The following is a 57671-nucleotide window of genomic DNA, read 5'->3' as shown; positions in this document are numbered from 1 at the left end:
AATGACCTGGGATTTGTCGTTCACATGGCTGGCGTCCCACAAGCGGTTGGCAATCGCGGGCGCCGGGCTTTCGGCGGGTTCGGCCACGACTGGGGCCGGTGTGTCGCCAACACTGGTGGCCAACTCGTGGACCACACCGTTCTCGACACTCAACACACGGCCCAGAGGCCAGGGCAATCCTGCGTGCAAACCAGGACCGAATACCTCCACCGGTTTGCCGAATCGCTCGTAGATGCCCCGCCCTTGCAGCGGTATTTCGTGAATGCCGGTCAGTGACCAACCCACTATCGAGACTACGGCCAGCACCGGAAAAAATGCCCGACGCATGTAGGTGAAGGCCCAGATCTGCCGCAGGTCGATGCCGAAACGGTTGTGCAATTCGTGCTGCAACGCCAGCAAAGGTTGCGGCGGCCAGCGCAGCATGTCGGCGACGAAGCTGCGCGCCAGCAAGGCAGGTTCGAGTTGTTCGCGCTGTGGACTGAACAACGACAGCAGGGCGCGCAACAGCAACTCGGCGGCGACCAATCCTGGCAGCAAGCCGATCAGTACCGCCAGACGCACCGGCCAGATTGAAGTTTCGCTACCGAACAACAGGCACAAAGCGCTGAGTACCAGGCAGATGATCGCCACTCGAGTCAGCTGCGCCAACGACGCTGCTTCGGGCCATTGCGCGACGTTTTCCTGCGCCAATTGACGTTCCAGCACCAGCAAACCGAAGGCCAGCAGCAACGACAGCGCCGCACCGACACTGGCCGACAACCCCGGTGCGGCGGGCGGCAGTGCCAGATTCCAGACTTGTTCGATGCTCAACAACGCCAACAGCGACCAACCGGCGAGCCATAGCGTCGGGGCGCCAATCTGCACCAGCATTCGCAACCATCGCTGGCTTAGCCGATCCAGCAGCCTTTCGTACCAGCCCACTGGGGCAACGACTTCGTCAGCCACGACGACCTGCACGACCGGGTTCAACGCCCGCGCGCGCCACTGCGTCACCCACCAGGCCGATTGCAAACCGGCGACCAGCACCAGCAAACAGGCGCTCTGATTGACCAGCAACGCGGGCCAGAGCGACTGCGGCGCAAACAGCCCGACAAAAAACGCCAGCAACCAACCTGCCGCCGCAAGAGCGCCCAGACCGATTGCGAACTGACGCAATCGCCGCCCTTGAAAAACCGCCTGCTGGAAACGCGGTAGCCCGGCTACTTGCGTCCCATCGACATCGAGATCGACTTGCATACCACCCCAGTGTTTATCGTTGCTCATATCGCAATACGTTACGGTATAACGAAAGCCGTGAAATTTCCGTTCTTAAATGCTGTATCTAAAGGCGCTCAACCTGTCGCTTGCCTGAAGCCTTGACCGAAATGCTGCAGAACGCACATATTACGTTCGTAATTTTATTCAATGACTACGTTTACCCATTCCGATCCCCGTTCACTCCAGGAGTACAACCATGAGCATCTATGACGTCGTGATTCTGGGCGGAGGCCCCGGTGGTTATAACGCGGCGATCCGCGCCGGGCAGTTGGGCCTCAGAGCGGCTTGCATAGAAGGACGCGCAACCCTCGGCGGCACCTGCCTGAACGTCGGTTGCATGCCGTCAAAAGCGTTGCTGCACGCCTCCGAACTCTACGACGCCGCCATGGGCACGGAATTCGCCAACCTGGGGATTGAAGTCAAACCCACACTCAACCTCGCGCAAATGATGAAACAAAAGGATGAAAGCGTTGCCGGGTTGACCAAGGGCATCGAGTTTCTGTTTCGCAAAAACAAAGTCCACTGGATCAGGGGCTGGGGCCACATCGACGGGCCCGGCAAAGTGACGGTGACCGACAGCCAGGGCGGCAAGACCGAACTGAACGCCAAGAACATCATCATCGCCACCGGCTCAGAGCCCACTCCCCTGCCCGGTGTGGACATCGACAACAAACGCATCCTCGATTCGACGGGCGCGTTGTCGCTGACCGAAGTGCCCAAGCATCTGGTAGTGATCGGCGCCGGGGTGATCGGCCTGGAGCTGGGTTCGGTGTGGCGGCGTTTGGGCGCTCAGGTAACGGTGATCGAGTTTCTCGACCGGATTTGCCCCGGTGTGGACGGTGAAGCCGGCAAAACCCTGCAACGTTCGTTGAGTAAACAGGGCATCAACTTCAAATTGAGTTCCAAAGTCACCAGCGCCACAACCTCGGCGACCGGCGTTCAGCTCAGCGTCGAGCCCGCCGCTGGTGGCACGGCCGAAACGATTGAAGCGGATTACGTGCTGGTGTCTATCGGACGCCGGCCTTACACACAAGGCCTGGGGCTGGAAAACGTCGGTCTCGCCACGGACAAGCGCGGCATGCTCGCCAACAAGGGTCATCGCACTGAAGCGGCTGGCATCTGGGTGATTGGCGACGTCACGTCCGGGCCGATGCTCGCCCACAAGGCCGAAGATGAGGCCATGGTCTGCATCGAGCAGATTGTCGGCAAGGCGGCCGAGGTCAACTACGACCTGATCCCCAACGTGATCTACACCAAACCCGAACTGGCCAGCGTCGGCAAGACCGAAGAACAACTGAAGGCCGAAGGTCGTGCCTACAAGGTCGGCAAGTTTCCCTTCACCGCCAACAGCCGGGCAAAAATCAATCACGAGACCGAAGGCTTCGCCAAAGTGCTCGCCGATGAGCGCACCGACGAGATTCTCGGCGTGCACCTTGTGGGACCAAGCGTCAGTGAAATGATTGGCGAATATTGCGTGGCCATGGAGTTCAGCGCCTCTGCCGAAGACATTGCCCTGACCTGCCACCCACACCCGACCCGCTCCGAGGCCTTGCGCCAGGCGGCGATGAATGTGGAGGGGATGGCGACTCAGATGTGATGGAGTTGCCTGAACATTCCCACGCTCTGCGTGGGAATGATCTTAGTTCGCCGGTAAATGCTCCAACGGCAACGCGCCCGGCGTCTTCACCGTATGAATTGCAAAGTTGCTGCGAATGTCACTTACACCCGGCAATTTCAACAACCTCCCCGTGAGGAAACGGTCATAGGCGCGCAGGTCCGGCACCACTACTTGCAGCAGAAAATCCGATTCCCCTGACACCAGAAAGGCCGAAATCACCTCGGGCAACGCCGTCACGGCCAGGCGAAAGGATTCGGCCTGCTCATCGTTGTGCCGCTCGACCTTGACCCCGACAAACACCGTCAGCCCAAGCCCTACTTCGTCGCGATCCAGATTCGCCTGGTAACCGCGTATCACCCCGGCTTCTTCGAGCATCCGTACCCGGCGCAAACAAGGCGAGGCGGACAGACCGATCTCGTCAGCCAGTTGCACATTGCTCAGGCGACCGTCCCGTTGCAGCGCTGCGAGAATCTTGCGGTCGTAGGCGTCGAGTTTCATGGTTTGGCAGATCCTGATGGTTTACCTGCAATTGAGTGGCAGGTTATGCCAACCCAAAGCATTTTAGAAGCGAACTACGCAACCACCTGCCCTGCCCTTCAGCCCTAGACTGGCCGTACCGAATCGACAACGAATGGGGTGCAACGTGGCAGGACTCTGGGTGTTTTTCATGGCGCTGGCGGTGGTCTATCTGTTGCCGGGCCCGGACATGATCCTGTTGTTGCAGACCGGAGCCCGTCAGGGCAAAGGCGCGGCGCTGGCGACTGCGGTGGGTCTGGGTGTTGCCCGGGGCTGCCATGTAGCGTTGGCGGCGCTGGGGTTGGCGGCACTGTTCAAGGCTGCACCCTGGACGTTCGACGCGGTGCGCCTGGCGGGGGCCGCCTATCTGCTGTGGATCGGCATTCAATGCCTGCGAACCACAATGTTGCCGAGTTTGAACGCAGCAGGCACCCCCACCGAGAAACCTCGCTGGCGCGCAGCGATCCAGCGCGGTTTGCTGACCAACCTGCTCAACCCCAAGGCGTTGCTGTTTTGCTCGGTGCTGCTGCCGCAGTTCATCGATCCACACGCCGGGCCGGTGCTCGCACAATTTGCGACCCTGGGCGTGGTGTTGGTTGGCGTTGGGCTGTTGTTCGACAGCGCTTACGCACTGACCGGCGCAGCGCTTGGCCGTTGGCTGCAACGCAGTCCTTCGGCCCAACGCCTGCAGCAGTGGCTGTTTGGCAGCCTGTTGATCGGTTTCGCCGTGCGGCTGACCTTTGTGCAACAGGCTTGAGCCTTACCGCGTCTTGCGGCGGCGATTGATCAGCAACAGCGCCGCTGCCGTGACCGCTATCACACCGCTAATCTGCAACGGTATTTTGTAGGGCCGCAGCTGCGAACGCACAGCGTTGGTAACTTGGGTCACATAGCGCTTGTCGACGTTCTGAAAGTCCGGTTCCTGGCACTGATGACCAAAATCGCCGGCCCAGACCACATACGGGCCTTCTTCGACATACCGACGGTAGAACGCGCTTTGCTCTTGCAGGCTGGTGCCCCACGACGAAGCCTTGCACAGCACCGAAGCAAACGCCTGACTGCTGTGGGGCAGATGATCAGCGGCCTTGCTCGCCAGCGCCGTGGCGACAAAACGGTAGTGGAAACGCTCATCAGGTTGCGCCACCGTGGCTTGCTGGCGCCGTACTTCACCCTCGGCTATCAGTGGTCCGACCTTGAGTTCGGGCGCTTCCAGACTGTAATTGCCACTGAAAGTGGCGTAATCCGGGGACAGCTCGTAGCCCAACAACTCCATTCCTTCGTAACGGGCCAGTGTCGCTGCTTGGTAATAAGCGAATGCCCGTTTGGTCGGCCACCACTTTGATTCAGCGTCGTTGCGCAACTGCCCGTACCACTTGGCCTTCGCCTGCAAATCGTCGTTATCGAAATAGGCCGGCGCTTCGTCATACCGCTCTTCGCGCAGCAAGCGCCGCCCGAGCAAATTGCGCAGTTTCGCCGCCACCGGCAATGGTACGTAGTTATCGCGATCCTGCTGAGTCAGAGGGGGCGGCGCCGGCACTTGAGTGTCGACGTATTGCTTGAGCTCATCGACGGTCAACACGCGCTCGGCGACCGTGGCAGCGTCGTACCAATAGATATCTTTACTGCGATAAAGCTGATCGAACGCTTGCAGGTAATCCCCGCGTTGCAACGCCAGGATCGCGCTTTCACCCTCGACCCGGCACTTGGGTTGAAGCGTTTCGAAGTCCCAGTCTGGCGTGCGCCGCTCGCCCCACGACTCGTTCTGCGGGAAGGCCTGGGCAGCCTTGGCATACGCTGCGGCAGCCGCGTTTTTATCGCCATCACGCACGGCCAGTTTGGCCCGCAGCCACCACGCCAGTCCGCCATCACCGGCGTGTTCGAGGAACGCCTTGGCGCTGGCGTAATCACCCTGTTGATAATTCACCGCTGCCAGCCGATCAGCGTTATCGAGGCTGCCGCGGGTGCTGTTTTGCAGCAGTTTGATCAGTTTCAATTCGTTCGGCGGTTGATCACCGAATGACCAACCCAGTCGGCTGATCAACGACGCGGTCACCAGTTGCTGCACCGGTTTGCCCTTGAGCAACACGGCCAGTTGATCGTCAGGCATCGCCGCGAGGTCGGCCACCAACAGTTTCAGCGAGGTATAACCCACCGCCGAACCCTGAAGGTTTTGCGTGGCGTAGAGTTCGATGGCGCGGTTCCAGTCGCCGTCAGTGCGGGCGACGCGGGCCTCTTCGCCAAGACTGGCGACGCCCAGTTCCAGTGGATCGCTAAAACCGTCGATGCTTAGCTGACGGGTCTGCTCGAAAGCCTTTCGAGATTGAGCCAGCAGGTCAGGACCAGCGTCCGCTTCCGCGCTCATGGCAAACAGCGCCCGGCCTAACGAGTAAGCCGCCCAAGTGCTGCGCAACGCCCGTTGATCCGCCGGCAATGCCAGCACTTTCTGGAAGTACTCGGCTGCCAGTCCATGATCACCGGCATTGAATGCCACAGCGCCAGCCAGATAAAGCTTGAGTTCAGCCGGCAAGCTCGTGCCCTGACTCTCGACTTCATGCGCATCGGTCAGGCTGCGTAACTGTTTCACCAGCACCTGCTGCTCAGCCGTCAAACCGGATTGTTCAGCCTTGTCCCGCTGTTCTGCGTAGTCGGGCGCATCCATGTTATAGGCGGTTTCGGTGACGTTCTTCAGCCCGGCGACCGCATGCCCGAGGCGACGGATTTCAAATCTGAAGTTCCCTTCCGGCAGCTCCGCCAGCGACTGGCCGCGGTTGTCCAGCAGACGCATAGGGAAATCCGGCCCGCAGGCCAGCGCCGAACCCAGCGGCAGGCTGAGGCTCAGGCAAAGCAGATGGCGGGGCCAGTTACGGGTCAACATTCGAACCTCCTTGATCAATATGTGCGCAACGAGCCCAACCCATGGCGCGCTGCCCGCCGGCCGGTATTCGACCGTCGCGCAGGCGGGTGAAGGTAAGCAGATCCGGACGCTGTTGCAACGCATAACCAGCCAGCGCATCGGCACCATCACAACCCTGCACCGCGAGTGTCAGGCGTTCGGGCCAGGCGCTGTCGAGGTTGCCCTGATTGCTGAGGGTGATGTCATAAAGGCCTTCTTGCTCGGAGAGTTTCAGCGCCAGTCGACTGTCGAGTGCATCGCCACGCGCCACGGCGCTCAGGGTCGTCAGGCTCCAGGCCCGGCGGTCGCTGGCCAGTGGCAAACGAAACCAGATCAGGCCTGCCAGATGCGTCGGTGGATCGTTGCGCAATTCGCTCCCGAGCCGGCTCAGTTGCTGCGGATCGGCGAGTAATTCCCTGCGTTTGCCACCCCGTTCTATCGGCACTTCGCTTTCCACTACCGGCGCACCACGACCCGGCAACAACGCCACACCGTAGGCCGGCAGCGCCAGATAGAAAGGTTTCGAAGTGATTCGGCTCCAGGCCTTGGTCCATTGTCGGGCCTGATCCGCATCAAACAAACCAAGACGCGGATCGCTCACCGCGTGCACCTGCAACACGCTGCTATCGACTGTGGATAACAACGCCGGCAACTCGGGACTGTCGAGCCAGGCCGGTAACGCGGTGATGCTCAGCGCAATAGAGGCCGGCAGAACTGCGCGCAGGTTCGTAAGAAATTCGCGGTAGGCCGGTAGCCGAGCAGTACCGGCATCGTGGTCGATTTCCACGCCGGAGAGATTCAACCCCTGCCCTTGCCAATCGCCGAGTACCTGCAGGATCTGCGCGGTGACTTCGTCCCGATCCAGCGACTTGAGTTGGCCATCGAGACGAATCACCGCGATCAGCGGCCGACCATCACGTTTGAGCAACGCCGGGGCAATCCGCGCCCGGCGCCAACCCGCCTCAGGGAATGCCTGCAAGGCCAGCACCCGCAGAGTGGAAAAGTCAGCGCGACTGTCCCTCAGCGACGCTTCGTGGGCCGGTGTCCATTGCCGTTGCCAGACGTAGAGTTGCTGATCGAGCGCGGGCGCGTCCTGTCGTTCGCAACCGTTGAGCAATGCCATCGCGACAATCAACGCCGACAGACGAGCGAAAAAATACATAAAGCCCCTTGAGCCGAATCAGATCCTTTGTAGCAGCTGTCGAGCCTGCGAGGCTGCGTTCGGCTGCGTAGCAGTCGCCAATACTACGTGCACGGTGTATCTGAAGAACCGCTGTGTCTGATTTTACGACTGCTTCGCAGCCGAACGCAGCCTCGCAGGCTCGGCAGCTGCTACAAATCGAGGACCAAAGGCTGCGACCCTTGCGCCGGAATCGCACAACAAATCAGCACGTGTCCGTCATCCGGCACTTCAGCCGGCGGCTGTGGATAATTCACCTGGCCGCTAATCAGCCGGGTCTTGCAGGTCCCGCAGGAACCGCCGCGACAGCTGAATTCCGGGCGCAATCCACGGCTTTCCGCCAACTCCAGCAAACTGCCACCGTCGGGTTGCCAGCGAGCCTCTTTAGCCGAGCGCTGGAACACCACCGGCACCGAGGTCGTCGCCGCGGGCGGTTGCTCGATGATCACCGCGTCGGGGTCCGGCACCCGGCGCAAGGTCGAGGGACCGAAGGTTTCGGCGTGAATCCTTGCGTCACGGATGTCCAGCTCCCGCAGGCCGTCGTACAGCCCCTGGGTAAAACTGCCCGGACCGCAGAGGACAAAATCCAGCTGATCGTAGTCCTCCACTTCAAGGAGGGTCTTGAGCAGCGCAGTGTCGATCCGCCCCGTCAGGTCGAAATCCTCACCCTCCAAGGCCCCGGCTTCCGGCTGACTCACCAGACGCAACACCCTGACCGCATCTCCGGCGTCTTCGAGCAAACGATCCAGCTCAGGACGAAACACTTGATCAGCCAGCGTGCGCGAACTCTGGAAGAACCAGGTCGGCCGGATGCGGCGGGTGCGCAAGCCTTGGTAAACCACTTCGCGCAGCATCGACAGCAGCGGCGTAATGCCGACACCGGCAGCCAGCAGCACCAGCGGCCGACGTTCATTAGGTGCCACGGTGAAATGCCCCTGAGGCGCACGGGCCTCCAACAGATCACCGACGCGCACCTGTTCATGCAGGTGCGAAGACACCAAACCTTCACGCTTCACGCTGATGCGGAAAAAATCATCGGACGGCGCGCTCGACAGGCTATACGTGCGGATGTGCACCTCACCGGCAATGTTGAAGCGCAGCGGCAAATGCTGCCCGGCCTGAAACACGGGCAACCCCGCCCCATCGGCAGGCTCCAGATAGATCGAGCGGATGTTGTGGCTTTCCTCTTTGATCCGCGCCACTCGCAGCGGCCGCCAACGATCGCCCAAGGCCTGGGCTTGCAGACGGGCGTTGGCCTGCTCCCAGTTGCCGGTTAGCAAACTGGTGGGCGACACGCCGTCGAAACGCCACCGCAGGGCAAGCGCGGCGGGGCGACGCACCACGCTTTCCACCTCGACCGTCCACAAGCGCTCTGCCCCTTGAAACGCCTCGACCTGTGGGCCTTCAAGAATGACTTCGGTGCGACCGCTGAGGTGCAGCAGATCTCCCGAATTGAAATCGATAAACAGCAAACCAGCCCGGGGATTGAGCAGCAGGTTGCCCAAGGTGTTGAAAAACAGGTTGCCGGCGAAATCCGGAATGGTCAGGCGATTGCCTTCTACGTGTACGAAACCGGCCTGGCCGCCGCGGTGAGAAACATCCACCGAGCGTTGCCCATCAACGTCCACGTAACTGGCGACAAAGAACGTATCGGCTCCCGCGATCAGGGTTTTGGCCGCGTCATCCAGCCCGTTGAGGTGTTGCGCGATGCGAGTCGACGGATCCGCCAACGGCACCGAGCGAAACTGCCGCAATTGGATGTATTGCGGGCAATTGCCGAAGGACTGCTCCACCGTCACATCGAAGCCGCTTGCCGTCATCGCGCCGACTCGCCCATTGAGGCGGTTACGGCGACGGGTGTGCAGTTCGATCCCCAACAGGCCGATTGCCGCGCCCTGCGTCAATTGCGCGGGATCATCAGCGCCCGGCAGGCTGCTGAATTGCAGCGCACCCGGCGTGGGTGAATGAGCGAACCCCGGTGGCCCTTCAAGAATACTGGCCCAAGGATGACCGTCGGCGTCCACCGCGCCGTACAGCATGAACGGCAGTTGCTCATAGAACGTGCGGTGCTGATCCGGCATCTCGCTGCGAATCACCTTACGACCGAGCACCTCCATTCGCTCGGCAATGCCCACATGAGCCTGCAATTGTTTCTCGCCGGCGTGCCAGGGTGAACGATCCACAACGACTTCTCCCCTGCGCCATCGGCGCAGTGTGAACGACCCGACAGTGTCGGGCCGTAAGCATCAGGCAGTTTTTTGCAGACCGGCAACGGTGCGCGGCATGCCGACAAACCCTGGCAACGCTTCGACCCGCGCAAGCCAGGCGCGGATGTTGGCGTAGTCCTCCAGCGACACGTTGCCTTCCGGCGCATGGGCGATGTAGCTGTAGGCCGAAACGTCGGCAATGGTTGGCTCGGCGCCAGCCAGATAGGGCGTTGCTGCCAGTTCCTGATCGATCACTTTGAGCAAGGTGTGGGAATAAGCGATCACTTCTTCAGCGTTGTAAGCCGCACCAAACACCGTGATCAGCCTCGCTCTGGCGGGGCCAAAGGCAATCGGCCCAGCGGCAATCGACAACCAGCGCTGAACCTTGGCCGCCCCGACCGGATCGGCTGGCAGCCAACGACCATCGCCATATTTCTGCGCCAAATAAACCAGAATCGCGTTGGAGTCGGCCAGTACAACGCCTTGATCATCGATGACCGGAATTTGACCAAAAGCGTTGAGCGCGAGGAAATCCGGCTGCTTGTGCGCGCCCTTCGGCAAATCGACAAAGATCAGCTCGGTCGGCAGATGCAGCAGGGACAGCATCAGCTCTACACGATGAGCGTGGCCGGAACGAGGGAAGTTGTAGAGTTTGATCGCTTGCATGGTCGACTCCGCTGGGTGGTGGCGCTGTTGAACAGTGTTCAGCACCGATGGGGAGCTATCTTCCACCCGCCACCAAAACAACAGAATAACCAGCCAACGCAATCCATTATTTCACCAGGTGAAATAAACCATCACGCCTGCAAGGACGGATGCTCACGCAGCGCGCTCACTGCAAAATCCACAAAGCTGCGAATCCGCGCAGGGGCCTTGCGCCCGCCCTGATAGACCACATGAATAGGCAATGGCGGCAGTTCGAAGTCCGCCAGAACGATTTCCAGCTCACCGGAGGCGACTTTACTCGCGACCTGATAAGACAGAACCCGGGTCAACCCCAACCCCAGGCATGCCGCCGTAATGGCGGCCTGATTCGCCGTCACCACCAGGCGTGGCGAGGGTCGAACACTCAGCGGCTCTCCCCCTTCGAGGAACGGCCAGGTTCTCGACTGACCGATAGAGGACGTCGCAATAACCGGCGCCTGAACCAGATCCTGAGGATGTCGCGGTCGACCACGGGCCGTCAAAAAGTCCGGGGAGCCGCATACCACCCGCCGAACCTCACCTACGCGAATCGCGTGCTGATTACTGTCGGGCAACTCACCAATCCGCACGGCGACATCGATGCCCTCCTCGACCATGCTGACCACTCGATCGACCAGCAACCCATTGATGCTGACCTCAGGAAATTGCGTCAGATAATTCACCATCACGGGCGTGACAAACAGCTCACCGAACAACACCGGTGCGGTAATTGTCAGTTGCCCACGCGGTTGAGCGTGGCTGCCCGCCGCCGAATCCTCGGCTTCCTGCACCTCGGCGAGAATCCTCCGACAGTCCTCCAGGTAACGCTGGCCCGCCTCGCTCAAATGTACACTGCGGGTGGTGCGCGTCAGCAGCAACGTGCCGATGCGTTTCTCCAGCGCCGCCACCGCGCGAGTCACGCTGGCTGCCGACAGGCCCAGACGCCGCGCCGCCGCCGAGAACCCTTGGTCTTGGGCGACGGCAGCGAAGACCTGCATTTCCTGGAATCGGTCCATGGGCGTGTCCTCAATTCAGATAAAAAAAATCGCAACCGTAGGCTGCGATTTTTAATGTTTCCATCAGCTGTGGATAACTTATTCCACCGTCACCGACTTCGCCAGGTTACGCGGCTGGTCAACGTCAGTGCCTTTCAACACGGCAACGTAATACGAGAGCAATTGCAGTGGAATGGTGTAGAGGATCGGCGACAGGATGTCGTGAATGTGTGGCATTTGCACAACATGAGTGCCTTCGCCATTGGTCATGCCGGCCTGCTCGTCTGCGAAGACAATCAGCTCGCCACCCCGGGCGCGGACTTCCTGGAGGTTGGATTTCAACTTCTCCAGTAGCTCGTTGTTCGGCGCCACGGTGACCACTGGCATGTCGTTATCCACAAGCGCCAACGGACCGTGTTTCAGTTCGCCGGCCGGATAGGCTTCAGCGTGAATGTAGGAGATTTCCTTGAGCTTGAGCGCCCCTTCCATCGCCACCGGGAATTGCGCGCCACGGCCGAGGAACAGGGTGTGGTTTTTCTCAGCGAACAGCTCGGCGATTTTTTCGACGGTGCCGTCCATGGCCAGGGCTTCGCCGAGGCGGGTTGGCAGGCGACGCAGCTCTTCAACCAATGTGGCTTCGACGCCTTTGGCCAACGTGCCGTGCACCTGGCCCAGGGACAAAGTCAGCAACAGCAGACCGACCAGTTGAGTGGTAAAGGCTTTAGTCGAGGCCACGCCGATTTCGCGACCGGCCTGGGTCAGCAGCGTCAGATCGGATTCACGCACCAATGAGCTGATGCCGACGTTGCAAATCGCCAGGCTGGCGAGGTAACCCAACTCTTTGGCGTTACGCAGAGCGGCCAGGGTGTCAGCGGTTTCACCGGACTGGGAGATGGTCACAAATAGGGTGTCCGCCTGCACCACTACCTTGCGGTAGCGGAATTCGCTGGCGACTTCGACCTGGCACGGGATGCCGGCCAGTTCTTCGAGCCAGTAACGGGCAACCATGCCGGCGTGGTAACTGGTGCCACACGCGACGATCTGCACGTTACGCACTTTGGCGAACAGCTCGGCAGCCTGTGGACCGAACGCTTGCACCAGCACTTGATTCTGGCTGATGCGCCCTTCCAGGGTGCGCTGCACCACAGCCGGTTGCTCGTGAATTTCCTTGAGCATGAAGTGACGGAATTCGCCCTTGTCAGCGGCTTCGGCGCCATCGCGGTACTGCACCGCCTCACGTTCGACGACTTGGCCGCTAACGTCCCAAATCTGCACGCTGTCGCGGCGAATTTCGGCGATATCGCCTTCTTCCAGGTACATGAAGCGGTCAGTGACCTGGCGCAGGGCCAGTTGATCGGAAGCCAGGAAGTTTTCACCCATGCCCAGACCGATGACCAGCGGGCTGCCGCTGCGGGCCGCCACCAGACGATCCGGTTGTTGGGCGCTGATGACCGCCAAACCGTAAGCACCGTGCAGCTCTTTGACAGTCGCCTTCAGGGCCACGGTCAGATCAGGCAGATCCTTGAGTTTGTGGTTCAACAGGTGAGCAATGACTTCGGTGTCGGTGTCCGAGGTGAACACGTAACCCAAGGCCTTCAGTTGCTCGCGCAGGGCTTCGTGGTTTTCGATGATGCCGTTGTGTACCACCGCCAGATCACCGGAGAAGTGCGGGTGAGCGTTGCGCTCGCATGGCGCACCGTGAGTGGCCCAGCGGGTGTGGGCGATACCCAGGCGGCCGACCAGCGGTGCTTCGGCCAGCGCCAGTTCTAATTCACTGACCTTGCCCGGGCGACGCAAGCGCTCAAGCTTTTCGTCATTGGTGTAGACCGCTACACCGGCACTGTCATAGCCACGGTATTCAAGGCGCTTCAGGCCTTCGAGCAGGATGGCGGTGATATTACGTTCTGCGACTGCGCCGACAATTCCACACATGCTATTTCTCCTGATTGACAGCCGCGAGGATCAAGTTGATTCCGCGGGCCTGAATCTGATCCCGTGCCTCAAGTGGCAGGCGATCATCGGTAATAAGGGTATGGACGCTGCTCCAGGGCAGCTCCAGATTGGGAATCTTGCGGCCGATCTTGTCGGCCTCCACCATGACAACCACTTCCCGGGCGACTTCAGCCATGACCCGGCTCAGTCCCAGCAGTTCGTTGAAGGTGGTGGTACCGCGAACCAGGTCGATGCCATCGGCACCGATGAACAACTGGTCGAAATCGTAAGAGCGCAGGACCTGCTCCGCCACCTGCCCCTGAAATGACTCGGAATGCGGGTCCCAGGTGCCACCGGTCATCAACAGTACCGGCTCATGCTCAAGTTCGCTCAAGGCATTGGCGACATGCAGGGAGTTGGTCATCACGACCAGGCCCGGCTGCTGGCCGAGTTCCGGAATCATCGCCGCCGTGGTGCTGCCGCTGTCGATGATGATCCGCGCATGCTCACGAATCCGCGCAACGGCGGCGCGGGCAATGGCCTGCTTGTATTTGGACACTGGCTGAGCAAGGTCAGCCACCAGTTCTTGAGGCAGGGTAATCGCTCCGCCATAACGGCGCAGCAGCAAACCATTGGTCTCAAGCGCCGCGAGATCCTTGCGGATCGTAACTTCCGAGGTTTCGAAGCGCTTGGCCAGCTCATCCACACTGACTTCGCCCTGCTCATTGAGCAAGGCGAGGATGTTGTGACGGCGTTGAGGTGTATTGCGCTTCGACATGGCTTGGTAAGTTTCGATTCGAAAGATAACGGAAGCAATCAAAACCTATTGTCGAAATTTCGTCAAGCGTAAGGCGATAAAAAGGCCTGTGGATAACCCATAAAAAGATCGCAGCCTGTGGCAGCTTCTACATTGAGTTCGTGTTCACTCTGTAGGAACTGCCGCAGGCTGCGATCTTTTGATCTTCAAGAACTGTGGATAACTTAGCTCTTCTTGATTTTCTCTGGCCGCTTCCAGCCATCAATATTCTTCTGCCGCGCACGACCCACAGCCAACTGAGCGTTATCCACATTCTGCGTAATGGTCGAACCCGCCGCCGTGGTTGCCCCCGAAGAGATATCCACAGGCGCAACCAACGAATTGTTGGAACCGATGAACACATCTTCACCCAGCACGGTTTTCCACTTATTCGCGCCATCGTAGTTGCAAGTAATGGTGCCCGCGCCGATGTTGGTACGCGCGCCGACCTCGGCATCACCCAGATAAGTCAGATGACCGGCCTTGGCGCCCTCGCCAAGATGAGCGTTTTTCAACTCAACAAAGTTACCCACATGGGCGCGTGCTTCCAGCACAGTACCTGGACGCAAACGAGCGAACGGGCCGGCATCGCTGCCTTCACCGAGAATCGCGCCTTCGATGTGACTGTTGGCCTTGATCACCACACCTTTGCGCAGGGTGCTGTCCTTGATCACGCAGTTCGGGCCGATCACCACGTCGTCCTCGATAACGACCTTGCCTTCGAGGATCACGTTAATGTCGATCAGCACGTCGCGGCCGACGGTGATTTCACCGCGCACATCGAAACGAGCCGGGTCACGCAGTGTCACGCCTTGAGCCATCAAACGACGACCGGCGCGCAATTGATAGTGACGCTCAAGCTCGGAAAGCTGCTTGCGATCGTTAGCGCCCTGCACTTCCATGGCGTCATGCGGTTGCTCGGTGGCCACCACCAGACCATCGCTGACTGCCATCGCGATCACGTCGGTCAGGTAGTACTCGCCTTGGGCGTTGTTGTTCGATAGACGGCTCATCCAGCCAGCCAATTGCGCGAACGGCAGCGCCAGAATGCCGGTGTTGCCTTCAGTGATCGCGCGTTCGGCTTCGTTAGCGTCTTTCTGCTCGACGATGGCTGTCACTTCGCCGTCAGCGTTGCGGACGATGCGGCCATAGCCGGTCGGGTCGTCCAGTTCGACTGTCAACAAACCCAGTTGCTGCGGCGCTACTTGCTTGAGCAAACGCTGCAGGGTCTCGACTTCGATCAATGGCACGTCACCATAAAGAATCAGAACGGTGTCGGACTCAATGAAAGGCACCGCTTGAGCAACCGCATGGCCAGTCCCAAGCTGTTTGTCCTGCAGGACGAAATTCAGATCATCAGCCGCCAGACGCTCGCGCACTGCCTCGGCACCATGACCGATCACTACGTGGATGCGCTGTGGATCAAGTTGCCGGGCGCTGTGGATAACATGGCCGAGCATCGAGTTGCCGGCAATCGGATGCAGCACTTTCGGCAGAGCAGAACGCATGCGAGTGCCTTGACCAGCAGCGAGGATAACGATTTCTAAAGACATAACTGGCTACCAATCCTGGATGGTCAGCGGCTGCGACCAGGTTGTGAATATCTAAAAAGAAAAAAGGGTAGCCGAGGCTACCCTTTTTAATCAATCGCACAACAAGCGACGGCCTATTAGTGGCCGAACTTCTTGCGGATCTGCTGGACGGTGCGCAGCTGAGCTGTCGCCTCGGCCAGACGTGCGGCAGCAGAACCGTAATCGAATTCTGCACCACGGTCATGCAAGGCCTTCTCGGCAGCCTTAACGGCTTCCTGAGCGGAGGCTTCGTCCAGGTCGGCAGCACGTTGCACAGTGTCGGCAAGTACCTTGACCATGTTCGGCTGAACCTCGAGGAAACCGCCAGAGATGTAATACACCTCCTCTTCCCCGCCCTGCTTGATCAGGCGGATCGGGCCCGGCTTGAGATTAGTGATCAGCGGCGCGTGACCCAGGGCGATACCAAGATCACCCAGTGCACCGTGCGCAACCACCATCTCGACCAGGCCGGAGAAGATTTCCCCTTCCGCGCTGACGATATCGCAATGGACTGTCATAGCCATCTGATTGCCTCAACCTAAATTAGCGCCCGTTGCCGGGCGCCGGGATTACAGTTTCTTGGCTTTCTCGATCGCTTCTTCGATGCCGCCGACCATGTAGAACGCTTGTTCTGGCAGGTGGTCGTAGTCACCGTTGAGGATGCCTTTGAAGCCAGCAATGGTGTCTTTCAGGGAAACGTATTTACCCGAAGCACCGGTGAAGACTTCAGCCACGAAGAACGGCTGCGACAAGAACCGCTGGATCTTACGAGCACGGTTTACCAACTGCTTGTCGGCTTCCGACAGCTCGTCCATACCCAGGATCGCAATGATGTCCTTCAGTTCTTTGTAACGCTGCAGAACATACTGTACGCCGCGAGCGGTGTCGTAGTGGTCCTGGCCGATTACGTTCGGGTCCAGCTGGCGCGAAGTCGAGTCGAGTGGATCGACCGCTGGGTAGATACCCAGGGAAGCGATGTCACGGGACAGAACGACGGTGGCGTCCAAGTGGGCGAAAGTGGTCGCTGGCGACGGGTCAGTCAAGTCATCCGCAGGTACGTATACCGCTTGGATCGAGGTGATCGAACCGTTTTTGGTCGAAGTGATACGCTCTTGCAGAGTACCCATCTCTTCGGCCAGGGTCGGCTGGTAACCTACTGCGGAAGGCATACGGCCCAGCAGTGCGGATACTTCAGTACCGGCCAGGGTGTAACGATAGATGTTGTCGACGAACAGCAGAACGTCGTTACCTTCGTCACGGAACTTCTCGGCCATGGTCAGGCCGGTCAGTGCTACGCGCAGACGGTTACCCGGCGGCTCGTTCATCTGACCGTAAACCAGTGCCACTTTGTCCAGAACGTTGGAATCCTTCATCTCGTGGTAGAAGTCGTTACCCTCACGAGTACGCTCACCCACACCGGCGAACACGGAATAACCGCTGTGCTCGATGGCGATGTTACGGATCAGTTCCATCATGTTTACGGTTTTGCCTACACCGGCACCACCGAACAGACCGACTTTACCACCCTTGGCAAACGGGCAAACCAGGTCGATAACCTTGATGCCGGTTTCCAGCAGGTCGTTGCCGCCAGCTTGTTCAGCGAAGGTTGGCGCAGGACGGTGAATGCCCCAGCGCTCTTCGGTGTCAATCGGGCCAGCTTCGTCGATCGGGTTGCCCAGTACGTCCATGATCCGGCCCAGGGTCGCTTTACCGACCGGTACGGAGATGGCTGCGCCAGAGTCCTTGACTTCCAGACCGCGCTTCAAGCCTTCGGTGGAACCCATCGCAATGGTACGAACCACGCCGTCGCCCAGCTGTTGCTGAACTTCCAGAGTGGTCCCTGCCGCGCTTTGTACCAACAGCGCGTTATAGATGCTCGGTACGCTGTCGCGTGGAAATTCCACGTCGATAACGGCGCCGATGATTTGAACGATACGTCCGCTACTCATAGCTGGATCCTCTGAATATTTGAACCGTTAAACCGCGGCAGCGCCGCCGACGATTTCCGAGATCTCTTGGGTGATCGCAGCCTGACGCGCCTTGTTGTAGACCAGCTGCAAATCGCTGATCAAATCACCGGCGTTGTCGGTAGCGTTCTTCATCGCGATCATCCGCGCAGCCTGTTCAGCCGCGTTGTTCTCGACCACCGCCTGGTAGACCTGCGACTCAACGTAGCGGACCATCAAGCCGTCAAGCAGCTCTTTGGCATCCGGTTCGTAGAGATAGTCCCAGTGGTGCTTGAGCGATTGATCCGGGGTTGCCTCCAGTGGAATCAACTGCTCCACAGTAGGCTGTTGCGTCATGGTGTTGATGAACTTGTTGGACACCACGGACAGGCGATCAATACGGCCGTCCAGGTAGGCATCCAGCATCACCTTGACGCTGCCAATCAGATCATTGATCGACGGCTCTTCACCCAGGTGGCTGATAGCTGCAACGACGTTACCGCCGAAGTTGCGGAAGAAAGCCGCACCCTTGCTACCAACAACACACAGATCGATCTCGACGCCGTTTTCGCGGTTTACCGCCATGTCCTTGACCAGGGCCTTGAACAGGTTGGTGTTCAAGCCACCACACAGACCACGGTCACTGCTCACTACGACATAACCGACGCGCTTGATTTCACGCTCGATCATGAAGGGGTGGCGATATTCCGGGTTGGCGTTGGCCAAATGACCAATAACCTGGCGGATGCGCTCCGCGTAAGGACGGCTAGCAGCCATGCGCATTTGTGCCTTGCGCATTTTACTGACCGCCACTTTTTCCATGGCGCTGGTAATCTTTTGCGTGCTTTTGATGCTCGCAATCTTACTGCGAATCTCTTTTGCGCCTGCCATGTAACACCTATCAGGTTAGCAAGCGGGAGCCTTGCGGCTCCCGCTGCGGCTTACCAGGTTTGGGTGGCCTTGAACTTCTCGATACCGGCTTTCATGCCAGCGTCGATTTCGTCATTGAAGTCACCCTTCACGTTGATCTTCGCCATCAATTCGGCGTGATCGCGGTTGAAGAAAGCAATCAGCGCTTGTTCGAAGCTGCCGATCTTGGCGATTTCAACGTCAGTCAGGAACCCACGCTCAGCGGCATACAGCGACAGCGCCATGTCAGCGATCGACATTGGTGCGTATTGCTTCTGCTTCATCAGCTCGGTAACGCGCTGACCATGCTCAAGTTGCTTACGGGTCGCTTCGTCCAGGTCAGAAGCGAACTGGGCGAATGCCGCCAGTTCACGGTACTGAGCCAGAGCGGTACGGATACCACCGGAGAGCTTCTTGATGATCTTGGTCTGAGCGGCACCACCCACACGGGATACCGAAACACCGGCGTTCACAGCAGGACGGATCCCGGAGTTGAACATGGCCGATTCCAGGAAGATCTGACCGTCGGTGATGGAAATCACGTTGGTCGGAACGAACGCGGAAACGTCGCCAGCCTGGGTTTCGATGATCGGCAGTGCGGTCAGGGAACCGGTTTTGCCGGTCACTGCGCCGTTGGTGAACTTCTCTACGTACTCTTCCGAAACGCGGGATGCGCGCTCCAGCAGACGGGAGTGGAGATAGAACACGTCGCCTGGGTAAGCTTCACGGCCTGGTGGACGGCGCAGCAGCAGGGAAATCTGGCGGTAAGCCACTGCTTGCTTGGACAGATCGTCATAAACGATCAGCGCGTCTTCACCGCGGTCGCGGAAGAACTCACCCATGGTGCAACCGGAGTACGGTGCCAGGAACTGCAGTGCTGCAGATTCCGAAGCGCTCGCGGCAACGACGATGGTGTTAGCCAGTGCGCCGTTTTCTTCCAGCTTGCGAACCACGTTAGCGATGGTCGATTGTTTCTGACCGATCGCTACGTAGACGCAGAAAATACCGCTGTTTTTCTGGTTGATGATCGCGTCGATCGCCAGAGCGGTTTTACCGATCTGACGGTCACCGATGATCAGCTCACGCTGGCCACGGCCGACAGGAATCATGGCATCGACAGCCTTGTAGCCAGTCTGTACAGGCTGGTCTACCGACTTACGCCAGATCACGCCTGGAGCAACTTTCTCGACCGCATCGGTCTCGGTGTTGTTCAGCGGACCTTTGCCGTCAACTGGGTTACCCAGTGCGTCGACTACGCGACCCAGCAGTTCCTTACCAACCGGAACTTCGAGGATGCGGCCAGTGCACTTGGCGCTCATGCCTTCAGCCAGAGACTGGTAGGAGCCCAAAACAACGGCACCTACAGAGTCTTGCTCCAGGTTGAGAGCCATACCGAAGACGCCGCCCGGAAACTCGATCATCTCGCCGTACATTACGTCGGCCAGACCGTGAATCCGCACGATACCGTCAGATACGCTGACGACAGTGCCTTCGTTACGGGCTTGGGAGGTCACATCGAGCTTGTCGATGCGGCCCTTGATAATTTCACTTATTTCGGAAGGATTGAGTTGCTGCATTGCTCTGCTGCCCCTTCAAACTCAAGATTTCAATGCTTCGGCAAGGTTCGCGAGTTTGCCGCGAATCGAGCCATCGATTACCAGGTCGCCGGCGCGGATGATGACACCACCAATAAGGGTGGCATCCTCCGCAGCGTGCAGTCGCACTTCCCGGCCGAGCCGTGCACTGAGAACCTTGGCGAGTTTGTCTTGCTGTTCTTGGTTCAATGCAAAAGCACTGGTTACGTCCACGTCTACCGATTTCTCTTGTTCGGCCTTGTACAGGTCAAACAGAGCGGCGATCTCCGGCAACAGCGGGAGACGGTCGTTTTCGGCAACGACGTGAATGAAATTCTGTGCCTTCGCATCGAACTTGTCGCCACACACGTCAATAAACGTGGTGGCCTTGTTTGCGCTCGTCAGTCGCGGGGCCTTGAGCACGCGCTGCATGGTGTCGTCTTGCGACACTGCTGCAGCCAGGCCGAGCATGGCTGACCAAGAGGCCAGTTGCTGGTGGGCCTGGGCGTGCTCGAAGGCTGCCTTAGCGTAAGGTCGGGCCAACGTGGTCAATTCTGCCATGATCGCCCTCGCTTAAATTTCAGCAGCCAGTTTGTTTACCAGCTCCGCGTGCGCGTTTTGATCGATTGTGGCACCCAGGATCTTCTCGGCGCCGCCAACGGCCAGAGCACCCAATTGGGCACGCAGCGCGTCTTTGACACTGTTCAGTTCCTGCTCGATCTCGGCCTGAGCCTGAACCTTCACACGGTCAGCGTCGATACGGGCTTTTTCAACAGCCTCTTCGACGATCTGGTTACCGCGTTTCTTGGCTTGCTCAATGATTTCGGCTGCCTGAGCTTTTGCTTCGCGCAGTTGTTGACCCGCTTTATCTTGGGCCAACTCCAGGTCGCGAGCTGCTCGGGCGGCAGCGTCCAGTCCATCCGCGATCTTCTTCTGACGTTCGTGCAAAGCCGCGATGACCGGAGGCCACACGAACTTCATGCAAAACAGTACAAAAATGAAGAACGCAACGGACTGGCCAATCAGGGTTGCATTAATGTTCACGCCAACACCTCGCTCGTTCGTTGCACATCACACCAATTACTCGAAGGTTCGAGTAATTAGCCAGCGAGTTGACCAACGAATGGGTTCGCGAAGGTGAAGAACAGAGCGATACCAACACCGATCATGGTTACGGCGTCGAGCAGACCGGCAACGATGAACATTTTAACTTGCAGCATTGGAACCATCTCTGGCTGACGCGCTGCGCCTTCCAGGAACTTGCCACCCAACAGGCCGAAACCAATTGCGGTACCCAGTGCGCCCAGGCCGATCAACAGTGCAACAGCGATAGCGGTTAGACCAACTACAGTTTCCATCTTTCCTCCCGACTTTTACGTCGTATGGTTTAGGTTTTTTAGATTTTAAAGCGGTAAAACAAATCGTTTCATAGCCCTGTTCGGGCACCCACTCGTTTGACCGAGTGGGACATCAGACTAGTCGAGACTGGTCTTAATGGTTCTCTTCGTGCGCCATCGACAGGTAAACGATGGTCAGCATCATGAAGATAAACGCCTGCAGGGTGATGATCAGGATGTGGAACACAGCCCACGCCCACTGCAGAACTACGCCCAGGCCGCTAAGCCAGAGCAGACCGCTGCCGAACATCACAGCAATCAGAATGAAGACCAGTTCGCCGGCATACATGTTGCCGAACAGACGCAGTGCCAGGGAGATTGGCTTGGCAACCAGCGTCACAAACTCCAGCAGGAAGTTCACCGGGATCAGCAGGGCTTGAACGAAGACGTTCTTGCTGCCGAAAGGGTGCAGGGTCAGTTCGCCGATGAAGCCGCCGATGCCCTTGACCTTGATGCTGTAGAAAATGATCAACGCGAACACCGACAGGGACATACCCAGGGTCGCGTTCGGGTCAGTGGTTGGAACAGCACGGAAGACCAGATGTGGGTCGCCAGTAATGAAGGCAGCCACTTTCGGAATCCAGTCGACCGGAACCAGGTCGACGGCGTTCATCAGGAACACCCAGACAAAAATTGTCAGTGCCAATGGTGCGATCAATGGATTACGGCCGTGAAAGGTATCTTTCACGCTGCTGTCGACGAACTCGATCAGAACCTCGACGAAGTTCTGCAAGCCGCCAGGCTGACCGGAAGTCGCCTTCTTTGCCGCCATGCGGAAAAGAAGAACGAAGATCAGACCCAACGCGACCGACCAGCCGAGAGTATCGACGTGGAAAGCCCAGAAGCCCATTTCTTTGGCTTCTGCTGCGGTGTGGGCAAAACCCCACCCGCCAGTTGGGTGCTGACCGAAGGTCAGGTTCTGCAAGTGGTGCTGGATATAGCCCGAAGCGGTTGTCTCTGCCATGGTTGCCTCAAACGCCCTAAGGTCTCGAAAGTCTTGTTCTCATCAGCAGGGGCGCGAACCAGCTGACCAGTTGGGTCAACACGAAGACGCCGAATACAGCTAGCGGCGCCAATGGCTTCACACCTGCAAACGTCAGTGCAAAGAGCACTGCCGTCAAAATTAGTTTGCCCGCCTCGCCGGCATAAAAAGACCGGACGATGGCTTGAGCTGCTCGGGCGCCGGAAAACCGAAATGCCCTGTGAGCGAAATAAACATTGGGTAGCAAGGCTATCAGGCCTCCGCAGAGTCCTGAGTACCCGGCTACGACTCCATGCCAGTACCAAAGCGCCAAAGCGGCCAGTACCAAAACGACAAATTGAGCCAGTAGGACCGGAAAAACTGCCAGGCGATGGAACGGCAAGCGGTTTGGCGTGCGGCTCTCCATCGTTTTTGCTCCCCAATGATCGGCTGCCAGAATTCAATAACTTGGCATAATTTGTGCCGACAAAATGCGCGCAGAGTATAGGGGCGGTTCTGCCCCTATTCAACTGTCAGGTAGTGATTTCCGACTCCACGCTACATGAGGAAATGTTTCAGCGGATGTGTGCAAGTACACCTTGAAGCTCATCCAGGGAGTTGTAACCGATCACCAACTGCCCCTTCCCCTTTTTCCCGTGGCGAATCTGCACCGCAGAGCCTAGGCGCTCAGCCAGACGCTGTTCGAGTCGAGCAATATCAGGGTCCGGCTTTACCGGTTCAGCAGGTTCCGGTTTACCACTCAACCACTGGCGAACCAGTGCTTCAGTCTGGCGTACGGTCAGCCCCCGTGCGACAACGTGTCGCGCCCCTTCAACCTGTTGATTTTCCGGTAAACCGAGCAAAGCACGGGCATGACCCATTTCCAGGTCGCCGTGGGACAGCATGGTTTTGATGACTTCCGGCAACGCGATCAAGCGTAGCAGGTTGGCTACGGTCACGCGGGATTTGCCCACAGCTTCGGCCACTTGTTGCTGCGTCAGCTGGAATTCCTGCTGCAAACGCTGCAAAGCCACCGCTTCTTCGATCGGATTGAGGTCTTCGCGCTGGATGTTCTCGATCAGCGCCATGGCGATCGCGGTTTCATCCGGCACATCGCGAACCATTGCCGGGATGGTTTCCTGCCCAGCCTGCTGACTGGCGCGCCAGCGGCGTTCACCGGCGATGATTTCGAAGCGACCGCTGCCAATCGGACGAACCACGATCGGCTGCATCACTCCCTGAGCCTTGATCGACTGCGCCAGCTCTTCCAGCGCCTGAGGATCCATGTCCCGGCGCGGCTGGTACTTGCCGCGCTGGATCAGGTCCAGGGGCAGGTGCTGCAGCTCACGCTGATCAGCCTGCACCGCTTGTTCTTCCAGCGAGCTGACAGTCGGACCACTCAGCAGTGCATCCAGTCCACGTCCGAGACCTCGTTTCTTGACGGCCATGGGGATTCCTTAAGTTGCCTGAGCAGCGGCAGTGCGTGAGTTTTTGCGTTGACGACGAACCATCTCGCCCGCCAATGCCAGATAGGCAATGGCGCCCCGCGATGATTTGTCGTACGCCAGCGCCGGCATGCCATAGCTTGGTGCTTCAGCCAGGCGGATGTTGCGCGGAATCACCGTGTCGTAGAGCTGCTCGCCGAAGTGTTCCTTGAGCTGCGCCGAAACATCGTTCATCAGGCTCAGGCGCGGGTCATACATGGTCCGCAACAGGCCTTCGACTTTCAGGTTCGGGTTCAGCAACTCAGCGATGCGCTTGATGTTATCCACAAGGTCGCTCAAGCCTTCGAGCGCGAAGTACTCGCACTGCATGGGGATAATCACCCCATCAGCGGCGACCAAAGCGTTCAGCGTCAGCATCGACAACGACGGTGGACAGTCGATCAAAATGTAATCGTAGTTTTCACGGATCGGCGCCAGCGCGCTACGCAGACGGCTTTCCTTCATCTGCATTTCCAGCAGAACCACTTCGGCCGCAGTCAGGTCGCGGTTGGCCGGCAGCAGTTGGTAACCACCGTGCTCGGAGTAATGCATGGCCTGAGCCAGATCGCATTCGCCGATCAGCAGGTCGTAGACCGAGTTTTCCAGGCCGTGTTTATCCACACCGCTACCCATGGTGGCGTTGCCCTGTGGATCGAGATCGATCAACAGCACCCGACGCTTGGTAGCGACCAGGGAAGCTGCGAGGTTGATGCAGGTGGTGGTCTTGCCCACACCACCCTTTTGGTTCGCTATCGCGAATACCTTAGCCATTCTTGCTTGTGTTCCCAATCATGCCGTGCGGCGCAGTATCAGCAGATGGCGTTGGCCTTGGCAACCGGGTACGGCCAGGGCGTGTTCGCTATCGAGGTGGAAGTCTGCCGGCAATGCTACCAGCTCATCGGCGGGATGAACGCCCTTCATTGCCAGCCAACGTGTTTCGGTGTCGCCGAGGTGGCGAGTCCAGTTGCTGAAGTTCTCCATGCTGCTGAACGCCCGGGAAATAATCCCGTTGAATGGCTGATCAGGCTGAAAAGCTTCGACGCGACTGTGGATAACTTGCAGGTTATCCAGTTTGAGTTCGAGTTTGACCTGAGTCAGGAAGCGGGTTTTCTTGCCGTTGCTGTCCAGGCAGGTCACTTGGGACTCTGGAAACAGGATGGCCAACGGAATACCCGGCATGCCGCCACCGCTGCCGACGTCCAGCCAGCGACCGTTTTCGACGAACGACATCACGCTCAAACTATCGAGCAAGTGACGGGAAACCATTTCATCCGGGTCGCGTACGGCAGTCAGGTTGTAAGCCTTGTTCCATTTTATCAACAGGGCCAGATAACCCAGCAGCTGCGCGTGCTGGGTTTCTGTCAGCGTGACACCGAGCTGGCGAGCACCTGTGGATAACTCTTCTGCGTGTTGCGAGGTGACCAACGAACTCAAGCGCTTTGCTCCAACTGACGGCCCGCGCCGCGTTTTTTCAAATGAATCATCAACAGCGAAATCGCTGCCGGCGTCACACCCGGGATACGCGACGCCTGGCCCAAAGTCTCTGGACGGGTCGCACCGAGCTTGCTCTGGATCTCTTTGGAGAGACCGGAAATATTCGTGTAATCGATATCCACAGGCAGTTTTGTGTCTTCGCTGGCCCGCAGTCGCGCGATTTCATCCTGCTGGCGATCAATGTAACCGGCGTATTTGGTCTTGATTTCGACCTGCTCGGCGACTTGTGGATCTTCTGCGCCGCCACCGGTCACGGCGATCAGACCAGCGTAGTCGATTTCCGGACGGCTCAGCAGATTGAGCAAGTTGTATTCGTGGGTCAGCGGCGTGCCGAACTTCTCGGAAATCGCATCGCCTTGCTCGGTGCCCGGGCGAACCCAGGTACTTTTCAGGCGTTGCTCTTCCAGCGTGATGCTTTCGCGTTTGGTGCAAAACGCAGCCCAACGCGCGTCATCCACCAGACCCAGTTCGCGACCTTTTTCGGTCAAGCGCAGGTCGGCGTTGTCTTCGCGAAGGATCAGGCGGTATTCGGCGCGGGACGTGAACATCCGATACGGTTCCTGGGTACCCAGGGTAATCAGGTCGTCGACCAACACTCCGATGTACGCCTCGTCGCGACGCGGGCACCAGGCATCTTTGCCCTGAGCACGCAGTGCGGCGTTGGCCCCGGCCAGCAAACCCTGGGCGCCGGCTTCTTCGTAACCGGTGGTGCCGTTGATTTGCCCGGCAAAGAACAGACCGCCGATAACTTTGGTTTCCAGGCTGTACTTCAGGTCACGCGGGTCGAAGTAGTCGTATTCGATGGCGTAACCCGGACGAACGATGTGCGCGTTTTCCATGCCGCGGATCGATTGCACGATCTGCAGTTGCACGTCGAACGGCAGGGATGTGGATATCCCGTTCGGGTACAGCTCGTTGGTCGTCAGGCCTTCCGGTTCGATGAAGACCTGATGGCTTTCCTTGTCGGCAAAGCGATGGATCTTGTCTTCGATCGACGGGCAATAACGCGGGCCGATACCTTCGATCAACCCGGCATCGGAATACATCGGCGACCGATCCAGGTTGGCGGCAATGATTTCGTGGGTGCGGGCGTTGGTGTGGGTAATCCAGCAGCTGACCTGTTTCGGGTGCTGCTCTTTGGAACCCATGAACGACATCACCGGGATCGGTGTATCGCCTGCTTGCTCGGTCATCACCGAGAAATCCACAGAACGACCGTCAATACGCGGTGGTGTACCGGTTTTCAAGCGACCCACGCGCAGTGGCAATTCACGCAAACGGTGAGCCAGGGCGATCGACGGCGGATCACCGGCACGGCCGCCGGAAAAATTCTGCAAGCCGATGTGGATAAGTCCACCGAGGAAGGTGCCAGTGGTCAACACCACGGAGTCCGCGAAGAAACGCAGGCCCATTTGGGTGACAACACCGCGTACTTGTTCCTGCTCGACGATCAGGTCGTCGGCGGCCTGTTGAAATATCCACAGGTTCGGCTGGTTTTCAAGGATTTCGCGGACAGCTGCCTTGTACAAAACCCGGTCAGCCTGAGCGCGGGTTGCACGCACGGCCGGGCCTTTGCGGCTGTTCAATACGCGAAATTGAATACCGCCTTTATCGGTAGCCATGGCCATCGCGCCGCCGAGGGCATCGATTTCCTTGACCAGATGGCTTTTGCCGATCCCACCGATAGCGGGGTTGCAACTCATGGCACCGAGGGTTTCCACGTTGTGCGTCAGCAACAGGGTTTTTGCACCCATACGTGCTGAGGCCAGTGCTGCCTCGGTACCGGCATGACCGCCGCCGATGACGATCACTTCAAAACGGGAAGGGAAATCCACCACGCACCTCGTGCCTGCTTCAGTTAGGTAATCAGGAATAGTTGAGCTCAGGTTTTTGGACCTGGTCGGCAAGTATAGGGACTTCGCCCTTCCTAAAGAACCCTTTGCACAAAATTTAACCAGCTGTGGAGAAGTCGCGGTTATAGAAATTAAAAAGAAAGAAATTTATTAAATCTTTGTTTTTATGTTTATTTCTACTGAGCCACCTTTCTGTGGATAGATCTCTACAGGCCTTTATATTCAATGTGTACAGAGATTCAAAACCCTGTGGTCATGTGGCAAGGAGGCCCTTGGATAACCGGTTTAAGCCTGTGGATGAAAGGGGTGCTTATCCACAGGGGCGGTTATCTTCAGTTTTGAGGCCCTGTTATCAACTGCCCTTAGAGGCAGTTATTCACAGGGCTTAATCCACAGAAAACTGCCGAATAAGCAAATCCCGGGCACGGAAAATCCGCTCAAGCAGAAAGAATCTGCTCAGCACTGGAAGAGAATTCAGGAAAAGGAGGGAACAGACAGGCACGAATGGCCTGTCTGTGGACAACGGAGAGTCTTATTTACCGATACAGAAGCTGGAAAAGATTCGTCCCAGCAGGTCATCGGAGCTGAATGCGCCGGTGATTTCACCCAAAGCGTGTTGGGCTTGTCGCAAATCCTCGGCTAACAGTTCACCGGCACCCGCCAGGGTCAGCTGTGCACGGCCGTGCTCGAGGGAAGCACTGGCGTGACGCAACGCTTCAAGGTGACGCCTGCGAGCACTGAAGCTGCTTTCCGAGGTCTGTTCGTAGCCCATGCAGGCCTTGAGATGGTCGCGCAACAATTCCAGCCCTTCACCTGCAGATTTGGCGCTCAGGCTGATGGTGACGTGGCCATCCTCGCTGACTTCCAGGGCAATGGCTTCGCCAGTGAGGTCAGCCTTGTTTCGGATCAGCGTGACTTTCGCCGGATCGGGACGGATTTCCAGAAATTCAGGCCATAACGCGAACGGATCAAGTGCCTCCGGAGCCGTCGCATCGACCACCAACAGCACGCGATCAGCCTCGCCGATTGCTTTCAGAGCCCGTTCGACGCCAATTTTTTCCACCTGGTCGTCGGTATCTCGCAGACCTGCGGTGTCAACCACGTGCAGCGGCATGCCATCGATGTGGATATGTTCACGAAGAATGTCCCGGGTGGTGCCGGCGATCTCGGTGACGATCGCGGCTTCACGACCGGCCAGTGCATTCAACAGGCTGGATTTGCCGGCATTCGGCCGGCCGGCGATTACCACGGTCATTCCGTCACGCAGCAAGGCACCCTGCCCGGCTTCGCGTAATACGGTGGATAACTCGTCACGTACTTTGTCGAGCATGCTCAGTACATGACCATCGGCGAGGAAGTCGATTTCTTCTTCAGGGAAGTCGATCGCCGCTTCGACATAGATGCGTAGGCCAATCAGTTGCTCGGTGAGGTTATGCACACGCTCGGAAAATGCGCCTTGCAAGGAACGCAGGGCATTTCGTGCAGCTTGTGCAGAACTTGCCTCGATCAAGTCGGCAATCGCCTCGGCCTGAGCCAGGTCGAGTTTGTCATTGAGGAACGCGCGCTCGCTGAATTCACCCGGCCGGGCCAACCGACAGCCCAATTCCAGGCAACGCTTGAGCAGCATATCCAGAACGATCGGACCGCCGTGGCCCTGCAGTTCCAGCACATCTTCGCCGGTGAACGAGTTCGGGCCCGGAAAATACAGGGCGATGCCTTGATCCAGCACCTCATCGTTTTCACTGAGGAATGGGCCGTAGTGGGCAAACCTTGGCTTGAGTTCACGGCCGCTGAAAGCCTTGGCCGCAACACTCGCCAGCGGTCCGGAAATACGGACGATGCCCACACCGCCGCGACCTTGAGCGGTGGCGACGGCGGCGATGGTTTCACGAGGAACGCTCATAAACCGTTATCCAGACAAAAGTGACAGATAGCAAAACGCCCCACTAGGGGGCGTTTTGAGTGGTTATCCACAGTGTAAATCAGGCAGCTGCTTTGGTAGCTGCTTCGATCTTACGAGTGATGTACCACTGTTGGGCGATCGACAGGCAGTTGTTCACTACCCAGTACAGCACCAGACCAGCCGGGAACCACAGGAAGAAGAAGGTGAAGATGATTGGCATCAGCTTCATCACCTTGGCCTGCATCGGATCCGGAGGCGTCGGGTTCAGCTGCTGCTGGATGAACATGGTTGCACCCATGATGATCGGCAGAATGAAGAACGGATCCTTGATCGACAGGTCAGTAATCCACAGCATGAACGGCGCTTGGCGCATTTCAACGCTTTCCAGCAGAACCCAGTACAGCGAAAGGAAAACCGGCATCTGCACGAGGATTGGCAAGCAACCACCCAGCGGATTGATCTTCTCTTTCTTGTACAGCTCCATCATGGATTGCGACATTTTCTGCCGGTCGTCGCCGTGTTGCTCTTTCAGCGCGGCCAGTTTCGGTGCCACTGCACGCATGCGCGCCATGGATTTGTAGCTGGCTGCCGACAGCGGGAAGAAGATCCCTTTGATCAGCATGGTCAGGAAGATGATCGACCAGCCCCAGTTACCGACCAGCGCGTGGATGTGTTGCAGCAGCCAGAAAATTGGCTGGGCAATGAACCACAGGATGCCGTAGTCGACGGTCAGTTCCAGGCCTGGGGACAACTCTTTCAGCACGGCCTGGCTTTTCGGACCTGCGTACAGAACAGCGCTGGTCTCGGCTTTTGCACCTGCCGCGACAGTCATTGCCGGTGCGGTGTAGCCGATGATGTAGTTGCCTTTGCTGTCTTTACGGGTCTGGACGAGGTTGTTCTCGCCTTTCGCCGGAATCCACGCGGTCACGAAGTAGTGCTGCAACCATGCAACCCAACCACCGTTAACGGTTTCTTTCAGCTGAGCCTTGTCCATGTCCTTCATGGACACTTTCTTGTACGGCTCGTTACTTGTCCACAGGGCGGCGCCCAGGTAAGTCGCGGTGCCGGTGGCAGTGCTGGAAGAAGGATCGGAGCTGGCGTCACGCTTCAATTGCGCGAACATTGCACCGGACCAGGGTTTGGCACTCTGGTTATCGATCAGGTAGGAAACGGTTACGTCATACAGGCCACGTTTCAGGGTGAAACGCTTGATGTAGTTGACGCCGTCCTTGCTGAACTTCAGGTCTGCGACCAATTGGTCCTGACCGTCAGCCAGTTGGTAAATCTTCTTCTCCGAGGAGTAAACCGGACGACCGGCAGGACTTGCGTCCGGACCGTCGGTGCCGATCAAACCGCTTTGAGCCAGATAAGTCCGCTCGTTGCCGTTATCGAACAACTGGAATGGAATTTCCGGATGGTCCTGGCGACGTGGATACAGCGGCAGCGTCAACTGCGCAACATCACCACCTTGTGGATCGATTGCCAGGTTGAGCACATCCGTTTTGATCTGGATGAGGTCTTTGCTTGCAGCTACTGGAGTTTCAGCAGGTGCAGTTGCACTGGTATCGCTTGCGGCGCGTGGAATGTCGTCACTGACAGAAGCATTATTGCCAGTCGCCGTATCCGGTAAGCCCGGTGCGGTAGTACTGGAAGCAACATTCTGAGTCGGCAGGGCAGCCTGGCCATAGTCCTGGTTCCATTTAAGAACCATAACGTAGGACACGATTGCCAGGGCGACGATCAGGATCGTGCGTTTGATATCCATGATTACTCGGCCATCGAAGAAGAACGGGAGGTAGGGATAGATGGAACCGGGTCATAACCACCGGGATTCCACGGATGACAGCGACCTAAACGACGAAAGGCCAGCCAGCCACCGCGCAGAAGGCCATGATTTTCTATGGCTTCATACGCGTAGCAGGAACAACTGGGGTAGAAACGACAGTGACTGGCCATCAGAGGACTAATGGCATAGCGATAAAACTGGATCGGAACGAGTGCCAGTTTACGCATCGGGACTGTCTACCCCTACAGTTTCGGTTTTGACTGCTGGTACCGGCGTGCTGCGTGCCAGACGCTTCCAGAGTTTGCCGAAATGCTGAATCAATTCGGGGTTTTCTACGTCACCCAAACCTTTGCGCGCGACGATAACGATGTCCCAGCCGGCCAGTGATTCCTGGTTCAGACGGAACGATTCGCGCATCAGACGTTTGAGGCGATTGCGCTCGACGGAGAGCTTTACGCTCTTTTTCCCGATAACCAGCCCGAGACGGGGGTGATCAAGATCGTTGTTGCGCGCAAGGAGCAGGAGATTTTTCCCCGGAACCTTGCCGGTAGGGGAGTCAAAGACTGCCTTGAAATGCCGGGGAGTAAGCAGACGCTTTTCCCGACTGAAGTCCTGACTCACCTCCAGTGCCGGATTATCAAACTGCCAGACGCGCACGACCTTTGGCGCGACGACGCGACAGGACGGCACGACCGTTCTTGGTAGCCATGCGAGCACGGAAACCGTGGGTACGAGCGCGTTTGATAGTGCTTGGTTGGAAAGTACGTTTCATTGTCGTGTTACCTGGTTCGTCCACAACGGGCCGGAATGGCCCCCGTTTTAAGAGACCGGGGATTCTAGAGAAAGCAAGCCTCTAGGTCAATTTCCAACCAGCGTTTCCTTATAAATAGATCTCCAGACGTTTTTCCTGCCGAGCTCATTGGCTAGATATAGAAATTAAGAAGGAAAGTATTTAAAGCTTTTCTGTAAAGCTTATAAAAGCTAGGGGCACGATCATCTGTGGATAACTGCCATCAGCCCTTTAAAGTCGTGATGTACAGAGAATGACAACTACGGTGGAAAACGGTGGTAACCCTGTGCTGCGCTGTCGGATAAGCTGTGTGTGAAAGAGGTACTTATCCACAGCGTGGTTATCCACCGAGTTTCGCCCCCACTTGTACAACGACCTCAGGCCCGGTTATCCACAGAGCTTATGCACAGACCGCTGGTCGCCTTTTATTCGTATAAATCACTGATTCTTCATGGGAGGTGCACAACCTTCGTGTGGATAAGTCGGGGCTGGGTCGGCTACAATGGCGGCTTGTTTTTGCCTCACCGGCTTTCAACTTAGGGGATATCCGTGTCAGTGGAACTTTGGCAGCAGTGCGTGGAGCTTTTGCGCGATGAGCTGCCTGCCCAACAATTCAACACTTGGATCCGTCCACTACAGGTCGAAGCCGAAGGCGACGAGTTGCGTGTCTACGCACCGAATCGTTTTGTTCTCGACTGGGTCAACGAAAAGTACCTGGGCCGCGTCCTTGAACTGCTGGATGAGCATGGCAATGGCATGGCGCCGGCGCTGTCCTTATTAATAGGCAGCAAGCGCAGTTCGGCACCACGTGCCGCCCCGAATGCTCCGTTGGCCGCCGCTGCTTCACAGGCTCAGGCCGCTCAAGCCCCTGTCAGCGCCCCGGCGCCAGCCCAGGTAGCCGCTCCGACCAAGCGTGCGACGCAAAAAGTTGCCGAGGTTAATGAAGAGCCATCGCGCGACAGCTTCGACCCGATGGCCGGGGCCAGTTCGCAACAAGCTCCGATTCGTGCCGAACAGCGTACGGTGCAGGTCGAAGGCGCGCTCAAGCACACCAGCTACCTGAACCGCACCTTCACCTTCGAAAACTTCGTCGAGGGCAAGTCCAACCAACTGGCCCGGGCTGCGGCCTGGCAAGTGGCGGACAATCCCAAGCACGGTTACAACCCGCTCTTCCTTTATGGTGGCGTTGGTTTGGGTAAAACCCACTTGATGCACGCTGTGGGTAACCACCTGTTAAAGAAGAATCCGAATGCCAAGGTTGTGTACCTGCATTCCGAGCGGTTCGTGGCCGACATGGTCAAGGCCCTCCAGCTGAACGCCATCAACGAGTTCAAGCGCTTCTACCGTTCGGTGGATGCATTGCTGATCGATGACATTCAGTTCTTCGCTCGCAAGGAACGTTCCCAGGAAGAGTTTTTCCACACCTTCAACGCCCTGCTTGAAGGTGGCCAGCAGGTCATTCTCACCAGTGACCGCTACCCGAAAGAAATTGAAGGCCTTGAAGAGCGCCTGAAATCCCGCTTCGGCTGGGGCCTGACGGTAGCCGTCGAGCCGCCGGAACTGGAAACCCGTGTGGCGATCCTGATGAAAAAGGCCGATCAGGCCAAAGTCGATCTGCCCCACGACGCGGCGTTCTTCATTGCCCAACGTATTCGTTCCAACGTCCGTGAGCTGGAAGGCGCGCTCAAACGCGTGATCGCCCACTCGCACTTCATGGGCCGCGATATCACCATCGAGTTGATCCGCGAGTCCCTGAAAGATCTGTTGGCACTGCAAGACAAACTGGTCTCTGTGGATAACATTCAGCGCACAGTCGCCGAGTACTACAAGATCAAGATCTCCGACTTGTTGTCCAAACGTCGTTCGCGTTCGGTAGCTCGTCCGCGTCAGGTCGCCATGGCGTTGTCCAAAGAACTGACCAACCACAGCTTGCCGGAAATCGGCGACGTGTTTGGCGGCCGGGACCACACGACTGTTTTGCACGCCTGCCGCAAGATCAACGAACTTAAGGAATCCGACGCGGACATCCGCGAGGACTACAAGAACCTGCTGCGTACACTGACCACTTGATGAACACCAGCGCAGCTTATTAAGGCAAGGGACTAGACCATGCATTTCACCATTCAACGCGAAGCCCTGTTGAAACCCCTGCAACTGGTCGCAGGCGTCGTCGAGCGCCGACAGACCTTGCCGGTGCTCTCCAACGTGCTGCTGGTTGTCGAAGGCCAGCAACTGTCGCTGACCGGTACCGACCTGGAAGTCGAGCTGGTCGGTCGTGTACAACTCGAAGAGCCTGCCGATCCAGGTTCCATCACTGTGCCTGCGCGCAAGCTGATGGATATCTGCAAAAGCTTGCCGAACGACGCGCTGATCGACATCAAGGTCGACGAGCAGAAGCTCGTGGTGAAGGCCGGCCGTAGCCGCTTCACCCTGTCGACCCTGCCGGCCAATGACTTCCCGACTGTGGAAGAAGGCCCCGGCTCGCTGACGTGCAGCCTTGAGCAAAGCAAACTGCGTCGTTTGATCGAACGCACCAGCTTCGCCATGGCCCAGCAAGACGTGCGTTACTACCTGAACGGTATGCTGCTGGAAGTTTCTGAAGGCATCATCCGCGCCGTGGCCACTGACGGTCACCGTCTGGCCATGTGCTCGATGAAGGCTGATATCGGTCAGCCGGATCGCCACCAGGTCATCGTGCCACGTAAAGGTATCCTTGAGCTGGCGCGCCTGCTGACTGAGCCGGACGGCATTGTCAGCATCGTACTGGGTCAGCATCACATCCGCGCCACCACCGGTGAGTTCACCTTCACATCGAAACTGGTCGACGGCAAATTCCCGGACTACGAGCGTGTTCTGCCGAAAGGCGGCGACAAGCTGGTACTCGGCGATCGACAGGCCCTGCGTGAAGCGTTCAGCCGTACCGCGATTCTGTCCAACGAGAAGTACCGCGGCATCCGCCTGCAACTGGCCAACGGTCAACTGAAGATCCAGGCGAACAACCCGGAACAGGAAGAAGCGGAAGAAGAAGTGGGCGTCGAGTACAACGGCGGCAATCTGGAAATCGGCTTCAACGTGAGCTACCTGCTGGACGTGTTGGGCGTCATGACGACTGAGCAGGTGCGTCTGATCCTGTCCGACTCCAACAGCAGTGCGCTGGTGCAAGAGTCCGACAACGACGACTCGGCCTACGTTGTCATGCCGATGCGTCTGTAATCATGCTCAGCAGAAGCTAGATGTCCTTAAGTCGCGTCTCGGTCACCGCGGTGCGCAATCTGCACCCGGTGACCTTCTCCCCCTCCCCCCGAATCAACATTCTTTACGGCGCCAACGGCAGCGGCAAAACCAGTGTTCTGGAAGCCATTCATCTGCTGGGGCTTGCCCGTTCGTTTCGTAGCACCCGCCTGTTACCGGTCATCCAGTATGAGCAGCTCGCCTGTACGGTGTTTGGTCAGGTGGAGTTGGCCGAGGGTGGCCACAGCGCGTTGGGGATATCCCGAGACCGTCAAGGGGAGTTCCAGATTCGCATCGACGGGCAGAACGCTCGTAGCGCGGCGCAACTGGCGGAAATCCTGCCGCTACAGCTGATCAACCCCGATAGCTTCCGCTTGCTGGAAGGCGCACCGAAGATTCGCCGGCAGTTTCTTGACTGGGGCGTGTTCCACGTGGAACCACGATTCATGTCCACCTGGCAGCGCTTGCAGAAGGCCCTGCGCCAGAGAAACTCTTGGCTGCGGCATGGTACACTTGACGCCGTTTCGCAAGCGGTTTGGGACAGGGAACTGTGCCAGGCCAGCGCTGAAATTGATGAATACCGCCGCGCTTATATCAAAGCCTTGAAACCAGTCTTTGAACAGACCTTGAGCGAACTGGTTGAGCTCGAGGGCTTAACGCTCAGCTATTACCGAGGTTGGGACAAAGACCGCGAACTGAGTGCAGTGCTCGCCGGGTCCCTTCAGCGGGATCAGCAAATGGGTCATACCCAGGCAGGACCACAGCGTGCTGATTTGCGTCTTAGATTGGGCGCACATAACGCCGCGGACATCTTGTCTCGCGGTCAGCAGAAACTGGTGGTCTGTGCATTGCGGATTGCCCAAGGGCACTTGGTCAGCCAGGCCCGACGCGGCCAGTGTATTTATCTGGTGGATGACCTGCCGTCCGAACTGGACGAGCACCACCGCCGCGCGCTTTGCCGCTTGCTGGAAGACTTACGCTGCCAGGTGTTTATCACCTGTGTAGATCACGAATTATTGAGGGAAGGCTGGCAGACGGAAACGCCAGTCGCTCTGTTCCACGTGGAACAGGGCCGTATCACCCAGACCCACGACCATCGGGAGTGAAGGCATTGAGCGAAGAAAATACGAATACCTACGACTCAACGAGCATTAAAGTGCTGAAAGGCCTGGATGCCGTACGCAAACGTCCCGGTATGTACATTGGTGACACCGACGATGGCAGCGGTCTGCACCACATGGTCTTCGAGGTAGTCGACAACTCCATCGATGAAGCGCTCGCTGGCCACTGCGACGACATCAGCATCATCATCCACCCGGACGAATCCATCACCGTTCGCGACAACGGTCGTGGCATCCCGGTAGACGTGCACAAAGAAGAAGGCGTCTCGGCAGCCGAGGTCATCATGACCGTGCTGCACGCCGGCGGTAAGTTCGACGACAACTCCTACAAAGTATCCGGCGGCCTGCACGGTGTAGGTGTGTCGGTGGTGAACGCCCTGTCCGAAGAGCTGGTCCTGACCGTTCGCCGCAGCGGCAAGATCTGGGAACAGACTTACATTCACGGTGTTCCGAAAGAGCCGATGAAAATCGTTGGCGAAAGCGAAACCACCGGTACCCAGATTCACTTCAAGCCGTCCGACCTGACCTTCAAGAACATCCACTTCAGCTGGGACATCCTGGCCAAGCGGATTCGTGAACTGTCCTTCCTCAACTCCGGTGTCGGCATCGTCCTCAAGGATGAGCGCAGCGGCAAGGAAGAGCTGTTCAAGTACGAAGGTGGCCTGCGTGCGTTCGTTGAATACCTGAACACCAACAAGACCCCGGTCAACCAAGTGTTCCACTTCAACATCCAGCGCGAAGACGGCATCGGCGTGGAAATCGCCCTGCAGTGGAACGACAGCTTCAACGAGAACCTGTTGTGCTTCACCAACAACATTCCACAGCGCGATGGCGGTACTCACCTGGTGGGTTTCCGTTCCGCACTGACGCGTAACCTGAACACCTACATCGAAGCCGAAGGTCTGGCGAAGAAGCACAAAGTTGCGACCACCGGTGACGACGCCCGTGAAGGCCTGACCGCGATCATCTCGGTAAAAGTGCCTGATCCGAAGTTCAGCTCCCAGACCAAAGACAAGCTGGTTTCTTCCGAAGTGAAGACCGCGGTCGAACAGGAGATGGGCAAGTACTTCTCCGACTTCCTGCTGGAAAACCCGAACGAAGCCAAACTGGTCGTCGGCAAGATGATCGATGCGGCCCGCGCTCGTGAAGCGGCGCGTAAAGCCCGTGAGATGACCCGTCGTAAAGGCGCGCTGGATATCGCCGGCCTGCCGGGCAAACTGGCTGACTGCCAGGAAAAAGACCCTGCCCTTTCCGAACTGTACCTCGTGGAAGGTGACTCTGCTGGCGGCTCCGCCAAGCAGGGACGTAACCGTCGGACCCAAGCCATCCTGCCTCTCAAGGGCAAGATCCTGAACGTCGAGAAGGCGCGTTTCGACAAGATGATCTCTTCACAAGAAGTGGGCACCTTGATCACCGCGCTGGGCTGCGGCATTGGCCGTGACGAGTACAACATCGCGAAGCTGCGTTACCACAACATCATCATCATGACCGATGCTGACGTCGACGGTTCGCACATCCGTACCCTGCTGCTGACCTTCTTCTTCCGTCAGTTGCCGGAGCTGATCGAGCGCGGCTACATCTACATCGCCCAGCCACCGCTGTACAAGGTCAAGAAAGGCAAGCAAGAGCAATACATCAAAGACGACGATGCCATGGAAGAGTACATGACGCAGTCGGCCCTGGAAGATGCGAGCCTGCACCTGAACGAGGAAGCCCCGGGTATTTCCGGGCCAGCCCTCGAGCGTCTGGTGAATGACTTCCGTCTGGTAATGAAGACCCTCAAGCGTCTGTCGCGCCTGTACCCACAGGAGCTGACCGAGCACTTCATCTACCTGCCAGCCGTTAGCCTCGAGCAATTGTCCGATCACGCTGCGATGCAGGATTGGATGGCCCAGTACGAAGTTCGTCTGCGCACCGTCGAGAAGTCCGGCCTGGTTTATAAAGCCAGCCTGCGTGAAGACCGTGAACGTAATGTCTGGCTGCCTGAGGTCGAACTGATCTCCCACGGCTTGTCGAACTACGTCACCTTCAACCGCGACTTCTTCGGCAGCAACGATTACAAGACTGTTGTTTCTCTGGGCGCTCAATTGAGCACCTTGCTGGACGACGGCGCGTATATCCAGCGTGGCGAGCGCAAGAAGCCGGTGACCGAGTTCAAGGAAGCCCTTGAATGGCTGATGGCCGAAAGCACCAAGCGTCACACCATCCAGCGATACAAAGGTCTGGGTGAGATGAACCCGGATCAGCTGTGGGAAACCACCATGGACCCAAGCCAGCGCCGGATGCTCAAAGTGACCATCGAAGACGCCATTGGCGCGGATCAGATCTTCAACACCCTGATGGGTGATGCGGTCGAGCCTCGTCGTGACTTCATCGAAAGCAACGCCCTGGCGGTTTCCAACCTGGACTTCTGATCCAGCAAGCCTGCCAAACGAAAAAGGCCAACGCTTAGCGTTGGCCTTTTTTATTGTCCGTTATTGGCTCGGGTAATAAACCAATCCCGCAGTTGTTCAACCATTGAAACACGTCACCGCAGGCATAAAAAAACCGGCTATATCAGCCGGTTTTTTTACGTCCGAAAAAAACTTATGCACCTTTTTCGGTTTTTTATGGGTTTATAAAATATGTATATAAATCATAAGCTTAAAAACAAAATCCGACGCTTTTCAACAAAACAGTACACAGGTTATCCACAAAATCTCAGACAGCCACTTGATCGGTAGGAGTCGGGGCTTGCGGGGCGGGTGGCAGCGAGCCCATTTCGCGTTGCATCTGCTCGTTCCAGGCTTGGACCCGATCATTCAGATCTGCAATCGCTCGCGGCCCGCTACCCTCTGCATACATGGGTGCGCCGATGATCACGGTAATGACGCCCTGCTTCTTCGCCCAACCGGTTTTCGGCCAGAACTTGCCAGCATTGTGCGCAATCGGCAGCACGGGAAGTGCGGCGTTGACGGCTAAAGCGGTACCACCGCGAGAGAATTTTCCGATGGTGCCGTAAGGAACGCGCGTTCCCTCTGGGAAGATCAGAACCCAGACGCCGTCTTTCAGCAGTTCATCGCCCTTCTTCGCCACATGCTTGAGCGCCGCTTTCGGGTTGTCGCGGTCGATGGCGATCGGCCGCAGCATGGCCATGGCCCAGCCGAAGAATGGAACGTAGAGCAGTTCGCGCTTGAGCACCTGGCTCAAGGGCTCGAAGTAAGCGGAGAGGAAGAACGTCTCCCAGGTGCTCTGGTGGTTCGACTGAATCACGCAGGGCTGATCAGGCACGTTCTCGGCGCCCTTCACTTCGTAGCTGATGCCCAGGAAAACTTTGCTCAGCCACAAGGCGCAGCGGCACCAGTACACATTGATGAAGCGATACCGCGCCTTGAACGGTAGAAACGGCGCGATAAAAAAGCTCAGGCTGCACCAGAGCAACGAGCTGGTGCCCAGCAGCAGGTAAAAGAGGAAGGTTCTGATGGCCTGCAATATCGACATGGCGACGTTTACCGTGCGGGCTCTGCCCGTCTATATAAAGCGCACTCCCGATCAATCCTTGGTCAGGAACAATCGAAGCACTCTAATTGTGGATAAGTTCTGCGGCAATCGCCGCTAGATCGTCAAAAATCAAGGTGCCTACCGGTAGGGTCTTGCCCAAAGTCTTTTCGCCTTTTCCGGTCTTTACCAAAACTGGCTGAGAATCGACGGCTTTGGCGGCCTCCAGGTCACCAAGGGAATCGCCGACGAACCAAAGATTGGTCAGCGATACGTTGTAATGCGCGGCGATGGTTTTCAACATCCCGGGTTTTGGTTTGCGGCAATCGCAGCCATCGTCCGGCCCGTGTGGGCAATAGACGATCAGCCCGACTTCACCGCCCTGCTCCGCCACCAGCGAGCGCAAGCGCTCGTGCATGGCGTCCAGGGTGGCGATGTCGTAATAGCCGCGAGCGATGCCCGACTGGTTGGTAGCGACCGCCACCGTCCAGCCGGCCTTGCTCAACTGCGCGATGGCTTCGATCGAACCAGGGAGCGGAATCCACTCCTCCACCGACTTGATGTAAGCGTCGGAGTCGTAATTGATCACCCCGTCCCGATCGAGAATCAGCAGTTTCAACAGCAGCCCCTCAACCCAGCAGCGAAATGTCGGCGACGCCGAGGAACAGCCCACGCAGACGCGACAGCAACGCATAACGGTTGGCGCGGACCTTGGCATCTTCCGCATTGACCATTACGGCTTCGAAGAACGCGTCCACCGGCTCGCGCAAGGCAGCCAGACGTGCCAGCGATTCGCTGTACTGGCGCGCAGCGGCCATCGGCTGGACAGCCTGGTCAGCCTGCTGGATTGCCGAGTACAGGGAGAACTCGTTGGCGTTGTCGAAGTACTTGGCTTCCACGACCGAAGGAACAGAGCCTTCGACCTTGCTCAGCAAGTTCGAAACACGCTTGTTCACGGCGGCCAGGGCAGCGGCTTCCGGCAATTTGCGGAAGGCTTCTACCGCTTGTACGCGCTGATCGAAGTCCAGCGCCGAACCCGGTTTCAGGGCACGAACCGACAGGTACGTTCCGACATCAACGCCTTCGTCTTCGTAACGGGCACGCAGACGGTCGAAGATGAACTCCAGCACCGAATCGTTGAGGCCGGCAGCCTTGATCTTGGTACCGAACGCATTCACGGCAAACGCCACGGCGTCGTTCAGGTCGAGGTCGAGCTTCTTGTCGATCAGGATGCGCAATACACCCAGCGCAGCACGGCGCAAGGCGTACGGGTCTTTGCTACCGGTTGGCAGCATGCCGATACCGAAAATGCCCACCAGCGTGTCGAGCTTGTCCGCGATCGCCACGGCCGCACCGGTCAGGGTGGTCGGCAGTTCAGCGCCGGCACCGCGCGGCATGTACTGCTCGTTCAGTGCCAGTGCAACTTCTTCCGGCTCGCCGTCGTTGAGGGCGTAGTAGTAACCGGCGACGCCTTGCATCTCCGGGAACTCACCGACCATCTCGGTCGCCAGGTCGCACTTGGACAGCAGGCCGGCACGGGAAGCCCATGCGGCGTTACCGCCAATGCGTTGAGCGATGAACGCAGCGAGTTTGGAAACGCGCTCGGCCTTGTCGTAGACGCTGCCGAGTTTTTCCTGGAACACCACGTTCTGCAGGCGCAGGTTGAAGTCTTCGAGTTTCTGCTTCTTGTCTTGCTTGAAGAAGAACTCGGCGTCGGTCAGGCGTGGACGAACCACTTTCTCGTTACCGGCGATGATCTGTTGCGGGTCTTTGCTTTCGATGTTGGCCACGGTAATGAAACGTGGCAGCAACTTGCCGTCGGCATCCAGCAGGCAGAAATACTTCTGGTTGTCCTGCATGGTGGTGATCAAGGCTTCTTGCGGCACGTCGAGGAAACGCTCTTCGAACGAGCACACCAGCGGCACCGGCCATTCAACCAGCGCGGCCACTTCGTCGAGCAGGGCTGGCGGAACGATCGCCGTGCCTTCCTGCATCGTCGCCAGCTCTTCGATGCGCTTGCTGATCAGCTCGCGACGCTCGTTGGCATCGGCCAATACGTAAGCGGCACGCAGGTCGGTCAAGTAGTTGGCCGGCGAGGTGATGCGTACGCTTTCCGGGTGGTGGAAGCGGTGACCACGGGAATCGCGGCCGGACTTCTGGGCAAGGATCGTGCAATCGATGACCTGGTCACCGAGCAGCATCACCAGCCACTGGGTCGGACGAACGAATTCTTCTTTGCGAGCACCCCAGCGCATGCGCTTGGGAATCGGCAGGTCGTTCAGGGAATCTTCGACGATGGTTGGCAGCAGGCTCGCGGTCGGTTTACCGGCGATGCTTTGGCTGTAACGCAGTTTCGGACCGCTCTGATCGATTTCGCTCAGGTCGACGCCGCACTTCTTGGCGAAGCCCAATGCCGCTTGAGTCGGGTTGCCTTCGGCATCGAACGCGGCCTGACGTGGCGGGCCATCGAGGTTGATGCTGCGATCCGGCTGCTGAGTCGCCAGATCGGTGATCAGCACAGCCAGACGACGTGGCGCGGCGTAGACGGTTTTGGTCTCGTAGTTCAGGCCAGCGGCTTGCAGGCCCTTGTCGATACCGGCCAGGAACGCGTCGGCCAGGGTGTTCAGGGCTTTGGGTGGCAGTTCTTCGGTGCCCAGTTCAACCAGAAAATCTTGAGCACTCATTGTGCAGCCTCCAGCTTAGCCAACACTTCGTCACGCAGATCCGGGGTCGCCATCGGGAAGCCCAGCTTGGCGCGAGCCAGCAGGTAGGCTTGCGCAACGGAACGCGCCAGGGTGCGGACACGCAGAATGTATTGCTGACGCGCGGTCACCGAGATGGCCCGGCGCGCATCCAGCAGGTTGAAGGTGTGGGAGGCCTTCAACACCATTTCGTAGCTCGGCAACGGCAGCGGCTGGTCGAGTTCGATCAGGCGCTTGGCTTCGCTTTCGTAGAAATCGAACAGTTCGAACAGTTTTTCGACGTTGGCGTGTTCGAAGTTGTAGGTCGACTGCTCCACTTCGTTCTGGTGGAACACGTCGCCGTAGGTCACTTTGCCGAACGGACCGTCAGCCCAGACCAGGTCGTAGACCGAATCCACGCCTTGCAGGTACATGGCCAGGCGCTCAAGACCGTAAGTGATCTCGCCGGTCACCGGATAGCACTCGATGCCGCCCGCTTGCTGGAAGTAAGTGAACTGAGTCACTTCCATGCCGTTGAGCCAGACTTCCCAGCCCAGACCCCAGGCGCCGAGGGTCGGCGATTCCCAGTTGTCTTCAACGAAACGAATGTCGTGGACCAGCGGGTCCAGGCCGACATGCTTGAGGGAGCCCAGGTACAGTTCCTGGAAGTTGTCCGGGTTCGGCTTCAGCACGACCTGGAACTGGTAGTAGTGCTGCAGACGGTTCGGGTTTTCGCCGTAGCGGCCGTCAGTCGGGCGACGACTGGGCTGCACATAAGCGGCGTTCCAGGTTTCCGGGCCAATGGCGCGCAGAAACGTGGCAGTGTGGAAAGTCCCGGCGCCTACTTCCATATCGTAGGGCTGAAGTACCACACAACCTTGCTCGGCCCAGTATTGCTGGAGGGCGAGGATCAAGTCTTGGAAGGTACGCACGGCTGGCGTAGGCTGGCTCACGAAATTCACCTGTTTCTTGGGCTGCGATTTAAAGAGCGGGAGTATACCCGATTCGGTCCTGCGCACGCCCCCTGGAGCCTTATGCCACGCTGCTTTTGGTGTTCCGAAGATCCGCTGTACATGGCTTATCACGATCAGGAGTGGGGTACGCCGCTACGCGATGCGCAGGGATTGTTCGAGTTGCTTTTGCTCGAAGGGTTCCAGGCCGGCCTTTCCTGGATCACCGTGCTGCGTAAACGCGAGCACTATCGTCAGGTAATGTTCGGCTTTGACGTACAGCGCGTGGCGCAGATGAGCGACGCTGAAATCGATGAATTGATGCTCGATCCGGGCATCATTCGCAATCGCCTCAAACTCAACGCGGCCCGGCGCAATGCCCAGGCCTGGCTGGCGCTTGAGGATCCGGTGGAGTTTCTCTGGTCCTTCGTCGACGGCAAGCCTGTGATCAACCATTTCAAGGACTGCAGCGAAGTGCCGGCCGTGACGCCGACCGCCGTGGAGATGAGCAAAGGCCTGAAAAAGGCCGGCTTCACGTTCGTCGGCCCGACCATTTGTTACGCGCTGATGCAGGCCTCGGGCATGGTCATGGACCACACCCAGGATTGCGATCGCTACGCGGAGCTGGCGAACGGCGGTTAGAATAGCCGCCTCGCGCACAGCACAAGATCAGGAGTGACCTGTGGATAAGTTTAAAGGCGCCTTGCTGGTAGGCGCTCTGCGGCTGTTTGCCCTGCTTCCGTGGCGGGCAGTGCAGGCAGTGGGCTCGGCCATCGGCTGGTTCATGTGGAAAACCCCCAACCGTTCCCGCGATGTGGTGCGGATCAACCTCGCCAAGTGTTTCCCGGACATGGACGCGGCCGAGCGGGAGCAACTGGTCGGTCAGAGCCTTAAAGACATCGGCAAGTCCCTGACCGAAAGCGCCTGCGCCTGGATCTGGCCGGCCCAGCGCTCCATCGATTTGGTGCGTGAAGTCGAAGGTCTTGAGGTATTGAGGGACGCCCTCGCCTCCGGCAAAGGGGTCGTCGGTATCACCAGCCACTTGGGCAACTGGGAAGTGTTGAACCACTTCTATTGCAACCAGTGCAAACCGATCATCTTCTATCGTCCGCCAAAGCTGAAGGCTGTGGATGATTTGCTGCGCCAGCAACGGGTGCAATTAGGTAATCGGGTAGCCGCTTCCACCAAGGAAGGGATCCTCAGTGTTATCAAGGAAGTGCGCAAAGGTGGTGCAGTGGGCATTCCCGCTGACCCGGAACCGTCCGAGTCCGCCGGGATCTTCGTACCGTTCTTCGCCACCCAGGCCCTGACCAGCAAGTTCGTACCGAACATGCTCGCCGGCGGCAAAGCGGTCGGCGTATTCCTGCATGCGCTGCGGCTGCCGGACGGTTCGGGTTACAAAGTGATCCTCGAAGCTGCTCCAGAGGCCATGTACAGCACCGATACAGAGACCTCCTGTGCGGCTATGAGCCAAGTGGTCGAGCGCTATGTGCGGGCGTATCCGAGCCAATACATGTGGAGCATGAAACGCTTCAAGAAGCGCCCGCCAGGTGAAGAACGCTGGTACTGAGTCGATTGGCATGATCTGTGGATAACCCAGGGCCAGGGTTATCCACAACCGTTCAATAAAGGGCGCAGAAGATGTCCGAACACCGCAAATCATTTCGTATCAAGATCAGTCACCACAGCTTCGGCGAATGCCTGGGCCAGACGCGTAACCTGTCGACGACAGGCGTCTACGTCAAGCATCCGGGTCTGTCGACCTTGCCCAAGGGCGCGGTGGTGTACGGTCAGGTGCAGGACTTACCCACAAGCGCGCCGCGGGTGCGCATGGAAGTGGTGCTGGTGGATGCAGAGGGCATTGGCCTGCGCTACCTCTGATCAGTGAGCCTGACGCTCAAGCTTCTTCAGAAACACGGTCATTTCCTTTTCGGCCTGCTTGTCGCCATGGGCGCGAGCGGCTTCCAGGCCCTGTTCCCACGCCTGACGCGCGGACGCGAAATCCTTCAGCCCCAGATGGGCCTTGCCCAATAGCTTCCAGGCCGCTGAATACTTCGGATCAAATTCGACACAACGCTGGAAATGCTCAGCGGCCTTGGCGTATTCCCCAAGGTCCAGATAACCCTTGCCCAGCCCGAAGCGCAGCAATGAGTTATCCATACCCTTGGCGAGCATTTTTTCCAGGGATTCGAGCATCGGGCAACACCTTCGTTTATGTGTGGAGTTCGAAATTGCCTTCGCGGGCAAGCCTCGCTCCTACGGTTTTGGGTCATTCGCCAATTATGTGTACGACTCGGACCTGTAGGAGCGAGGCTTGCCCGCGAAGAGGCCCTCGGATCAGAAAAAGCTCAGTCCCACATGAAACAGCTTTTCCACATCCCGAATATGCTTTTTATCCACAAGGAACAGAATCACATGGTCGCCCGCCGCGATAACGGTGTCGTCGTGGGCAATGATCACTTCTTCGTCACGGATGATCGCGCCAATCGTGGTTCCCGGTGGCAGGCCAATGTTCTCAATGGCCTTGCCGATGACCTTGCTCGACTTCGCGTCACCGTGGGCAATCGCCTCGATGGCTTCCGCCGCGCCCCGACGCAATGAGTGCACACTGACAATATCGCCACGGCGCACGTGGGCCAGCAAAGTACCGATGGTCGCCAATTGCGGGCTGATAGCGATGTCGATGTCGCCGCCCTGGATCAGGTCGACGTAGGCCGGGTTGTTGATGATGGTCATCACCTTCTTCGCACCCAGGCGCTTGGCCAGTAGCGACGACATGATGTTGGCTTCGTCGTCGTTGGTCAGGGCCAGGAAAAGGTCAGCGTCGGCGATGTTCTCTTCCATCAGCAAGTCGCGGTCGGAGGCACTGCCCTGCAACACCACGGTGCTGTCGAGGGTGTCCGAGAGATGACGGCAGCGGGCCGGGTTCATCTCGATGATCTTCACTTGGTAACGGCTTTCGATGGCCTCGGCCAGACGCTCACCGATCTGCCCGCCGCCCGCGATGACGATGCGTTTGTAGCTCTCATCGAGGCGGCGCATTTCGCTCATCACGGCGCGAATATTCGCCTTGGCGGCGATGAAAAAGACTTCGTCGTCTGCCTCGATCACCGTATCGCCCTGCGGCAGGATCGGCCGATCACGACGGAAAATCGCCGCCACACGGGTTTCGACATTTGGCATGTGTTCACGCAACTGACGCAGTTGCTGACCCACCAGCGGGCCGCCGTAGTACGCCTTGACCGCCACCAATTGGGCTTTGCCTTCGGCGAAATCGATCACCTGCAAGGCGCCCGGATGCTGGATCAGGCGCTTGATGTAATTGGTGACCACTTGCTCCGGGCTGATCAGCACGTCCACCGGAATCGCGTCATTGTCGAACAGCTCGGAGCGAGTCAGGTAGGCGGCTTCACGCACCCGGGCGATTTTGGTCGGGGTGTGGAACAGGGTGTGGGCAACCTGGCAGGCAACCATGTTGGTTTCGTCGCTGTTGGTCACCGCCACCAGCATGTCGGCGTCGTCCGCGCCGGCCTGACGCAGCACCGTCGGCAGCGAACCGCGGCCCTGCACGGTGCGGATGTCCAGCCGATCGCCGAGGTCGCGCAGGCGTTCGCCGTCGGTGTCGACCACGGTGATGTCGTTGGCCTCGCTGGCCAAGTGTTCTGCCAGCGAACCGCCGACCTGCCCTGCGCCGAGGATGATGATTTTCATCCAGTCACTCCCTTAAAACCCATTAACCGCGCGCGGCGGCGATCTTGATCAGCTTGGCGTAGTAGAACCCGTCGTGGCCGCCTTCCTGGGCCAGCAGTTGGCGACCGTGAGGTTGCTTGATACCGGCTTGAGTGGCGAGGTCCAGTTCACGGGCGCCCGGCGTGCGAGCGAGGAAGGCTTCGATGACTTCGGTGTTCTCGGTCGGCAGCGTGGAGCAGGTGGCGTAAAGCAGGATGCCGCCGACCTCCAACGTTATCCACATGGCATCGAGCAGTTCGCCCTGGAGCACCGCGAGTGCGGCGATGTCGTCGGGTTGGCGAGTCAGCTTGATGTCCGGGTGACGACGAATCACCCCGGTGGCCGAGCACGGCGCGTCCAGCAGAATGCGCTGGAACGGTTTGCCGTCCCACCAGGTGGCGGTGTCGCGGCCGTCGGCGGCGATCAGTTCGGCGCTCAGGCCCAGGCGTGCGAGGTTTTCCCGCACTCGCACCAGACGCTTGGCTTCCAGGTCCACCGCGACCACGCCGGCGAGTGCCGGCTCGGCTTCAAGGATGTGGCAGGTCTTGCCGCCCGGTGCGCAGCAGGCGTCCAGCACCCGTTGGCCCGGAGCCAGGTCGAGCAGATCGGCGGCCAGTTGCGCGGCTTCGTCCTGCACGCTGATCCAGCCTTCGGCAAAACCCGGCAAGCTGCGCACATCGGCGGCGGCGTCGAGAATGATGCCGTCCTGACTGTAAACGCATGGCGTGGCGGCGATGCCGGCGTCGGTCAGCAATCCGAGGTAAGCACCGCGGCTGTGATGACGACGGTTGACCCGCAGGATCATCGGCGGATGCGCGTTGTTCGCCGCGCAAATGGCTTCCCACTGTTCCGGCCAGAAGGCTTTCAGGGATTTTTGCAGCCAGCGCGGGTGGGCAGTGCGCACCACTGGATCGTGTTCCAGTTCGGCCAGCAGCGCTTCGCTTTCGCGCTGGGCGCGGCGCAGCACGGCGTTGAGCAAGGCCTTGGCCCAGGGCTTTTTCAGCTTGTCGGCGCAACCCACGGTTTCACCGATGGCGGCATGGGCTGGAACCCGTGTGTAGAGCAATTGGTAGAGACCGACCAGCAACAGCGCTTCGACATCGGCGTCGGCTGCCTTGAACGGCTTCTGCAGCAACTTGGCCGCCAGCGCCGACAAACGTGGCTGCCAGCGCGCGGTACCGAACGCCAGGTCCTGGGTGAAGCCGCGATCGCGGTCTTCAACCTTGTCCATTTGTGTCGGCAGGGAACTGTTGAGTGAGGCTTTTCCGTTAAGAACAGCAGCAAGTGCCTTGGCGGCGGCCAGACGTGGATTCATTGAGCGCCCGCCGCTTGCCCGAGAACGGTGCCGACGGCGAATTTCTCACGACGGCTGTTGAACAAGTCGCTGAAGTTCAGCGCCTTGCCGCCGGGCAATTGCAGACGAGTCAGACACAGGGCTTGCTCACCGCACGCGACGATCAACCCATCCTTGCTGGCACTGAGGATTTCACCGGGAGCGCCCTGCCCTTCAGCGAGGCTGGCGGCCAGCACCTTCAATGCTTCGCCATTCAGCGTGCTGTGGCAGATCGGCCATGGGTTGAAGGCTCGAACCAGGCGTTCCAGCTCAACCGCCGGACGACTCCAGTCGATGCGCGCTTCATCTTTGTTCAATTTGTGAGCATAAGTGGCAAGGCTGTCGTCCTGCACTTCGCCTACCAAAGTGCCCGCAGCGAGGCCGGCAATCGCCTGAATCACCGCTGGCGGGCCCATTTCCGCCAGACGGTCGTGGAGGCTGCCGCCGGTGTCTTCACCGGAGATCGGCGTGGTGACTTTCAGCAGCATCGGCCCGGTGTCGAGGCCCAGTTCCATGCGCATCACGGTCACGCCGCTTTCGCTGTCGCCCGCTTCGACGGCGCGCTGGATCGGCGCCGCACCGCGCCAGCGTGGCAACAGCGAGGCGTGGCTGTTGATGCAACCCAGGCGCGGAATATCCAGCACCACTTGCGGCAGGATCAGGCCGTAGGCGACCACCACCAGCAGGTCCGGCTTGAGCGCGGCCAGTTCAGCCTGAGCGTCTTCGTTGCGCAGGGTTGGCGGTTGCATCACAGGAATGTTGTTTTCCAGAGCCAACTGCTTGACCGGGCTTGGCATCAACTTTTGCCCGCGACCCGCCGGACGGTCCGGTTGGGTGTAGACCGCGACGATCTCGTAAGGGCTGTCGAGCAGGGCCTTGAGGTGTTCGGCGGCGAATTCCGGGGTGCCGGCAAAGACGATGCGCAGTGGCTCAGTCATTCAAAAGGTCTCGCAAAAGAAAAAGGCTTGCCGCAGCAAGCCTTTGAAAGGAGGGCATCAAGCGTTCTGGCGATGGAGCTTTTCCAGTTTCTTCTTGATTCGGTCGCGTTTGAGATTGGACAGGTAGTCGACGAACAATTTGCCATTCAGGTGGTCGCATTCATGCTGGATGCACACGGCGAGCAGTCCTTCGGCGATCAGTTCGTAAGGCTGGCCGTCGCGGTCCTGGGCCTTGATTTTGACCTTCTGTGGGCGATCGACGTTTTCGTAGAAGCCCGGCACCGAGAGGCAGCCTTCCTGATATTGCTCCATCTCGTCGGTCAGGGTTTCGAACTCGGGGTTGATGAACACCCGTGGTTCGCTGCGGTCTTCGGAGAGGTCCATCACGACGATACGTTTGTGCACGTTGACCTGGGTCGCGGCGAGGCCGATGCCTGGCGCTTCATACATTGTTTCAAACATGTCATCGACCAACTGACGCACTTCGTCGTCCACTACAGCCACAGGTTTGGCGATAGTGCGCAGGCGCGAATCGGGGAATTCGAGGATGTCTAAAATGGCCATAAGCTTAATTGCTGCACGTTTGAGGTAATGTCGGGTCGATGGCCTGGCGGGTCCGAAGATGCAGGCTACCGTTGTAAAACGTAGCTTCCTTCTCTTTTTGGTTAAGAGTCGGGAGCGAGCCACGAGGGCTCTGGCGTTCTACGCGAATGCACATAATAAAGGGATTCACCGCATGAGGAAATCACTACTCGCCTTGCTCCTTCTGGCCTCGGCCGGTTTGGCGCACGGGCAAGTGCAACTCAAGGAAGGTTTTCCACAGCAATACACCGTGGTATCGGGTGACACACTCTGGGACATATCGGGAAAATACCTCCAAGAGCCGTGGAAGTGGCCGGAGCTCTGGCAAGCCAATCCACAGATCGAAAACCCCAATCTCATCTATCCCGGGGATTCGTTGACGCTGGTCTACGTCAATGGCCAGCCGCGCCTGACCCTCAATCGCGGCGCTTCCCGGGGCACCATCAAGCTTTCGCCACGGGTGCGCAGCTCGGCGGTGGCCGATGCGATTCCGAGCATTCCGCTGCGATCAATCAACAGTTTTCTGCTGAGCAACCGCATCGTCGACAAAGTCGAGGATTTCGACAAGGCGCCCTACATCGTCGCCGGAGATGCCGAACGCGTACTCAGCGGCACGGGTGACCGCATCTTCGCCCGTGGCCATTTCGACCCGAACCAGCCGGTCTACGGCATCTTCCGTCAAGGCAAGGTCTATACCGACCCCGAGACCAAGGAGTTCCTGGGGATCAATGCCGACGACATCGGCGGCGGCGAGATAGTCGCCACTGAAGGCGATGTCGCCACCCTCGCCCTGCAACGCACTACCCAGGAGGTTCGACTCGGTGACCGCTTGTTCAGCGGTGAAGAACGATCCATCAACTCGACCTTCATGCCCAGTGCACCGAAAACGCCTGTCTCGGGCTTGATCATCGATGTGCCGCGCGGGGTGACCCAGATTGGCGCGATGGACGTGGTCACGCTGAACAAGGGCCAGCGTGATGGCCTGGCCGAAGGCAATGTGTTGGTGGTGATGAAAACCGGCGAAACCGTGCGTGACCGGATCACCGGTCAGCCACTGAAAATCCCCGATGAGCGTGCCGGTCTGCTGATGGTATTCCGCACCTACGACAAGCTCAGCTACGGGCTGGTGCTCTACGCCTCGCGCTCGTTGGCGGTGCTGGACAAGGTGCGAAATCCATAAGCAGCCTCCACAAGTTACCAACAGAGTTATCCACAGCTTATTCCCGTTTGAACGGGGCTCATAACGATCAAGGATGATCCATGTCGCTGTCTGCTTTTGCACCGGTTTCCCCTGCGGAACTGGAAGCTCGTTTACGTTTGCATCGCCTGCCAGAACTCGGGCCAGCACGTTTCAAGAAATTGCTTGAGGCCTTCGGCTCGGCGTCCAAGGCGATCAGCGCGCCGGCCAGTGCCTGGCGCTCGCTGGGTTTACCCCTCGCTTGCGCAGAGGCCAGGCGCTCGAGTGAAATCCGTGATGGCGCGAGCCATGCATTGGCCTGGTTAGAGCGTCCGGGCCAGCATTTACTGATGTGGGACCAGCCTGAGTACCCCGCGTTGCTGGCGGAAATCAGTGATGCGCCGCCGCTGTTATTCGTGGCGGGCGATCCCGGCATTCTGGAAAAACCGCAGTTGGCGATGGTCGGCAGCCGTCGCGCTTCGCGGCCGGGTATGGACACTGCTGCCGCATTTTCCCGCAGTTTGGCCGGCGCCGGTTTTGTCATTACCAGCGGTCTGGCGCTGGGCATCGATGCCGCCGCGCATCAAGCCGCTTTGGACGTGGGCGGGCGAACGGTCGGTGTACTTGGCACGGGACTTGAAAAGTTTTATCCACAGCGCAATCGACGGCTCGCAGACGCGATGATCGCCTCGGGCAGCGCAGTGCTTTCGGAGTTCCCGCTGGACGCGGGGCCGACCGCCAGTAACTTCCCCCGGCGCAATCGGATCATCAGCGGTTTATCCCTGGGCGTGCTGGTGGTCGAGGCGAGTGTCGCCAGCGGTTCACTGATCACCGCGAGGCTGGCGGCGGAACAAGGACGCGAGGTGTATGCGATTCCAGGGTCGATCCACCACCCTGGTGCAAAGGGTTGTCATCAGCTGATCCGCGACGGTGCAGTGCTGGTGGAAACCATCGAGCATATCCTCGAAGCGTTGCGCGGCTGGCAGCAGTTGCCGTTATCCACAGCGACACCCGCGGTGACACATCCGTTGCTCATGCTGCTGCATGCCGCGCCGCACACCAGTGAAGCGTTGTCCGCCACCAGCGGCTGGGCCTTGCCGAAAGTGCTGGCGGCACTGACGGAACTGGAAATGGACGGCCGGGCGGTCTGCGAAAGCGGGCGCTGGTTTGCACGGGTGAGCTAGGTTTTATAAGGAAGATCGGTAAACTGCGCAGAGCCTTATTCCGGAGAGTTTTTCATGGTTAACAGTTGGCGTGTGCAACAAGCCGCACGAGCCATTCGCGCAGGCGCGGTGATTGCCTACCCAACCGAAGCCGTCTGGGGCCTGGGTTGCGACCCGTGGGACGAAGAAGCGGTCTATCGTCTGCTGGCGATCAAGGGGCGGTCGGTGGAAAAAGGGTTGATTCTGGTGGCCGACAACATTCGCCAGTTCGACTTCCTCTTCGAAGACTTTCCTGAATTGTGGATGGATCGCATGGCCAGCACCTGGCCAGGGCCGAACACCTGGCTGGTGCCGCATCAGAATATGTTGCCGCAGTGGATTACCGGCGTGCATGAAACGGTGGCGCTGCGGGTCAGCGATCACCCGTTGGTGCGGGATTTGTGCGCGGTGGTCGGGCCGTTGGTTTCAACGTCGGCCAACCCGCAGGGCCAACCGGCGGCGCGGACGCGGATTCGCGTCGAGCAGTATTTCCGTGGGCAGGTGGATTACGTGTTGGGCGGGAATCTGGGTGGGCGCAAGAATCCGAGCGTGATTCGCGATGTGGCGACGGGCAACGTCATCCGCCCGGATTAAGACCGAGGTGCGGCTATTCGCGAGCAAGCCCGCTCCCACAGTTGACCGAGTTTCCTCAGAGGAATGAGGTTAAATGTGGGAGCGGGTTTGCTCGCGAAGGCGTCCTCAAGGCAACAAAACAGTCGAACCCGTCGTGCGCCGCGCCGACAACTCGGTCTGCGCCTTCGCTGCATCAGCCAGTGGATACCGCTGGCTGATGTCCACCTTCAGCTTGCCACTGATGATCATCTCGAACAGCTCATCCGCCATACGTTGCAGGTTCTCGGCGTTGTTGGCGTAAGTCGCGAGCGTAGGCCGGGTCACGTACAACGAACCCTTCGCCGACAGAATGCCCAGGTTCACCCCGTCTACCGCGCCCGACGCATTGCCGAAGCTCACCACCAGACCGCGAGGCGCCGTGCTATCAAGCGAAGTCAGCCACGTGTCCTTGCCCACGCCGTCGTACACCACCGGGACTTTTTTCCCGTCAGTCAATTCCAGTACGCGCTGTGCGACGTTTTCATGGCTGTAGTCGATGGTCGCCCAAGCGCCGTTGGCCTTGGCCAGTGCGGCTTTCTCCGGTGAGCTGACCGTACCGATCAACTTCACGCCCAAGGCCTTGGCCCATTGGCAAGCCAGGGAACCGACGCCACCCGCAGCAGCGTGAAACAGGATGGTTTCGCCACCCTTGAGTTCATAGGTCTGACGCAGCAGGTACTGCACGGTCAGGCCCTTGAGCATTACGCCAGCGGCCTGTTCGAAGCTGATCGCGTCCGGCAGAAGGACCAGATTGGCCTCCGGTAACACGTGAATATCGCTGTAAGCGCCCAATGGACCGCTGCCATACGCCACGCGATCACCCACTTTGAACCGGGTGACTTGACTGCCCACCGCCTCGACCACGCCCGCGCCTTCCGAGCCCAGGCCGGATGGCAGGGCTGGCGGCGCATAGAGGCCGCTGCGGTAATAGGTGTCGATGAAATTCAGGCCGATGGCCTTGTTGGTCACGCGAACCTGCTGCGGACCGGGCTCGGCGGGTTGGTAGTCAACATACTCGAGCACTTCGGGGCCGCCATGAGCGCGGAACTGGATACGCTTAGCCATCAGAACTCTCCTTAGGTCTTGGCTACTGGAGTTGTAGCGCGAAGCTCCCTATCGAACTCCCATGCTTGATCTTCGTCAACTGCGGCAGGCCCATCTGCAATGTTATGCTACGCGCCCATTTGCGCCGGCCCTGCTCCCATGGAGCGCCGCGTAGCTTTGCCCGATTCAAGGTGATGACATGACGACCCGCACCGAGGCCGTAAAAGCCTACCTGCTCGACCTGCAAGACCGCATTTGCGCGGCCCTCGAAGCTGAAGACGGCGGCACGCAGTTCGTCGAAGACGCCTGGACCCGACCTGCCGGCGGTGGCGGTCGCACCCGGGTGATCGAAAACGGCGCGGTTATCGAAAAGGGCGGCGTCAACTTTTCCCACGTCTTCGGCAGCGGTCTCCCACCCTCCGCCAGCGCTCATCGGCCAGAACTAGCCGGCCGTGGCTTTGAAGCGCTTGGCGTGTCTTTGGTTATTCACCCGCACAACCCGTATGTGCCGACGTCCCACGCCAACGTACGCTTCTTCATCGCTGAAAAAGAAGGCGAAGAACCGGTCTGGTGGTTCGGCGGTGGCTTCGACCTGACCCCTTATTACGGCAATGAAGAAGACTGCGTGCACTGGCACCGCGTCGCCGAGCAAGCCTGCGCGCCGTTCGGTCCGGACGTTTACTCGCGCTACAAGGCCTGGTGTGACAGCTACTTCCACATCAAGCATCGCCACGAGCCGCGCGGTATCGGCGGCCTGTTCTTCGATGACTTGAACGAGTGGGACTTCGACACCAGCTTCGCCTTCATGCGCGCCATCGGTGATGCGTTCATCGACGCCTACCTGCCGATCGTGCAGCGCCGCAAAAATGATGCGTTTACCGCTAAACAGCGTGAATTCCAGGAATTCCGCCGTGGGCGCTACGTTGAATTCAACCTGGTCTACGACCGCGGTACGCTGTTCGGTCTGCAATCGGGCGGGCGTACCGAGTCGATCCTGATGTCTCTACCGCCGCAAGTACGCTGGAGCTACGACTGGAAAGCCGAGCCGGGCAGCGAAGAAGCACGGCTGACCGAGTACTTCCTGCAAGACCGCGATTGGTTGGCCAAGGCCTGAACGAGGAATCCTGATGGACCGTTACGTCGTATTCGGTAACCCGATTGGCCACAGCAAGTCGCCGCTGATCCACCGTCTGTTCGCCGAGCAGACGGCTCAAAAACTCGACTACAGCACGTTGCTGGCGCCCCTCGACGATTTTTCCACCTGCGCCCGGACGTTTTTCCTCGAAGGTCGCGGGGCGAACGTGACGGTGCCATTCAAGGAAGAGGCCTATCGTCTGGCGAACAGTCTGACGGCGCGGGCGCAGCGGGCTGGTGCGGTGAACACGTTGAGCAAACTGGCCGATGGCAGCCTGCTGGGCGATAACACCGATGGTGCCGGACTGGTGCGAGACCTGACGGTTAACGCCGGTTTCAGCCTCAAGGGCAAACGCATCCTGCTGCTCGGTGCTGGCGGCGCGGTGCGCGGTGCGCTGGAGCCGTTGCTGGCCGAGCAACCCGCCTCGGTGATCATCGCCAACCGCACGGTGGAAAAAGCCGAATTGCTGGCGGAATTGTTCGCAGACCTGGGGCCGGTGTCGGCCAGTGGTTTCGATTGGTTGAAGGAGTCGGTGGACCTGATCATCAACGCGACGTCCGCCAGTCTGTCAGGGGATGTACCGCCGATTGCCAGCAGTTTGATCGAGCCGGGCAAAACGGTGTGCTACGACATGATGTACGGCAAGGAGCCGACGTCGTTCTGCCGTTGGGCCAGTGAACATGGCGCGGCGGTGTCGATGGATGGTTTGGGGATGCTCGCTGAACAAGCGGCAGAAGCCTTCTTCCTATGGCGCGGGGTGCGCCCGGATACGGCGCCGGTGCTCGCCGAACTTCGCCGGCAGTTGGCCCTTTAAAAGCTTCGCGAGCAAGCCCGCTCCCACATTGGTTTTGTGAACGCCACAGATCTAATGTGGGAGCGGGCTTGCTCGCGAATGGCCGCGACACCGATTTCGGATCAGTCCTCAAACCGGATCGGGCACTTCTCCGCCCCTTCCAGTTTCCTCAACTCTTCCACCACCTGCGGCCGTGCCCGTCGCAGGGTCAGGCTGCGATTCTGGCGCAATAGCCGTCGCGCTTCCTGATGCAGCATCTCCACGCCTGAATAGTCGATGAAGTTGATCTGCTGCGCTTCGATCACCACGCGCGCGCCGTGCATCCGCTGCAGGCGTACTTGCAGGTAATGGCTGGCGCCAAAAAAGATCGAACCGCCAACCCGCAAAATGTCTTCATCCCCATCCCGCCAATGCTGGACCCGCGGTTGCGAGGTGCGTTTGAGGTAGAAGAACAGCGAAGCCAGCACCCCGGCGTAGATCGCGGTCTGCAATTCCAGCAGCAGCGTGGCGACACAGGTCAGCGCCATGACCAGGAACTCGGCGCGGCTGACCCGCAATAACGCGCGAATGCCGCGATGATCCACCAGCCCCCAGGCGATCAACAAAATGCTGCCGGCCATGGCCGGGATCGGAATGTGCGCGATCAAATTCGCGCCGAAGATGGCGAATAGTGCCACCCACAATGCCGAAAAAACGCCGGCCATCGGCGAACAGGCACCCGCTTCGTAGCTCAGGCCCGAGCGGGTGAAGGAACCGGCTGACAGCGAGCCGGAAAAAAACGCTCCGACCATGTTCGATAAACCCTGGGCGCGGACCTCTTGGTTGGCGTCGAGCAACTGCTGGGAGCGGGCCGACAAGGATCGGGCAATCGACAAGCTGGTGACCAGCCCGAGCATGCCCACTGCCACCGCGCTGGGTAGCAAGCGCAGAATCAGGTCCAGATCCAGCGGCAGCGGACTGAAGGGCGGCAGCCGCCCGACAAACGCGCTGACCAACCTCACATGGCCGAACATCGATGGCCAGAGCCAGACCAGCAATCCGCTCAGCGCCAGGGTCATCAACAGCGTTGGCCAACGCGGCAGGAGCAATTTCAGGATCACGCCCACGACGACTGTCGCCAGGCCTAGCATTAGCGACGGTTTATCCACTTCGCCGAGATGACTGAAGAGCATCATCAAACTGTTCAGCGCTGTTGCCTGGTTGGGCAACTCCAGCCCCAACAGATTCGGCAGTTGGCCGATGGCAATCACCACCGCCGCGCCAAGGGTGAAACCCAGCACCACCGAGTGCGAGACGAAATTCACCAAGGCGCCGAAGCGCAGCAAACCGAGCAGCCACTGGAAAATGCCGGCAAGCAGTGTCAGCAACAGGATCAGGGTGACGTAGTCCTCTGACGCCGGAACGGCCAGCGGACTGACGCTGGCGTACAAGACAATGGAAATCGCCGCCGTAGGACCGCAGATCAGGTGCCACGAAGAACCCCAGAGACAGGCGATCAGCACCGGGATAATCGCCGCGTACAGACCGTATTCAGGTGGGAGACCGGCGATCAGCGCGTAGGCAATGGATTGCGGCAACGCGAGAATCGCACCGCTAAGGCCGACGATCAGGTCACGACCGACGCTGGCGCGGGTTTGCCGGGGCATCCAGCTGAGGAAGGGGAAGAGCGAATGGCGGCTTGGGAAGGCCATGGGTCCTCTCGGGTGGGGGTTTGGGCAAGGGTAGCAGGGTGTGAGGGGTGTCAGATGAATCCACCCCTCACCCTAACCCTCTCCCCAGAGGGTAGAGGGGACTGACCGAGGTGATGGCAAGAAATCCTGCGACCTGTAGTGGTCAACTAATCCCGGACACGACGTTAAGTTTTTCCTCGGCCTGCGCTGGTGCCAACCCATCGTTGAATTGATGAGGCCGAATCCAGTT

Annotated in this window: 53 protein-coding genes (1 of these 53 running past the window's edge); 14 read left to right on the top strand and 39 right to left on the bottom strand. The window is 58.8% G+C overall.

Annotation, left to right across the window (positions count from 1 at the left end):
• On the bottom strand, window positions 1-1236 hold the 5' portion of the coding sequence (hflK, locus tag QF010_RS12285; RefSeq protein ID WP_429533279.1) for a protease modulator HflK. 723 nt of this gene lie to the left of the window's left edge; 1236 of the gene's 1959 nt are visible here — the first part of the coding sequence; it begins with the start codon at window positions 1234-1236; the stop codon falls past the left edge of the window.
• 217 nt (window positions 1237-1453) lie between these two features.
• Between hflK and lpdA the strand changes: the two genes are divergently transcribed.
• Window positions 1454-2854 (top strand): dihydrolipoyl dehydrogenase, encoded by a 1401-nt coding sequence (lpdA, locus tag QF010_RS12280; protein WP_429511511.1) that lies wholly within the window; start codon window positions 1454-1456, stop codon window positions 2852-2854.
• Between the two features lie 42 nt (window positions 2855-2896).
• On the opposite strand, the gene QF010_RS12275 is transcribed toward lpdA, so the two are convergent.
• Entirely contained in the window at window positions 2897-3373 is a 477-nt protein-coding gene (locus tag QF010_RS12275) for an Lrp/AsnC family transcriptional regulator (RefSeq protein ID WP_033059662.1), read from the bottom strand.
• 145 nt (window positions 3374-3518) lie between these two features.
• Here QF010_RS12275 and QF010_RS12270 point away from each other — a divergent pair, with 145 nt between their 5' ends.
• A complete protein-coding gene (locus QF010_RS12270; RefSeq protein WP_429533196.1) occupies window positions 3519-4148 on the top strand; it encodes a LysE family translocator in 630 nt (209 codons plus the stop codon).
• Window positions 4149-4151: 3 nt separating this feature from the next.
• Here QF010_RS12270 and QF010_RS12265 read toward each other — a convergent pair whose 3' ends face one another.
• The 26 genes from QF010_RS12265 to rpmH all read right to left on the bottom strand — a co-directional run bounded on the left by QF010_RS12265 (window position 4152) and on the right by rpmH (window position 31728).
• Window positions 4152-6266: a hypothetical protein gene (locus QF010_RS12265; protein WP_429533195.1), complete on the bottom strand. Its 2115-nt coding sequence runs from the start codon at window positions 6264-6266 to the stop codon at window positions 4152-4154.
• Window positions 6253-7446 (bottom strand): DUF3142 domain-containing protein, encoded by a 1194-nt coding sequence (locus QF010_RS12260; protein WP_429511509.1) that lies wholly within the window; start codon window positions 7444-7446, stop codon window positions 6253-6255. Before QF010_RS12260 ends, QF010_RS12265 begins: the two co-directional genes overlap by 14 nt.
• Before the next feature lie 170 nt (window positions 7447-7616).
• Entirely contained in the window at window positions 7617-9647 is a 2031-nt protein-coding gene (locus QF010_RS12255; protein WP_429533194.1) for a pyridoxamine 5'-phosphate oxidase family protein, read from the bottom strand.
• 63 nt (window positions 9648-9710) lie between these two features.
• Entirely contained in the window at window positions 9711-10337 is a 627-nt protein-coding gene (locus QF010_RS12250) for a glutathione S-transferase family protein (RefSeq protein ID WP_033059670.1), read from the bottom strand.
• Between the two features lie 131 nt (window positions 10338-10468).
• Window positions 10469-11371 carry a LysR family transcriptional regulator gene (locus QF010_RS12245; RefSeq protein WP_033059671.1) on the bottom strand — a complete coding sequence of 301 codons (903 nt, stop codon included), beginning with the start codon at window positions 11369-11371 and terminating at the stop codon, window positions 10469-10471.
• Between the two features lie 78 nt (window positions 11372-11449).
• A complete protein-coding gene (glmS, locus tag QF010_RS12240; RefSeq protein ID WP_429533193.1) occupies window positions 11450-13282 on the bottom strand; it encodes a glutamine--fructose-6-phosphate transaminase (isomerizing) in 1833 nt (610 codons plus the stop codon).
• Between the two features lies 1 nt (window position 13283).
• Window positions 13284-14060, bottom strand: coding sequence for a DeoR family transcriptional regulator (locus tag QF010_RS12235; RefSeq protein WP_033059674.1), 777 nt, complete (start codon window positions 14058-14060; stop codon window positions 13284-13286).
• A 203-nt stretch (window positions 14061-14263) separates the two neighbouring features.
• Window positions 14264-15631 carry a bifunctional UDP-N-acetylglucosamine diphosphorylase/glucosamine-1-phosphate N-acetyltransferase GlmU gene (glmU, locus tag QF010_RS12230; protein ID WP_033059675.1) on the bottom strand — a complete coding sequence of 456 codons (1368 nt, stop codon included), beginning with the start codon at window positions 15629-15631 and terminating at the stop codon, window positions 14264-14266.
• Window positions 15632-15747: 116 nt separating this feature from the next.
• A complete protein-coding gene (locus QF010_RS12225; protein WP_033059677.1) occupies window positions 15748-16173 on the bottom strand; it encodes a F0F1 ATP synthase subunit epsilon in 426 nt (141 codons plus the stop codon).
• A gap of 45 nt (window positions 16174-16218) precedes the next feature.
• A complete protein-coding gene (atpD, locus tag QF010_RS12220; protein WP_033059678.1) occupies window positions 16219-17598 on the bottom strand; it encodes a F0F1 ATP synthase subunit beta in 1380 nt (459 codons plus the stop codon).
• A gap of 27 nt (window positions 17599-17625) precedes the next feature.
• The gene (gene atpG, locus QF010_RS12215; protein ID WP_033059680.1) at window positions 17626-18486 is read right to left on the bottom strand and encodes a F0F1 ATP synthase subunit gamma; all 861 of its coding nucleotides are present in this window, start codon (window positions 18484-18486) and stop codon (window positions 17626-17628) included.
• A 50-nt stretch (window positions 18487-18536) separates the two neighbouring features.
• On the bottom strand, window positions 18537-20081 hold the full coding sequence (atpA, locus tag QF010_RS12210) for a F0F1 ATP synthase subunit alpha (RefSeq protein WP_033059681.1): 1545 nt from the start codon (window positions 20079-20081) through the stop codon (window positions 18537-18539).
• Between the two features lie 21 nt (window positions 20082-20102).
• The gene (locus tag QF010_RS12205) at window positions 20103-20639 is read right to left on the bottom strand and encodes a F0F1 ATP synthase subunit delta (RefSeq protein ID WP_033059683.1); all 537 of its coding nucleotides are present in this window, start codon (window positions 20637-20639) and stop codon (window positions 20103-20105) included.
• A gap of 12 nt (window positions 20640-20651) precedes the next feature.
• Window positions 20652-21122 carry a F0F1 ATP synthase subunit B gene (locus tag QF010_RS12200; RefSeq protein ID WP_008027535.1) on the bottom strand — a complete coding sequence of 157 codons (471 nt, stop codon included), beginning with the start codon at window positions 21120-21122 and terminating at the stop codon, window positions 20652-20654.
• Between the two features lie 56 nt (window positions 21123-21178).
• Entirely contained in the window at window positions 21179-21436 is a 258-nt protein-coding gene (gene atpE, locus QF010_RS12195) for a F0F1 ATP synthase subunit C (RefSeq protein WP_002555987.1), read from the bottom strand.
• A 133-nt stretch (window positions 21437-21569) separates the two neighbouring features.
• Window positions 21570-22439 (bottom strand): F0F1 ATP synthase subunit A, encoded by an 870-nt coding sequence (gene atpB, locus QF010_RS12190; protein ID WP_033059685.1) that lies wholly within the window; start codon window positions 22437-22439, stop codon window positions 21570-21572.
• Between the two features lie 16 nt (window positions 22440-22455).
• Window positions 22456-22863, bottom strand: coding sequence for a F0F1 ATP synthase subunit I (locus QF010_RS12185; RefSeq protein WP_007948092.1), 408 nt, complete (start codon window positions 22861-22863; stop codon window positions 22456-22458).
• A 148-nt stretch (window positions 22864-23011) separates the two neighbouring features.
• On the bottom strand, window positions 23012-23884 hold the full coding sequence (locus QF010_RS12180) for a ParB/RepB/Spo0J family partition protein (RefSeq protein WP_033059686.1): 873 nt from the start codon (window positions 23882-23884) through the stop codon (window positions 23012-23014).
• A 9-nt stretch (window positions 23885-23893) separates the two neighbouring features.
• Window positions 23894-24691, bottom strand: coding sequence for a ParA family protein (locus QF010_RS12175; protein WP_008155709.1), 798 nt, complete (start codon window positions 24689-24691; stop codon window positions 23894-23896).
• 18 nt (window positions 24692-24709) lie between these two features.
• Complete coding sequence (gene rsmG, locus QF010_RS12170; protein WP_033059687.1) at window positions 24710-25354, bottom strand: 16S rRNA (guanine(527)-N(7))-methyltransferase RsmG; 645 nt, start codon at window positions 25352-25354, stop codon at window positions 24710-24712.
• Window positions 25351-27249 (bottom strand): tRNA uridine-5-carboxymethylaminomethyl(34) synthesis enzyme MnmG, encoded by a 1899-nt coding sequence (gene mnmG / locus QF010_RS12165; protein ID WP_033059688.1) that lies wholly within the window; start codon window positions 27247-27249, stop codon window positions 25351-25353. The genes rsmG and mnmG overlap by 4 nt, the downstream gene beginning before the upstream one ends.
• 550 nt (window positions 27250-27799) lie before the next feature.
• A complete protein-coding gene (gene mnmE / locus QF010_RS12160) occupies window positions 27800-29170 on the bottom strand; it encodes a tRNA uridine-5-carboxymethylaminomethyl(34) synthesis GTPase MnmE (RefSeq protein WP_033059689.1) in 1371 nt (456 codons plus the stop codon).
• Window positions 29171-29249: 79 nt separating this feature from the next.
• The gene (gene yidC / locus QF010_RS12155; protein ID WP_033059691.1) at window positions 29250-30935 is read right to left on the bottom strand and encodes a membrane protein insertase YidC; all 1686 of its coding nucleotides are present in this window, start codon (window positions 30933-30935) and stop codon (window positions 29250-29252) included.
• A gap of 2 nt (window positions 30936-30937) precedes the next feature.
• Window positions 30938-31183: a membrane protein insertion efficiency factor YidD gene (yidD, locus tag QF010_RS12150; protein ID WP_074872215.1), complete on the bottom strand. Its 246-nt coding sequence runs from the start codon at window positions 31181-31183 to the stop codon at window positions 30938-30940.
• Window positions 31176-31577: a ribonuclease P protein component gene (rnpA, locus tag QF010_RS12145; RefSeq protein ID WP_033059892.1), complete on the bottom strand. Its 402-nt coding sequence runs from the start codon at window positions 31575-31577 to the stop codon at window positions 31176-31178. The genes yidD and rnpA overlap by 8 nt, the downstream gene beginning before the upstream one ends.
• 16 nt (window positions 31578-31593) lie before the next feature.
• Window positions 31594-31728, bottom strand: coding sequence for a 50S ribosomal protein L34 (gene rpmH / locus QF010_RS12140; RefSeq protein WP_003213577.1), 135 nt, complete (start codon window positions 31726-31728; stop codon window positions 31594-31596).
• Between the two features lie 567 nt (window positions 31729-32295).
• Between rpmH and dnaA the strand changes: the two genes are divergently transcribed.
• Genes dnaA through gyrB form a run of 4 tightly spaced genes read left to right on the top strand, consistent with a single transcriptional unit; the run spans window position 32296 to window position 38512 of the window.
• A complete protein-coding gene (gene dnaA, locus QF010_RS12135) occupies window positions 32296-33816 on the top strand; it encodes a chromosomal replication initiator protein DnaA (RefSeq protein ID WP_046056621.1) in 1521 nt (506 codons plus the stop codon).
• A gap of 39 nt (window positions 33817-33855) precedes the next feature.
• Window positions 33856-34959 carry a DNA polymerase III subunit beta gene (gene dnaN, locus QF010_RS12130; protein WP_008155702.1) on the top strand — a complete coding sequence of 368 codons (1104 nt, stop codon included), beginning with the start codon at window positions 33856-33858 and terminating at the stop codon, window positions 34957-34959.
• A gap of 20 nt (window positions 34960-34979) precedes the next feature.
• Window positions 34980-36083: a DNA replication/repair protein RecF gene (recF, locus tag QF010_RS12125; protein WP_007969883.1), complete on the top strand. Its 1104-nt coding sequence runs from the start codon at window positions 34980-34982 to the stop codon at window positions 36081-36083.
• 5 nt (window positions 36084-36088) lie between these two features.
• Window positions 36089-38512 (top strand): DNA topoisomerase (ATP-hydrolyzing) subunit B, encoded by a 2424-nt coding sequence (gene gyrB / locus QF010_RS12120; RefSeq protein ID WP_008155700.1) that lies wholly within the window; start codon window positions 36089-36091, stop codon window positions 38510-38512.
• 286 nt (window positions 38513-38798) lie between these two features.
• Here the strand turns inward: gyrB and QF010_RS12115 are convergent, their stop codons facing one another.
• The 4 genes from QF010_RS12115 to glyQ form a co-directional block, all read right to left on the bottom strand.
• On the bottom strand, window positions 38799-39578 hold the full coding sequence (locus tag QF010_RS12115; RefSeq protein WP_429511476.1) for a lysophospholipid acyltransferase family protein: 780 nt from the start codon (window positions 39576-39578) through the stop codon (window positions 38799-38801).
• An 82-nt stretch (window positions 39579-39660) separates the two neighbouring features.
• Window positions 39661-40200 carry a D-glycero-beta-D-manno-heptose 1,7-bisphosphate 7-phosphatase gene (gene gmhB / locus QF010_RS12110; RefSeq protein ID WP_348122319.1) on the bottom strand — a complete coding sequence of 180 codons (540 nt, stop codon included), beginning with the start codon at window positions 40198-40200 and terminating at the stop codon, window positions 39661-39663.
• 4 nt (window positions 40201-40204) lie between these two features.
• The gene (gene glyS, locus QF010_RS12105) at window positions 40205-42259 is read right to left on the bottom strand and encodes a glycine--tRNA ligase subunit beta (RefSeq protein WP_033059705.1); all 2055 of its coding nucleotides are present in this window, start codon (window positions 42257-42259) and stop codon (window positions 40205-40207) included.
• A complete protein-coding gene (glyQ, locus tag QF010_RS12100; protein ID WP_003213601.1) occupies window positions 42256-43209 on the bottom strand; it encodes a glycine--tRNA ligase subunit alpha in 954 nt (317 codons plus the stop codon). The genes glyS and glyQ overlap by 4 nt, the downstream gene beginning before the upstream one ends.
• An 81-nt stretch (window positions 43210-43290) precedes the next feature.
• Between glyQ and QF010_RS12095 the strand changes: the two genes are divergently transcribed.
• The 3 genes from QF010_RS12095 to QF010_RS12085 all read left to right on the top strand — a co-directional run bounded on the left by QF010_RS12095 (window position 43291) and on the right by QF010_RS12085 (window position 45087).
• Entirely contained in the window at window positions 43291-43848 is a 558-nt protein-coding gene (locus tag QF010_RS12095; RefSeq protein ID WP_429533192.1) for a DNA-3-methyladenine glycosylase I, read from the top strand.
• 40 nt (window positions 43849-43888) lie between these two features.
• The gene (locus tag QF010_RS12090) at window positions 43889-44776 is read left to right on the top strand and encodes a lysophospholipid acyltransferase (protein WP_429511475.1); all 888 of its coding nucleotides are present in this window, start codon (window positions 43889-43891) and stop codon (window positions 44774-44776) included.
• Window positions 44777-44847: 71 nt separating this feature from the next.
• The gene (locus QF010_RS12085) at window positions 44848-45087 is read left to right on the top strand and encodes a PilZ domain-containing protein (RefSeq protein WP_033059710.1); all 240 of its coding nucleotides are present in this window, start codon (window positions 44848-44850) and stop codon (window positions 45085-45087) included.
• Here the strand turns inward: QF010_RS12085 and QF010_RS12080 are convergent, their stop codons facing one another.
• From QF010_RS12080 to def, 5 genes are all read right to left on the bottom strand, one after another.
• The gene (locus tag QF010_RS12080) at window positions 45088-45402 is read right to left on the bottom strand and encodes a tetratricopeptide repeat protein (RefSeq protein WP_429533191.1); all 315 of its coding nucleotides are present in this window, start codon (window positions 45400-45402) and stop codon (window positions 45088-45090) included.
• Window positions 45403-45543: 141 nt separating this feature from the next.
• Window positions 45544-46917 (bottom strand): Trk system potassium transporter TrkA, encoded by a 1374-nt coding sequence (gene trkA / locus QF010_RS12075; RefSeq protein ID WP_033059713.1) that lies wholly within the window; start codon window positions 46915-46917, stop codon window positions 45544-45546.
• A 22-nt stretch (window positions 46918-46939) separates the two neighbouring features.
• The gene (rsmB, locus tag QF010_RS12070) at window positions 46940-48250 is read right to left on the bottom strand and encodes a 16S rRNA (cytosine(967)-C(5))-methyltransferase RsmB (RefSeq protein WP_033059715.1); all 1311 of its coding nucleotides are present in this window, start codon (window positions 48248-48250) and stop codon (window positions 46940-46942) included.
• Window positions 48247-49206 (bottom strand): methionyl-tRNA formyltransferase, encoded by a 960-nt coding sequence (fmt, locus tag QF010_RS12065; protein WP_429533190.1) that lies wholly within the window; start codon window positions 49204-49206, stop codon window positions 48247-48249. The genes rsmB and fmt overlap by 4 nt, the downstream gene beginning before the upstream one ends.
• A gap of 57 nt (window positions 49207-49263) precedes the next feature.
• Window positions 49264-49770, bottom strand: a complete 507-nt coding sequence (gene def / locus QF010_RS12060; protein WP_033059720.1) for a peptide deformylase — start codon at window positions 49768-49770, stop codon at window positions 49264-49266.
• A gap of 172 nt (window positions 49771-49942) precedes the next feature.
• On the opposite strand from def, the gene QF010_RS12055 reads away from it, so the two are divergent.
• The 3 genes from QF010_RS12055 to tsaC all read left to right on the top strand — a co-directional run bounded on the left by QF010_RS12055 (window position 49943) and on the right by tsaC (window position 52761).
• Window positions 49943-50968: a LysM peptidoglycan-binding domain-containing protein gene (locus tag QF010_RS12055; protein WP_033059722.1), complete on the top strand. Its 1026-nt coding sequence runs from the start codon at window positions 49943-49945 to the stop codon at window positions 50966-50968.
• Window positions 50969-51048: 80 nt separating this feature from the next.
• Entirely contained in the window at window positions 51049-52149 is a 1101-nt protein-coding gene (gene dprA, locus QF010_RS12050) for a DNA-processing protein DprA (protein WP_429533189.1), read from the top strand.
• Between the two features lie 54 nt (window positions 52150-52203).
• Window positions 52204-52761, top strand: a complete 558-nt coding sequence (gene tsaC, locus QF010_RS12045; RefSeq protein ID WP_033059726.1) for an L-threonylcarbamoyladenylate synthase type 1 TsaC — start codon at window positions 52204-52206, stop codon at window positions 52759-52761.
• A 105-nt stretch (window positions 52762-52866) separates the two neighbouring features.
• Here tsaC and QF010_RS12040 read toward each other — a convergent pair whose 3' ends face one another.
• On the bottom strand, window positions 52867-53844 hold the full coding sequence (locus tag QF010_RS12040; protein WP_429533188.1) for an NADPH:quinone reductase: 978 nt from the start codon (window positions 53842-53844) through the stop codon (window positions 52867-52869).
• A 178-nt stretch (window positions 53845-54022) separates the two neighbouring features.
• Between QF010_RS12040 and hemF the strand changes: the two genes are divergently transcribed.
• Entirely contained in the window at window positions 54023-54937 is a 915-nt protein-coding gene (hemF, locus tag QF010_RS12035; RefSeq protein ID WP_033059730.1) for an oxygen-dependent coproporphyrinogen oxidase, read from the top strand.
• 13 nt (window positions 54938-54950) lie between these two features.
• On the top strand, window positions 54951-55772 hold the full coding sequence (gene aroE, locus QF010_RS12030; protein WP_033059731.1) for a shikimate dehydrogenase: 822 nt from the start codon (window positions 54951-54953) through the stop codon (window positions 55770-55772).
• A 101-nt stretch (window positions 55773-55873) separates the two neighbouring features.
• On the opposite strand, the gene QF010_RS12025 is transcribed toward aroE, so the two are convergent.
• A complete protein-coding gene (locus QF010_RS12025) occupies window positions 55874-57442 on the bottom strand; it encodes a SulP family inorganic anion transporter (protein WP_033059733.1) in 1569 nt (522 codons plus the stop codon).
• Window positions 57443-57671: the final 229 nt, after the last annotated feature.

Source organism: Pseudomonas silensiensis (genome assembly GCF_050434865.1).
Lineage (GTDB): Bacteria > Pseudomonadota > Gammaproteobacteria > Pseudomonadales > Pseudomonadaceae > Aquipseudomonas > Aquipseudomonas fluorescens_W.
Note: the sequence above shows the minus strand (reverse complement) of the source record. Positions and strands in the feature narration are given on the sequence as shown.

Coding starts and splice junctions, on each gene's coding strand:
- lpdA (WP_429511511.1), top strand. CDS start 1,454: ATGAGCATCTATGACGTCGTGATTCTGGGCGGAGGCCCCGGTGGTTAT.
- QF010_RS12275 (WP_033059662.1), bottom strand. CDS start 3,373: ATGAAACTCGACGCCTACGACCGCAAGATTCTCGCAGCGCTGCAACGG.
- QF010_RS12265 (WP_429533195.1), bottom strand. CDS start 6,266: ATGTTGACCCGTAACTGGCCCCGCCATCTGCTTTGCCTGAGCCTCAGC.
- QF010_RS12260 (WP_429511509.1), bottom strand. CDS start 7,446: ATGTATTTTTTCGCTCGTCTGTCGGCGTTGATTGTCGCGATGGCATTG.
- QF010_RS12250 (WP_033059670.1), bottom strand. CDS start 10,337: ATGCAAGCGATCAAACTCTACAACTTCCCTCGTTCCGGCCACGCTCAT.
- QF010_RS12245 (WP_033059671.1), bottom strand. CDS start 11,371: ATGGACCGATTCCAGGAAATGCAGGTCTTCGCTGCCGTCGCCCAAGAC.
- glmS (WP_429533193.1), bottom strand. CDS start 13,282: ATGTGTGGAATTGTCGGCGCAGTCGCAGAACGTAATATCACCGCCATC.
- QF010_RS12235 (WP_033059674.1), bottom strand. CDS start 14,060: ATGTCGAAGCGCAATACACCTCAACGCCGTCACAACATCCTCGCCTTG.
- glmU (WP_033059675.1), bottom strand. CDS start 15,631: ATGTCTTTAGAAATCGTTATCCTCGCTGCTGGTCAAGGCACTCGCATG.
- QF010_RS12225 (WP_033059677.1), bottom strand. CDS start 16,173: ATGGCTATGACAGTCCATTGCGATATCGTCAGCGCGGAAGGGGAAATC.
- atpD (WP_033059678.1), bottom strand. CDS start 17,598: ATGAGTAGCGGACGTATCGTTCAAATCATCGGCGCCGTTATCGACGTG.
- atpG (WP_033059680.1), bottom strand. CDS start 18,486: ATGGCAGGCGCAAAAGAGATTCGCAGTAAGATTGCGAGCATCAAAAGC.
- atpA (WP_033059681.1), bottom strand. CDS start 20,081: ATGCAGCAACTCAATCCTTCCGAAATAAGTGAAATTATCAAGGGCCGC.
- QF010_RS12205 (WP_033059683.1), bottom strand. CDS start 20,639: ATGGCAGAATTGACCACGTTGGCCCGACCTTACGCTAAGGCAGCCTTC.
- atpE (WP_002555987.1), bottom strand. CDS start 21,436: ATGGAAACTGTAGTTGGTCTAACCGCTATCGCTGTTGCACTGTTGATC.
- atpB (WP_033059685.1), bottom strand. CDS start 22,439: ATGGCAGAGACAACCGCTTCGGGCTATATCCAGCACCACTTGCAGAAC.
- QF010_RS12185 (WP_007948092.1), bottom strand. CDS start 22,863: ATGGAGAGCCGCACGCCAAACCGCTTGCCGTTCCATCGCCTGGCAGTT.
- QF010_RS12180 (WP_033059686.1), bottom strand. CDS start 23,884: ATGGCCGTCAAGAAACGAGGTCTCGGACGTGGACTGGATGCACTGCTG.
- QF010_RS12175 (WP_008155709.1), bottom strand. CDS start 24,691: ATGGCTAAGGTATTCGCGATAGCGAACCAAAAGGGTGGTGTGGGCAAG.
- mnmE (WP_033059689.1), bottom strand. CDS start 29,170: ATGAGCGTTCCTCGTGAAACCATCGCCGCCGTCGCCACCGCTCAAGGT.
- yidC (WP_033059691.1), bottom strand. CDS start 30,935: ATGGATATCAAACGCACGATCCTGATCGTCGCCCTGGCAATCGTGTCC.
- yidD (WP_074872215.1), bottom strand. CDS start 31,183: ATGCGTAAACTGGCACTCGTTCCGATCCAGTTTTATCGCTATGCCATT.
- rpmH (WP_003213577.1), bottom strand. CDS start 31,728: ATGAAACGTACTTTCCAACCAAGCACTATCAAACGCGCTCGTACCCAC.
- dnaN (WP_008155702.1), top strand. CDS start 33,856: ATGCATTTCACCATTCAACGCGAAGCCCTGTTGAAACCCCTGCAACTG.
- recF (WP_007969883.1), top strand. CDS start 34,980: ATGTCCTTAAGTCGCGTCTCGGTCACCGCGGTGCGCAATCTGCACCCG.
- QF010_RS12115 (WP_429511476.1), bottom strand. CDS start 39,578: ATGTCGATATTGCAGGCCATCAGAACCTTCCTCTTTTACCTGCTGCTG.
- glyS (WP_033059705.1), bottom strand. CDS start 42,259: ATGAGTGCTCAAGATTTTCTGGTTGAACTGGGCACCGAAGAACTGCCA.
- QF010_RS12095 (WP_429533192.1), top strand. CDS start 43,291: ATGCCACGCTGCTTTTGGTGTTCCGAAGATCCGCTGTACATGGCTTAT.
- QF010_RS12085 (WP_033059710.1), top strand. CDS start 44,848: ATGTCCGAACACCGCAAATCATTTCGTATCAAGATCAGTCACCACAGC.
- QF010_RS12080 (WP_429533191.1), bottom strand. CDS start 45,402: ATGCTCGAATCCCTGGAAAAAATGCTCGCCAAGGGTATGGATAACTCA.
- trkA (WP_033059713.1), bottom strand. CDS start 46,917: ATGAAAATCATCATCCTCGGCGCAGGGCAGGTCGGCGGTTCGCTGGCA.
- rsmB (WP_033059715.1), bottom strand. CDS start 48,250: ATGAATCCACGTCTGGCCGCCGCCAAGGCACTTGCTGCTGTTCTTAAC.
- fmt (WP_429533190.1), bottom strand. CDS start 49,206: ATGACTGAGCCACTGCGCATCGTCTTTGCCGGCACCCCGGAATTCGCC.
- def (WP_033059720.1), bottom strand. CDS start 49,770: ATGGCCATTTTAGACATCCTCGAATTCCCCGATTCGCGCCTGCGCACT.
- QF010_RS12055 (WP_033059722.1), top strand. CDS start 49,943: ATGAGGAAATCACTACTCGCCTTGCTCCTTCTGGCCTCGGCCGGTTTG.
- dprA (WP_429533189.1), top strand. CDS start 51,049: ATGTCGCTGTCTGCTTTTGCACCGGTTTCCCCTGCGGAACTGGAAGCT.
- tsaC (WP_033059726.1), top strand. CDS start 52,204: ATGGTTAACAGTTGGCGTGTGCAACAAGCCGCACGAGCCATTCGCGCA.
- QF010_RS12040 (WP_429533188.1), bottom strand. CDS start 53,844: ATGGCTAAGCGTATCCAGTTCCGCGCTCATGGCGGCCCCGAAGTGCTC.
- hemF (WP_033059730.1), top strand. CDS start 54,023: ATGACGACCCGCACCGAGGCCGTAAAAGCCTACCTGCTCGACCTGCAA.
- aroE (WP_033059731.1), top strand. CDS start 54,951: ATGGACCGTTACGTCGTATTCGGTAACCCGATTGGCCACAGCAAGTCG.
- QF010_RS12025 (WP_033059733.1), bottom strand. CDS start 57,442: ATGGCCTTCCCAAGCCGCCATTCGCTCTTCCCCTTCCTCAGCTGGATG.